A 57,671-nucleotide genomic window follows, 5' to 3' on the forward strand; every position below is an offset into this window, starting at 1 on the left:
CGATCACCGGCGGCTCGTTGTACGGCATGGCGTCGGAGGAGCGGCGCAGCTTGATGTACTGCCCGCAGGCGTCGACCGCGTAGGGCTCCATGTCGTCCTGGAGCGCGCCGATCACGGTGATGCCGTAGGTCTCGCCGATCTTGCGGAACAGCGCCACGGCCTCCCTGCGGTGCTCCTTGCCCAGGTTGCGGCCCAGCTCGTCGAGGACGAGGCACAGGTGGCCGCCGCCGGAGGAGGCGATCGCCGCGGCGCAGACCAGCTTGACCGCCTTCTCGTCCATCAACGCCGTGTTGGCCCGCCGGTTGTACGGCACGAAGCCCTGACCCTCGCCCCTGCGCCACCTGGGGGTGACCCGCCACGCCCAGCGCTGCTCGGGGTCGGCGGGCGCGGGCGGCACGGGAAACTCCAGCGTCGCGCCGTAGCCGCCGTAGGAGGTGTCCAGCCGGTCGAACTCCTCGGCGACCCGGGTGAGGCGCGCCTTGATCGCCGCGCTCAACGCCGCCCGGTGCACGGCGGTCGACTGCGCGGCCTCCTCGGCGCCCTTCGCCGCGGCGGCGAGGTCACGCTGCCTGGTGGCGAGCTGGGACTCGATCTGACGGCGCTGGTGACGTTCGTACTCCTCCTGGCCGCGCAGGTAGGACGCCAGGGCGGCGCAGACGCCGGGGAAGGTCGTCTGCTCACGCGCGGTGCGCCCGGCGCCGGGCTCGGTGCGCCGCCGTACCAGGAAGGCGAGCTCCTCGGGCATCTCGTCGTCCTCGCCGGGGAAGGTGTCGCGCAGCGCCTCGTCGAGGCGGCGTTCCGCGGTCCGCCACCACTCCTCGGCCGTCAGCGGGGACTCCTGCTCGCCCAGCGCCTCCAGCCACTCGCGGGCGCTCTGCGCGGTGCCGCCCCACTCGGCGGCCAGCGCCTCGATGCCGAGTGCCTGCCGCTCCGCCGTGATCGCGGCCGCCCGCTCGGCCGCCCGGTCGCGCTCCGCCTCGTGCCCGGCCCTGCGCCCCTCAAGGCGCTCGATCTCCATGTTCCTGGTCCTGGCACGGAAGTCGAGGGCGCCTGCCCGTCGCTCCGCCTCACCCACCTTCGGCCCGGCCTCGGCCAGCGCCTCGGTGAGACCGGTGAGCGCGGCCCGCCGTTCGGCCAGCCGCCGCTCGACGTCGGCGAGCCGTACGGCGGCCCTGGCCCCCTCCAGCCGCCGCCCGGCCTCCGCGACGCCGTCCTCGGCGGCGCGCACCGTCTCCGCGGCCACCTCCTGCGCGTCACGCGCCCGGTGCAGCCGCAGCTCGGCGGCCTTGATGCGGGCCTCCCTGCCGGTCGTGACCGCCTCGAACGCCCCGACGACGGTGACGCCCGCCGCGCTGACCAGCACGGAGCCGGGCAGCGCGGCCAGCGCCCGCGCCGCGGACGCCAGGTCGGCGGCGTCCACGACCACGGCGTGCTCCCTCGGCCAGCCACGGGCGCCGAGAGCCACGGCGACCGCCCGCCCCGCAAGGCCGCCCGTGTCGTCCCTGGCGTGCTCGGCGACGTCGAGCGCGTCGAGCAGGCCGCTCGCCTCGACCCCCGCCGCGGCGAGCGCGTTGAGCTGTGCCGCGGCCGGGCCGCCCTCGGCGTCGTCGAGCGCGGCCTTGGCCCCCTCGGCCTCGCGGTCGGCGACACCCAGGGCCTTCAGCGCCTCGTTGAGCCTGAGCCTGGCCTGCCCGAGTTCGTCCTCGGCGGTCCGCACGTCACGGCCGTCGGCCAGCCGCCGCTGTTCCTCAAGGCCGGGGATCTGCCCGCGCAGCTCGTCGACCGCGTTCTCCGCGACCGCGCGGTCGGCGTCCAGCTTGGCCGTCCGCGCCTGCAGGGCGGTCAGCTCCCTGCGGGCCTCGGCCAGGCCGCGGTCGAGCGTGTCGTCCTTCAGGGTCGCGATCTCCGCCCGGACCTCGGCGACGGCCTCGGCCGCCCGCTCACCCTCCGCCGTCGCCCGCTCCAGGTCGGCGGCGAGAGCCTCGTCCCGCCGCGCGGTGTCGGCCAGCCTGCGCGCCAGCCGCCCACGCCAGCCGCGCATCCCCTCGGCCAGCCGTATCCTGGCCCGGTCGCGCCGGTCGAAGGTCTCAAGCAGCGCCCGCGACTCGTCCTCGAACTCCCTGAGCAACTCGGCGGCCCGCGCCGCCCGCACCCGTTTGGCGTGCTCGTCGCGCCGGGCGTCGCGTTCCTGGTCCAGCTCGGTGTCCAGGCCGGTCAGAGCGGCGATGGCCTCGAAGACCCGCTCGGGGGAGATCTCGTTGAGCGGCTGGGACAGCAGGTTCGTCGCGACCTTGCTGCGCACCGAGGTGGACAGGAACGACACGCACCTGACCCGGTCGCCGTACAGGAACCTGGTCAGGTCACGGGCGACGACGTCCCTGCGGCCCGCCGAGCGGGGCAGCGTCGCCCACAGGTGGTCGGCCCGCGTCACCCGCTCGGCCTCCGAGGAGGCCGAGGCCACGCACACCCCGGGGGTCCAGCGGATCTCCAGGTGCGGGGCCTCCTGGTTGACCCGCAGCCACACGGTCAGCGCGTCGTCCAGCCCTTCGCCCAGCCCGCCGGTGCCCGCCCGCCCGTCGCCGGCGTTCGCGAAGACGCCCACGATGTAGCCGTGGTCGGCGCTCGCCCAGGTCCTTCCGCCCCCGCCCGCGGCGAGCTCGGCGTTGAACAGCAGCTCGGAGACCGCCTTCGCCCCGGAGGCGAAGCGCCACTGCTCGTCGCCGAGCAACGCGGTGATCATCGCGATGAACGAGGACTTGCCCGCGCCGTTGGAGTCCTTCGGGCCCGCCCCGGCGACCACGATCAGCGTCCCCGGCACCGTCGGCACCGGGTGGGTGGACAGCCGGGAGATGTTGACCGCCTGCACGGCGATCAGCACCCGGTCGCCGACCACGTTCTCACCCGGCGCCGCCACCCTGGCCTCGACGGGCACCAGACTGGCCTGCCCCGTTCGCCCGCCTGCGTTGTCCGGCGAGTCCCCGGCTGACGGGTCCGGCTGCTCGGTCACCCCTGTCGTTCCCTTCTTCTGTCTCATCGGCGGTTGGCCCTCACGGCCGCGGCCAGCGGGGTGTGCGGCCCCGCGGCGAGGATCAGCTCTTCCTGCAGACGGCGCCTGGCCTGCGGGGTCAACCGGTGGAACTGCGGCCCGGGGACGTATCCTCCGGCCTCCTCTCCCGCCTTGACCTGCGTGACCAGGCCCGCGTGACGTAACATCCGCAGCGCCGCGTCCAGCTCGCCGACCGGCAGCCTGGTGTGCCTGCGCAGCTCGTCGACCTGGGCGGGGAACGGAGACAGCCAGCTGTCGGCGGGCAACAGCCCGTCGGCGCGGGGGATGGCCACCGAGTGGACCAGCACCAGCACCAGCACCGCGCGCTCGGCCTCCCCGAGGGAGGACCCGGCCAGCGCGGCCGTCCCGTCCTCGTAGCCGGAGGTCCACCGCTCACGGTCCTGGACCAGGACGCGGCCCCGCCGCCGCAGCATCTCCGCGACCGTACGGCGCGGCGCCGGATCGCGCAGCGCGGGGAAACGCGCCTCGCCGACCGGCTCGGCCGCGTGCTCGACCGCCATGAAGGCGGCCACGATCTCGGCCCTGCGCCGCTCGTCGAAGGGGGCGAGCAGGTCCTCGTCGACCCCGTCGGGCTCGGAGACGCTCGCGGTCGCGCCCGCCCCGGTCTCCTCGGCGGCCTGCCGCCCGGTCCTGTCCTGTGGCCTGTCCTGTGCCCTGTCAGGGGCGGGCAGGACGTCGAGTCCGGTGGAGCCGTCCTCTCCCGAGGGGAGACGCCGCAGCAACTCCCTGAGCTGGGCGTGGGAGGCGGCGGGCCAGCCGGCGCAGCGGGGGCCGAGCCGTACGAGACCGGCGTCGACCTCAAGCCAGGCCGAGTCGTGCAGGCGGCGCAGCGCGCCGATCGCCCAGTTGCGCATGAGGTCGTCACCGCGGCCGATCAGCGCCCGGTAGGCGGACAGCACGTCCTCGACCGGCGCGGGGGAGCCGGGCCACGGATCGGCGGACAGGTCGTTCCAGCAGCACTTCAGCGCCGCGGCCAGCACCCGCCTCGTCTCTCCGGCCCGCTCCACGTTCACCGGCGCGACCTGGTACTCGTCGAGGAGGGACGGCGTCGCCCCGTCGGGCCAGGCGGGCAGCGCCGTACCGGTCCCGTCGGGGTTGCCGAGCCGGGTCATCCCCGGGGGAGCGGGCTCACCCGCGCCGAGCGTGAGGGGGCCGGTCGCCCTGGCCCGCGCGTGCGCCAGCTCAGGCGTCATGGCCAGTCCTCTCCAGGAGCCCGTGCGAGAGCCATGACGGCTCCCCGTCCGGGTCCGCGGTGAGGGCGTCCGACCAGCGCAGCCGGTAGGGGGACTCGGGACGAAGGTCGGCCGAGACGAGGTCGGCCAGCAGTCTGCGCGCGGAGACCCACTCGCCGTCCGCGGTGAGAAGCTCCTCAAGCCGGGCGCTCGGCCGCCCGGCGAGGGCCGCCTCGGCGACGGCGGTGAGGTGGTCGAGCCCACCGCCACCGGGCTCGTGGGAGTCGGCGGGGCCGGGATCGGGCAGCGCGGAACGTGGCGGCGTCGGCTGCGCGGGGGCGGGCCGGGGACTCTCGTCAACGGCCCTGACGATCGCCGCAGGATCGTGCCACGGCGCGGGGACGTCGAAGACGAACCCGTCGAGCACGGCGGCGAGCCGCTCCCTGGGCGCGGTCTGGGCGAACGTCCGCCAGGTCTCGGCGGGCAGCAGGGTGAGGTTCCTGGTCGTGCCCGCGGAGTCGGCCAGACGGCCCGCGGCCCGGCGGGAGGCGTCGCTGTAGGAGTAGATCGAGGCGCGCAGCTCGGTGCAGGTGCGGTCCAGGTCGGGCCAGCGGGTGAGGATCGTGGCGTGCAGGCTCTGCGCCCTGCGGGCGATCTCCTCGGTGCCCCAGAGCTTGGGCGCCTGCTCACGCAGCTCCTCGATGGTGCCGCCGGTCAGCGTGATCAGCTCAAGCGCCCACAGCCTGAAGGCCCGCGACAGGTTCTGCGCGCTGAGCCGCGCCTCCTCCATGGTCGTGCGGGGGTCGGCGACGTTGAGGTCCTCCAGGGCGAGCAGCCGGTGCATCTCCGACTGACCGCCGTCGTCCATCATCCGCCGGACGAACATCAGCCCGACCACGCTGGTGAACGACGCCCGGTAGCGGAGCTGGTTCGGTTTGGGGAAGACCTCACGGATCGCGCCGAGACCCCTGAGCACCCGCAGACGGTTCTCGAACAGCTCAAGGGGGTAGGCCCGGCAGACGTGCCGCATCTGCTCGTGGGTCAGCCACTCCTCGCCCGCCTCGGCGAACGCCGCGAACAGCGTCTCGGCGATGTCGACCAGCACGGGGTCGTCGACCACGGCGCCGCTGTCGCGCGCGAGTGCGGCGAACATGCGGCGGTAGGTGGCGAGCACGGCCTCCTCGGAGAGGGCCGAGTCGAGCGTGATCTCGTGGTTCGTCTCTGGCACGCGCCCTACCGTAAGGCTTGGGCCCGACAATCACGGCCCTGACGCCGTACGGCACCGCGCCCGCGGTGGGGCCGTACGGCACGTGAGGCGCACGAAGATGATCGGCGGGAAAGGGGACGGGGGTTCCGGCTGGCTCACAAAGGATAATGGATCAGGGCGAATTCCCGATCATGCGTGATATTTCCCGATACCTGCCGTGTTTAACGAATTGTGGCAGTCCTTGAATGTTTGCGTTGGAGGTCCATTTTGCGATCGTGGGCAGGGCGGGGGTGGTCGTGGACTGGACCGTGGGCGCAGGCCGGGGCAGGATGGATTTCACCTGGTCTGGGGGCGGAAGAGTCGTTCCGGATATCCGATTGTTCGGATTCGCGCCCCTGGGGAGGCGTAATTCGCGGGGGGTGGGTACTCGTCTGGCCTATCCGGGTGGCGAACGGTTCCGGCGGGTAGCACAATGATTTCCGCGGGTGACATCCGGAGCAATTAACACATAAGCTTCCCGCCGAAAAGGGGACACGACCCGTGATAAGCGTCCTGATCGCCGAGGACATGCACCTCGTTCGCGGAGCGATGGCCGCGTTGCTCTCCGTCGAGCATGACATCAAGGTGGTCGAGGAGGTCGGTCACGGCGACGACGTGGTGCCCTCCTGCCTGCGGGCCAGGCCGGACGTCGCCCTCCTCGACATCGGACTGCCCGGCACCGACGGCCTGTCGGCGGCCTGCGAACTGGCCAGGGTGCTGCCCTCCTGCAAGAACGTCATGCTGACGGGCCTGGCCACCCCAGCCGCGCTGCGGCGCGCGCTCGACGCCGGGGCGCGAGGCTTCGTCGTCAAGGACGCCCCGGCGGGAGAACTCGCCGAGTGCGTGCGCAGGGTCGCCGCGGGCGAGCGGGTCATCGACGCGGAGCTGGCCGTCGCCGCCCTCCACGCGCGGGAGAACCCGCTCACCGCCCGCGAGCTTGAGGTGCTCCAGGTCGCGGCCGAGGGGGAGCCGGTCAACGAGATCGCCAAACGGCTCTTCCTCTCCGGCGGAACGGTCCGAAACTACCTGTCGCGGATCCTCGCCAAGATGGGGGCCAGGACCAGGGTCGAGGCGGTCACCATCGCCCAGGAGTCGGGCTGGCTGTGGCCCGAGGACGTCAGGCGGATCGGCCTGATCCGCTACCGCTCACGGGCCTGATCCAGGCGCTCCCGGTTCGAGACCGGTGTGCCGGGCGAGGAAGGCCAGCATGTCCGCGGCCAGGCCGACCGACCGGCTGACCGCCCTGGCCCCGTGTCCCACGCCGTCCTCGTGGCGCAGCACGACGGGCCTGTCTCCCGAGGTCGCCCACTGCAGGGCCGCGCACATCTTGCGGGCGTGGAGGGGGTCGACCCGGGAGTCGCCGCCGAAGGTGGTCAGCAGCGTCGCCGGATAGTCCGTGCCCTTCTCGACCCGGTGGTAGGGGGAGTAGCCGAGCAGCCAGCCCAACTGCTCGGGGTCGTCGGCCGAGCCGTACTCACCCCGCCAGGAGGGGCCGAGGCCGGAGCGCTCGTAGCGGACCATGTCGAGCAGCGGGGCCGAGCAGACCACGGCGGCGAACAGATCGGGACGCTGCGTCAGCACCGCGCCCGCCAGCAGGCCGCCGTTCGACTCGCCGCACACGCCCAGCCGGTCCGGGGTGGTCCAGCCCTCCGCGACGAGGTGTTCGGCCACCGCGACGAAGTCGTCGAAGGTGTTCTGCTTGCGGCCGAGTGTGCCCGCCCTGTGCCAGTCGGCCCCCTCCTCGCCGCCGCCCCGCACCTGGGCGAACGCGAAGATCCCGCCCGCCTCGACCCAGGGCAGCACGTAGCCGGAGTACGACGGGGCCAGCGGGCGCCCGAATCCGCCGTAGCCGTACAGGACGGCGGGCCGGGGACCCGCGCCCGGGCGGGCCAGGACGACCACCCGCACCGGGGTGCCGTCGGCCGAGACGCAGACGAACCGGTGCGACTCGACCTCGGGCACCTCGACGGCGCCGGGCGCCGCCTCCCAGAGCGTTGTCCGCCCGGTGCGCGCGTCGTAGCGGTGGACACCGACCGGGGTGACGCCGTCGGTGTAGGTGAACCAGACCTCGTGTCCCCCCTCAGGACGGGTGGACATGTGCCCGACGGAGCCGAGGCCGGGCAGGGGGACCAGGCCGAGCCGTTCCCCGGTCACCGGGTCGTGGACGCCGATCTCGCCGGTCGCGTGCCGGGTCCGGCCGACCAGCAGCACCGGTCCCCCGGTTCCCTCCGCGATCGCGAAGTCCCCGATCACGGCCTCCGGGTCGGGGCCGACCAGTTCGCTCCAGCCCTCGGGTGAGGGGTGCTCCGGGTCGGCGACGCACAGCCGGCCGCGGGGCGCGTCCCGGGTGGTCAGCAGGTACAGGCGGCCGTCGGGACCGACGGCGGCGACCGTCACCGCGTCCGTCCCCTCCTGGACCGTCCGCAGCGCGGGCCGTTCGGGGGAGGAGGCGACCAGGTCGGCCAGCCACAGGTCGTTGCCGCCGGGACGGCCCGCGGAGACCGTGAGCCAGCGTCCGTCCCCGCTGATCCCCAGGCCGTAGGAGCGTTCCTCGGCGCGGACCACGACGTCGTCGTCGGCGGGGGTGCCGAGCCGGTGCAGGCAGACCCTGCGCCCCCGCACGTAGAAGAAGGCCTTCCCGCCGGGCAGCCACGCGACCGGCGAGTAGCGGCAACGGTCGACCGGCCCGTCCACGACCTCGCCGGTCACGACGTCCGCGACGTACAGACGCGAGTGCTCGTCCCCGCTCCTGGACAGCTGGAAGGCCAGCAGACGGCCCTCGGCGTCCGGCTGCCAGTGGTCGAGCGTGACCAGGCCGCCGGGGTCGAGCACCCCCGGATCGACGAGCGCCCTGACGTTCTCCCCCGCTGCGGCGGTGTACAGCACGGCGTGCTCCTGCCCGGCCGTACGGCGCAGGAAGAAGCGACGCCCGCCCCGCCACATCGGCGTTCCCGCGGTCCCCGCCTCGGTGAGCGCGGCCACCCTGGCGTGCCACCCGTCACGGCCGGGCAGCGTGGCGGCGTGGGCACGCCACAGCTCGTCCTGGGCGGCGAGCCAGTCACGCGTCCTCGGGTCGTCCCCGTCCTCAAGCCACCGGTACGGATCGGGTACGGCCCGCCCGCCCAGAAGGTCGACGACCGGTTCCCGCTCGGCGGGCGGATAGATCATGGGACAAGCTCCTGGTTCTCGGCGGGGTTCCAGTGCCCGGCCAGTTCCGCGTACGGCGGGCACGAGGCGAGCAGTTCGTCGTGGGTCCCCAGCCGGACGTCGACGCCGTCCATGACGAGGATCCGCCGGGCCCTTCTCGCGGAGGTCAGCCGGTGGGCGACGACCAGCAGCGTGCCGCCCCTGCGGGCGAAGGCCTCCTCCGCGACGGCCTCGGCGACCGGGTCCAGGTGGCAGGTCGCCTCGTCGAGGACCACCAGGCGGGCGGGGCTCAGGTAGGCGCGGGCCAGGGCGACGAGCTGACGTTCGGCGGGGGAGAGCAGGCCCGGATCGACCTCGGCCGAGTGGCCGCCGAGCCTGGCGACCAGGGCGGTCAGCCCGACCGCGTCCACCGCCTCCTCGACGGCCTCGACCGGCGTTCCCGCGGCGGCCAGGTAGGTCAGGTTCTCCAGCAGCGTTCCCCGGAAGACGTAGGCCTCCTGGGGGATCAGCACCCGGCTCGCCGGATCGAGCAGGCCCGCGGGGACGCCACCGACCAGGACCTCCCCCGTGTCCGGCGGCAGCACCCCGGTGACGAGCGCGGCCAGCGTCGACTTGCCGATGCCACTGGGGCCGACGACCGCGACGTGGTCGCCGTCCGGGATCGACAGGCCGAGGCCGGAGATCACCGGCTCGGCGTGCGGGCCGTAGGCGAACCACACGTCGCGCAGCCGTACTCCGGCGTCCCCGGGGGCGCGCCGTTCCACCTCGGGGCGGGGCGGGGCGCCGTGGCGCAGGACGCGTTCGAGCGAGACCCGCAGCCGGACACCGCTCATCCCGAGGCCCTGCACGAGGTTGCCCAGCGCGGGGGCGAGCGACTGGGTGACGTAGACCAGGGCGCCGAGGATCACCCCGGCCCCGGCCCCGCCGCGTACCAGCCAGGGGGTGCCGGCCAGGATCAGCAGCACCGGAAGCCAGCCCCCGACGGCGAGTGAGGCGGTGCGCAGCGCGGTCACCCCGGCCAGGGCGCGCCCGGCCCGTTCCTGCAGCCGCACCTGGCGGCCGAGGTCGTCGGCCACCCGCGACCCGGCGCGGCAGGCGGTGATGTCACGCAGCGCGCCCGCCATGTCGGCGAGCGACTCGGCGGTGCGCTCGTCGGCGAGGATGAACTCCCGCTGCCGCCGGGCGAGCGCGGGCAGCGAGAGCAGGAACAGGCACAGGCCCGCGGCGAACGGCGGCAGGACCAGCACGAGCACACCGGGAGCGAGGGCGCCCAGACCGAGCACGACGCTCACCACGGTGAAGGCGAAGGACCTGACGACCGTGATGACCGAGGCCAGGGCGTCCCTGGCCAGCTCGACCTGGAGGTTGGCCCGGGCGACGGAGGCGGTTCCTGGGCCGTTCCCCGCCGTGGCCGAACGGCGCAGCGCGCCGCCGACGACGTGGTCGAGCAGCTCCTCGCGGAAGGGCTCGACGACGGCGCCGACGGTCAGCACGACCTGGCGCGCGCCCACCGCCGCCACCAGCCAGGCGCCGCCCAGTACGGCGAGCCAGGCGAAGCCGATCCCGGCCCGGCCCGCGGCGAAACCGTCGTCGATGGCCCTGGCCACGGCCAGGCCGACCACGAGGGCGGGCGCGGTCTCGGCGACCGACCAGGCGCCCAGCCTCAGCAGCAGGCGGGGTTCGCGCAGCAACGCCCGGCGGACGGGACCGCCCGGTACGGCCGCCCTCACGACGCACCCGCCCCGGTGACCGGAGGGCTCGGTAGAGGCTGGAAGACGGCCCGGTAGGCGGGGTCCCGCCACAGCCTGGTGTGCGTGTCGCAGGCGCGCACCCGCCCCTCCTCCAGCCAGACCACCAGGTCGGCGGAGGCGGCGGTCGCGGCCCGGTGCGCCACGATCATCCGGGTACGGCCTCCCAGCTCGCCCGCCAGCGCCCGGCTGACCTGACGCTCGGTGACGGTGTCCAGGCTGGAGGTGGCGTCGTCGAGGACGAGCAGGCGACGGCCGTGCGCGAAGGCCCTGGCCAGGCCGAGCCGCTGCCGTTCCCCGCCGGACATGGGGGCCTCGCGCAGCGGCGTGCCGTACCCGAGGGGGAGCCTGCGTACGAAGCCGTCGGCGCACGCGGCACGGGCGGCGGCGTGTACGGCCGCCTCACGGCCGTCCGTCTCGGCGACGCCGAGGCTGACGGCGCCGGAGATCGTCCCACCGGCCAGGACCGGGCGCTCGAAGGCGTAGCCGACGGCCGCGCCGAGCGCCTCCGCGGACAGGTCGGGCAGCGGCACGCCGTCCAGGCGGACCTGCCCGGTCTCCGGGTCGGCCAGCCGTCCCGAGAGGGCGGCGAGGTGGGACTTGCCCGAGCCGGACCTGCCGACGACGGCGACCGAGGAGCCGCCGGGGACGACCAGGTCGATCCCGCTGAGCACGCCCGCGCCGACACCGCGCAGCTCCAGGGTGCCGGGGCCCTCCGGCAGGGACAGGCCTCCGTAGGCGATCACGGGCTCCTCGGTCAGCTCCGCCAGGCGGCCCGCGGCGGCCCGTGCCCTGGCCAGACGGCCGACGTGGCCGAGCGCCGCACCGAGTCCGGCGCCGAGCACGACGTAGCGGGCGGCGGCGTACAGCTCCCCGGCGGTGAGGTCGCCCCCGGCCAGCCGTAGCCCGCCGACGCCGAGCACGGCCACTTCGAGCAGCGGCACCACGGCCCCCGCCCTCACCCCCGCCTGGGCGTTGGCCCGCCACATGTCCATGGCGTGCGCGCGCAGCCGGGGCAGGGGGGCGAGCACCCGGGCCCGTTCCCGCTCCTCGGTGCCGGCCGCGGCGATCGTGCGCGCCCCGGAGAGGGCGTCGACCAGGCGCGCGGCGATGTCGGCCTGCGTCCGCTGGTAGTCACCGGCGAGGGAGGTGGTCGTGCTGAGGAAGGCCCGCAGGACGAACGCGATGAGCACCAGACCGGCGACCAGGGTCAGGGCGAGCCAGACGTCGATGAGGACGAGGGCGACAAGGCCGCCCGCGGTGGGGACGAGCAGCGCGGCCCCGGTGACGATCGACTCGGGCGCACGCCCGGTCTCGTCGGCGTTGACGCCCATCCGGGTGACCAGGTCCCCCTCGGGGAAACGGCGGGTCATCGCGGGACCGGCCCCGAGCACGTGCCGCAGGATCCGCAGCCGCAGCCACCGGGTGGCCCGCGCGCCGCCGCCCCCGGCCGCCCAGACGCCCAGCACGTCGCAGGCCGCGATCAGAACCACCACGGACCCGCAGGTCACCAGCCAGGTACGGCTCGCGGGCCCGGCCGCCACGAGCGTGTCGACGGTCCTGCCCAGGACGTAGGGGAGCGCGAGCTCGCCGAGCGCGCCCGCCAGGGAGGTGAACACCAGCACGTACAGCCAGGGACCGCTGTGCCTCAGCGTCCGCGTGACCAGCCGATCCGCCGTCCGCACCGTTTCTCCTTCGCCGCGGGTTCTCGTGGAGGGCTTCCTTGTATTTCCCGGTATTTCCTGAGATTTCTTGGTATTTCCTGGAAAGGGCGATGCCCGGGACGGCTGCCGTCGCCGGCCGTCCCGGGCATCCGCTTGACTAGTGGCAGAGCAGCAGGCTGAGGTTGCTCGGCGTGTGGGACTCGCAGCCCAGGACGGTCAGCGTGCTGCCGCCGCCGCCACCGTGGCCGCCGGGGGTCTCCAGGGTCTGCAGGTCGAGAAGAACCATGGTGTAACTCCACTTCTGGGGGAAAAGCGCTTACCGGGGGATACGCGAAGAACCTCGGGGGAGGCTCAGTGGCAGAGCAGCAGGCTGAGGTTGCTGGGGGTGTGGGACTCGCAGCCGAGAACGGTCAGCGTGCTGCCGCCGCCACCGCCGCTGCCGCCGCCGGGGGTCTCCAGGGTCTGCAGGTCGAGAAGAACCATGGTGTGACTCCACTTCTGGTGAGCTGGAAGGGTGAGGGGTCAGTGGCAGAGCAACAGGCTGAGGTTGCTCGGGGTGTGGGACTCGCAGCCCAGGACGGTCAGCGTGCTGCCGCCACCGCCGCCGTGGCCGCCCCCGGGGGCTTCCAGGCTCTGCAGGTCGAGAAGTACCATGTGATCTACACCTCCTTCGATCTTGGTGTTCGTGGGAGTCGAGGTCGCTCGGCGGTTCACGCAGGCGTTGCCTTGGTCAGGGAGCCTGCGCCGCCGGGCGGCCCGGTAAAGGGGAGGAACACCGGCTCGTCGCGCAGCACGGTGCTCATCGCGAAGAGGACTCCGGCCGTGCCGGTCGCGAAGTCCATGGAGAGCCGCATCAGCTGGTCACCGGGGAAGGCCAGGCCGCCCGCGTACGGCAGGGCGTGCCAGCCGAGCCCGCTCAGCTGCGCGGACACGAGGTCGTTCAGGGCCGTTGAGCCTCCGGTCCTGGCCCGTCCGGCGCCCAGGGCCACGATCATGCCGGCGCGGCCGGTGAACAGGCCCGGCTGGACGTAGAAGCCGGCCTCGGTGACACGCTCGCAGCCGTCGAGGGCGGTCCTGAGGTCCGCGTCGTCGCGGTGGGCCAGATAGCGGCCCAGCGCCAGGGCGATCCCCACCGACCCCTCGTCGAGATAGGGCAGGACGCGCCAGCCCTGGGTGACCTGGAGGGAACCGTCCTCGCTCGTGGTGCACCGCCGCAGGTCCTGGCGGAGCGCGACGGCCGCGCCGTCGAGCATCGAGGGGTCGCCGCCACGCTCGTAGGCGTGGGTGAGGAGCAGGGCCGGGCCGCTTGAGCCGTACATCAGTCCCGCGCGGGGGTTGCTCCCGCCGCTGATCTCGGGCACGTCGCCGGGGCCGCCGAGCCGGTCGGCGCAGACACGGGCGATCCGGTGGGCCAGCTCGGTCAGGCCCGTCTCGCCGGTCGTCTCGCCCAGGTGGAAGAGGGTGAGCCCGATGCCGGACAGGCCGCCGAACAGGCCCAGGTCCAGGGCCTCCCACTTCTCCCGCATGCACCGTTCGACGATGTCGAGCGCGTCCTGACGGTGTCCGAGCAGGTCGAGCACGTACGCCACCCCGTGCAGGCCGTCGTAGAAACCGAGGCCGGTGCCCGGTTCGGGGTCGAGCGCCCCGCGCCGCAGCCACTCCTCATACTCGGGGAAACGGCCGCAACCCGCCCGTTCCAGGGCGTAGAGCACGCCGGCCGCGCCGTGGGCGACGCCGAGACCGCCGCCGGGACGGAACTGGGCGATGTCGCCGGGGAAGAGACGGTCCTTCCGCTCGGGGGTCGCGCTGGCCAGGATGGCCCTGGCCAGCGACTCCCTGACCTCCGGCCAGCCGTCGCTCTCCGGCCGGGGTATTCGGGTGGGGGTTGTCTCCGTCGCGCCGAGGATGGTCGTGACGGCCTCCTCGACCACCTCGGGCGGCACCGGGAAGGTCCGGGTGACCAGCTCGCCCAGGTGCAGGACCTTGGCCCGGTCGAGCGGGAGCATGATGGTCAGCTGCGGCGCGAACAGCCCGAGGCACAGACAGGCCAGGGCGTATTCGTCGATCTCGACGCCGTTGCGGTCGCGCGGCGCCCCGAAGGCCGGGTGGCCGAGACTGGCGCGGGCGTTGTCCTCGGCGAGCGTCGCCACCTCGTAGTCGATCAGGACGAGGCGTCCCTCCTCGGTGAGGAGGATGTTGTTCGGGTGCAGGTCGCCGAAGACGACGCCGCGCTCGTGCAGCGCCCGGACCGCCTGCCTGACCTTGGGAAGCATCTCCAGCGCCCAGGCGGTGTAGCCGGCGACGGCCTCCTCGTCGCGGACCGCCCTGGTCAGGGGGTAGCGCTTCACCAGGTGCCGCTGCAGGGGGTTGCCGTCGACGAACTCCTGCACCAGGAAGTGGTGCTCGCCCAGTGTGAAGTAGTCGAGCAGTTCGGGCACCGCGTCGAGACCGGCCAGCCTGCGCAGCATGTCACGTTCGTGTGCCAGCCGTGCGACCGCGTCCCGTCCCGCGGCGTCGAGCCCGGCGTGCGGGCGCCCCTCCTTCAGCACGACCCGTCGCCCTGTGCCCCGGTCCCGTCCCAGGTAGACGCCCCCGCCATTGGAGAACTGCAGCACACTCTCGATCTCGTACGGCAGGCCGCCGGTGGTGACCGCGTTGCGGGCGGCGAGGTGGGATTCGAGGAAGGCGGGCAGCCGTACCCAGGAGGGCAGACTGAAGGCGGGGCCGCGGACGTCGGGCACGAGACGCCCCGCGTCGTCCTCGACGGCCAGCACCAGCTCGCCGTTGTCGGCCACGCAGTGCCTGGGCACGAAACCCCCGTAGCGCACGAACAGCGGGCCGTCGCCGTAGCGCAGGTCGCTGAGCACGTAGGGGCCCCTGACGCCGCGCAGCAGCTCGTCGAGCTCCTTCAGGACCAGTTCGAGCTGGGCCTCGTCGACGGGATAGATCGTCACGAGCTTGCCGCTCGACCCGCGGGCGGCGGCCTTGGAGTTCAGCATGGCCATGATCGGCAGGCTGCGCAGGAACTTGAACGCCACACCCCGGGGCACGCAGTAGTCCCACACGACCTCAAGGGCGCGCTCGGCGTCCTCGACACACGCCGAGACGTGGATCTTCCACCCCTGGGCGGGCGTCCTGCCGTCGGCGGGCGCGTAGTGCATCCAGGTGTCGCCGGCCTGGTGCCTCCAGCCCGGCGGCACCTCCCGGGTCGCCTGGGGGAAGTCGGTGTGCTCTCCCCGGGAACCGTCGAGGGTGTCGTAAAAGATCCGGTCAGCGAGACAGTAAACCTCATACTGGGCATTCACGGCATTCTCCCTGCTGTCTTCCAGAAGGAAGAATTCCGGATAACCAGAGAAATGACTAGTTACAAACTCCATGGGTCGCATATGTAAAATTCACAGGTTTAATCGCGAGATTGGGTGCTACCTGGGCATTTAGGGTATAAGTGAAAATTATTCAGAAAAACTTTTCCGGTACCTCGGCGACGAGCCGGAACCAGCCGTCCTCACCGGCCGTCGCCCGCAACGTGCCGCCGATCCCGGTGACCCGGTGCCGCAGGTTGCCCAGCCCGTTCCCCGCGGTCTCCTCCCCACCCGGCCACTCCCCAGGTGGTGTCCCGTCCGGCGCCCCGCGCGGTGCACTGCGCGGCGCTTCGTAGGGTGCCCCGTCGTTGGCCACGCTCAGCCGCAGCAGGCCGTCCCGTCCGGTCAGCTCGATCACACATCTGCCCGGGTCGCTGTGCCTGAGCATGTTCGTGACCGCCTCGCGGACCACGGTCCCCAGCACCGCGCTGACGTCCTCCGGCAGTCCCGGCCGTCCGAGGCTGACCGAGCAGTCGATCCCGAAGCCCGTCAGCAGGGCCTGCGCCCGGGTGCTCTCCCCCCGCAGCGACAGCCGCCGGCTCCCCCGGGAGACGTGACGTACGGCGTGCGCGGCGCGCCGTACCGCCTGGAGCGTCTCGGCCAGTTCCTCGCGCAGCCGTTCGTCGTCCGCCGCGTGCCGGTAGGCCAGCTCACTCTTGATCGAGGCCAGCCAGAGCCAGTGCCCGGCGAGGTCGTGGATGTCGCGGGCCAGCTCCTCCCGGGCATGCCGTACGGCTCTGTCCCGCTCGGCGCGCAACCGTCCGACCCTGAGCGCCAGGGCGATCGTGACGCCCAACGAGACCAGCAGGGCCCCCACCGCGACCGCCGTGACGGCGTACAGCTGGTGCGGCATCAACGACCCTTGTGCGGCAGGTGCATATACGGCAATAAAGGCAAAAAACCGTTTAACTGTCAATGAATGAGAACGTCATTCGGCGGGGAACGGCGTGAAACGGCGACGCGGGCCGTGCCCTTTTCCCCGCCTTCACCGGCGGGACGTGAGGGTCAGCGCGACGGCCAGGCAGGCAGCGGGCTCAGCAGCCAGGCGCCGAAGGCCAGGCAGACGATCGCGACCAGCAGGAAGAGGAAGATCCAGAACCCGGCGGGCAGGACGGTCAGCCGGGCGAGCTGGTCGGCGTCGGAGTCGGGAGTACGGCTGTGGCGGCGCTTGCGGCGCAGCTCCAGGATCGGCCTGACCCCGCCGAACAGCAGGAACCACACGGCGAGCTGGGCCAGGACGGCGTCGACGGCGGGCGGGGAGTACCACGTCAGGGCGAAGATCGCCCCACCGGTCGCCAGCAGGCTCACCACGCCGAAGAGGTTGCGGATCAGTAGCAGCATGCACAGCAGCAGGCCCAGCACGATCGTGATCAGCGCCGTCACGTGCCCCGCGGAGACCAGCCACGCCCCGCCGAGCCCGAGCAGGGAGGGGGCGACGTATCCGGCGGCGGCGGTCAGGATCATCCCCGGCCCCGTCGGCCTGCCCCGGGTCAGGGTCACGCCCGAGGTGTCGGAGTGCAACCGGATGCCCTGCAGCTTGCGCCGGGTCAGCAGCGCCATCAGCGCGTGCCCGCCCTCGTGCGCGATCGTGACCAGGCCACGGGACAGCTGCCACGAGGTGGGCCAGGTCACCACGGCCAGGGCCACCAGCGCGGACAGCAGCACGGCCCATCCGGGCGGCTCCGTCTGGACCCTGGTCAGGGCCCTCCAGACCTCCGACAACGACCATCTCTCCTTAGAATCTTCCGAACCCTTCGAGTTCCCTGACTCCCTCAGGCCTTTCGCGGTGCCGGAGCAAAGCGTCCCACGACATCCGGTGTGCTGGCGATAAAGCCGTGACAGGACGGTCCCGGCCGGTTCGCCCGCCGTACTCCCGGGTGTCCCTCGGCGGTCACCTTCACCCCCGAACCTGGGGTTCCCAATCTCACTTTCAGGGCTGTCACCAGGCCCGGTCCCCGCCTAAACTCGGTCAGCGGAACATCCGTGATCGGGGGAAATCACGTGAACGATCAGAATGCCGGGCTCATCAAGAGCTTCTACGCGGCCTTCGCCCGCGCCGACCTCGACTCCATGGAACGGTGCTACCACCCGGAGGTCACCTTCGGCGACCCCGTCTTCCTGGAGCTCGAAGGCAGGAGCAGGGTGATGGGCATGTGGCGGATGCTGCTGAGCGGTGAGGGCGGCGTCGCCGTGTCCGTCAGGGACGTCACCGCCAGGCGTTACGACGGCGCGGCGCACTGGACCGCCCGCTACGTCTTCGGCAGGACCGGCAGGCCGGTGATCAACGAGATCGACGCCCTGTTCAGGTTCGAGGACGGCCTGATCGTCCGGCACCACGACGAGTTCGACTTCAGGCGCTGGTCCAGGATGGCGCTGGGCAAGCCGACCGGCCTGCCGTTCGGCTGGACATCGGTGTTCCGGGACACGATCCGGGGCAGGGCGATGCGGTCACTGGAGGACTTCATGAGGGCCGGATGAGCCGGATGAGGAGACAGGCGTGGCCGATCGGCAGATGCGCAGCATACTGAGCCTGGTACGCGGGCGTTCCGGAGGAGAGCGTGACTCTCCCGAGCGTTCCATGGACCCCCGGGCGGACGATCAGCTGCCCCCGCCTCGCTCACACGTCATCGACAGCGCGATCTACGTGAACGGTCTCAGGGACGTGACCCCCGAGTCCCTGCCCGAGGCCTTCGAGTTCCTGAAGAGGACGCCGGGCAGCATGGCCTGGATCGGCTTCTACCGGCCGGAGGACTCGGTCATCGTCAACGTGGCCGAGGAGTTCGACCTGCACGAACTGGCCGTCGAGGACGCCATCGTCGCCCACCAGCGGCCCAAGGCCGACCGCTACGGCGACACGCTGTTCGTGGTGCTGCGCCCCGCGAGATACCTCGACGAGGCCGAGGAGGTCGACTTCGGCGAACTGCACGTCTTCGTCGGCCAGAACTTCGTGATCACCGTACGGCACAGCGAGACCCCGGACCTGTCCCAGGTCCGCAGGAGGATGGAGAGCGACCCCGAACTGCTCGCCAAGGGGCCGCAGGCGGTGTTCTACGCCATCCTGGACGCGGTCGTCGACGGCTACGCGCCGGTGGTCGCTGGGCTGCAGAACGACATCGACGAGATCGAGGTCGAGGTCTTCAGCAACAAGCCGGGCGTCTCCCGCCGCATCTACGAGCTGTCCCGCGAGGTGATCGAGTTCCAGCGCGCCACCCAGCCGCTGCTCGGGATGGTCGAGGGACTCATCGCCGGGGCGCCCAAGTACGGGATGGACGAGGAGGTGCAACGGCACCTGCGCGACGTCGCCGACCACGCGATCACCGTGGCCGAGCGGGTCAGCGGCTTCCGGCAGATGCTCCACGACATCCTCGTGGTCAACTCGACCATGGTGGCCCAGGCCCAGAACGAGCACATGACCAACCTCACCGAGGTCAGCAACGCCCAGAACGAGGAGGTCAAGAAGATCTCCGCCTGGGCCGCGATCCTCTTCGCCCCGACCCTCGTCGGCACCATCTACGGCATGAACTTCGAGGTCATGCCGGAGATCCACTGGTGGTTCGGTTACCCGTTCGCGGTGCTCCTGATGGCGGCCGTCTGCGTGACCCTCTACATCGTCTTCAAACGCCGTGACTGGTTGTGACCGAACCGGCCGTCCGCGTTCTCCGTGTTTTCCGCCCGCTGTGAAACGCCTTTCCCGTACGGCGCCGCCGCCGGGCGGAAGGCGTTCTCACCGGGCCGGGTAAATGAATTTGTCGACGTTTCTGTGAAACCCGGGGACACGACGGGGCCCCGGCACACGGCCGGGGCCACAGGGGATTGCGGGGCCGCTCAGCCGAGCTTGGCCAGGATCAGGTCGAGCTTGTCGTCCATGGAGTCCATCCGTTTCTCCATGGCGTCCATCCGGCCGCCCAGGCCTCTCACCTCGGCCTCAAGGCTGTCCACCTTGGTCTCCAGGGCGGTCATCCTGCTCTCCAGGCCATCCACCTTGGCGTCCAGCCGGTCGACCTTGGTCTCCAGTTGGCCGACCTTGGTCTCCAGGCCGCCCACCCGGACGCCCAGGTTCCTGACCTCGGTCTCCAGGCCGTCCACCCGCGCGGTGAGCGCGACCAGGTCGTCCCCGGTGGCCATCCTGTTCATGATCTCTTCGAGCACGGGGGAGGTGTACGTCATGATCTCCTCCCGGATGATCACGGGCAGGTTGCCCAGCGTCCCCTTGATGTCGGCGAGATCCGAGCCCGTCCTGAAGGCCCAGGATTCGAGCGCCGCCACTCGCCGGCAGGTGCTCGTCGTCGCCACGTCGGTCATGCTATCTCCTGATCGGGGGGAGCCTCCGTCGAACGGCGGGCCGGGTGACGGAGTCATCACAGTGCGTGGCCAATCGAACACCGTCGACGACGGGGCGGGGGCGGTTTCGCGAGGTCAGCCCAGCAGTTTGCGGGCGGCGTCCTCGATCTCGGCCTCGGAGAGCAGCACGTGCCTGGCCGCCTCCCCCAGCGGGACGAAGCTGTCGGAGGAGGTCACCCGGGCGATCCGGCCGGTGAACCCGGCGTCGAGCAGCTCGGCCACCACGCTCTCCGAGACGCCGCCCGAGCGACGGGTCTCGTCGGCGACCAGCACCCGGCCGGTCAGCTCCGCCGCGCGCAGCAGGTCCTCGACCGGCAGCGGGGACAGCCAGCGCAGGTCGAGGACGCGGCAGCCGTACCCCTCGGCGGTGAGCCTGACCGCGGCGCGCAGGCTCATGCGCAGGCCGTTGCCGAAGGTCACGATGGTCAGGTCGCGGCCGTCGCCGTAGCTGCGGGCCCTGCCGATCGGGACGTGCGTCTCGGCCCAGCGCGAGGGCGGCACATACGGCGAGAGCCAGCCGTTGTCGCCCTCCTCGAACAGGTCACGGGTGTTGTACAGGGCGATCGGCTCAAGGAAGACGCACACACTGCCGTCGGTCCTGGCGGCGGCCACGCAGGTGCGCAGCATGGAGGCGGCGTCGTCGGGCCTGGCGGGGGAGGCGACCACGAGACCGGGGATGTCGCGGAGGGCGGCCACGGAGTTGTCGTTGTGGAAGTGACCGCCGAAGCCCTTCTGGTAGGCGTAGGCGGCCACCCGCACGACCATCGGATTGCGGAAGGCGCCCTGGGAGAAGAACGACAGCGTCGCCGCCTCACCCCTGATCTGGTCGAGCGCGTTGTGCAGGTAGGCGAGGTACTGGATCTCGGGCACCGGCAGCAGGCCGGAGACGCCGGAGCCGAGCGCGAGGCCGAGCACGGCCTGCTCGTCGAGGAGTGTGTCGAAGACCCGCCCGGCGCCGAAGCGCTTCTGCAGCCCCCGGGTGACCCCGTAGACGCCGCCCTTGCGGGCCACGTCCTCACCGAAGACCAGCACGTCGGGGTGGGCGGCGAGCTGGTCGGCCAGAGCCCGGTTGATCGCCTGGGAGAGGGTGAGCGGGCCCTCCTGCTCGGGCAGCCTGCCCGCGAAGGCCTTCTCCCTGGAACCGGAGGAGACCGCGCTGGCCGGGGCGACGGTGCGCGGGGTCCGGGGCGCCAGCGGCTCCATGACGTCGGCGGCCGAGGTCAGACGCGGGCGGCGCGAACTCTCCAGGGCCATCTTGAGCAGATGCTCACGCGTCGTCTCGTAGTGCAGCAGCAGTTCATCCGGCGTGGCCAGGCCCGCCTCGACGAGCAGCCTGGCCGTGGCGACGAGAGGGTCGCGCTCCAGGTCGGCGTTGATCTCCCGCTTCGTCCGGTAGGACAGCTCGACGTCCGAGCCCGCGTGCCCCATCAGCCGGACGGTCCGGACGTGCAGCAGGGCGGGGGAGCGGCGCTCGCGGACGTGCCGGGCGGCGGCGAGGGCCACGTCGTGGACGTCGGCCAGGTCGCAGCCGTCGGCGGCGAAGTAGGTCAGCCGAGGATGGCGTGCCGCCTCGACCCAGCCCTGCGGTGTCCGCACGCTGATGCCCAGGCCGTTGTCCTCGCAGACGAGCAGCAGGGGCAGCGCCACCCCCTGGTAGGAGACGTAGCCCGCGGTGTTGAGGGCCGACAGCGCGCTGGCGTGGTTGACCGACGCGTCGCCGAAGCTGCACACCGTGATCGCGTCGTCCGGCCAGGCCGAGCGCAGGCCGAGCGCTCGGGCGCGTTCGACGGCGAAGGCGACCCCGACCGCGCGCGGCATGTGACTGGCGACCGTCGAGGTCTGCGGGATCACCGCCAGGTCGGGGTGACCGAAGACCTTGTGGCGGCCGCCCGCGATGGGCTCCTCCGCCGAGGCGGTCAGGCCGAGCAGCACGTCGCGCAACCCCTGCTCGGGCAGCCGTCCGGCCATCGCGGACCTGGTCAGGTAGAAGGCCCCAGAACGGTAGTGCAGGAGCGCGGGGTCGGTGACGCGCAGCGCGGCGGCGACCGCGGCGTTGCCCTCGTGCCCCGAGGAACCGATGGTGTAGAAGCCCTCCCCCTGGGCGCGCAGCCAGCGGGCGGCCACGTCCAGGAGCCTGCTGCCGAGCTGGAACTCGAACAACTCCCGGCAACGGGCCCCGGTCAGGCTCGTGCCCTCACGCACGGGAAGGCCGGGATCACGCGGGGCCCCCGGGGACAGGGCGGCCACCGCCTCGGTGAAATTGGTCTCAACTGCGTCGCGCGCCACAGCCCGATTATGTCCCCATCGGAGAGTGCCGCACCGGCACCTTGAGGTCTTTGGCGTCACGCCCCGCCCGTTTTGCGGCGTCGTGCCTGATGGGAGGTGTCGTCGGTGAAAACTCACACCATCTGCCGGATTTATCAACTAATAGACCGACTTGTGTGTCTATTTGACCTAATGATGCTTAGGTTTCGGCTGGGCGTATCAATGGAAGAGTGAGGGGCCGAAAGAAGACGCATTCCTTCCCGGACGTCCGGGACGTACGGCCCCGTTCGCCCACTGTTAACGAACGCTAACTTTCGTCGTCGTTCAGCGTGGCGAGGGCCGTACGGGCCATGCCGAGCAGCAGGCGCGCCATCGCCTCCCCTGGCAGCTCGCCCGCGCTGTGCGGGGTCGAGTTGAGCAGGCCGAAGACGGCGTGCGTCGCGGCGCGCAGGCGGGCGGGCGGGCACGCGGGGTGCAGCTCGCTCAGCACCGTGACCCACTCCTCGACGTAGAGGCGCTGGAGCCTGCGGATCTGGCGCCGGGCGGGCTCGGGGACGTTGCCCAGCTCGCGGTCGTGCACGGTGATCAGCGAAGGATGGCTGAGGGCGAACTCGATCTGGCCGCTGAGCAGGGCGTCCAGCGCGGCCTCCGGGCCGGGGGCGGTCGTCACCCGGTCCGCGGCCGAGGCGTGCAGGCGCTCGCTCACGTCGAGCAGCATCTCGGCGAGCAGCGCCTCCTTGCCGCTGAAGTGCCGGTAGAGGGCGGGGCCGGAGACGCCGACCGCGCCGCCGATGTCCTCGATGGAGACACCGTGGAAGCCCCGCGCCGCGAACAGCTGGGCCGCGGCGTCCAGGATCTCCACGCGTCGCGTCCCTCGGTTGCGGGCAGGGGTCCGAGCGGTTGTCACATCTCGCATGGTAGACGCTGACGTTAATGGTGACTAACATCGGCGGTGACGTTAGCGACCGTTAACCCGCGACGACGGAGTCGGGGACGGCCCGGACAAGGGAGCTCGCATGAGTGGCTGGCCGGTGCTGCGAAGCGCCTGCGATCCTGGCGGTGAGGGGTTCAAGGGCAACGCGGAGACCAACGAGCGGCTCGTCGCCGACCTGGCCGAGCGCGTCGCCGCCGCAGGGGAGGGCGGTCCTGAGCGTTCACGCGCCAGGCACGTCGCCCGGGGCAAGCTGCTGCCCCGCGACCGCGTCGGCACCCTGCTCGACCCGGGCTCGCGCTTCCTTGAGCTCTCCCAGCTCGCCGCGACCGGAATGTACGGTGACGAGGCCCCCGCGGCCGGGATCATCACCGGCGTCGGCCGGGTCTCCGGGCGCGAGTGCGTGGTCGTCGCCAACGACGCCACCGTCAAGGGCGGCACCTACTACCCCGTGACGGTCAAGAAGCACCTGCGGGCCCAGGAGGTCGCCCTCCACAACAACCTGCCGTGCCTGTACCTCGTCGACTCGGGAGGCGCGTTCCTCCCCAAACAGGACGAGGTCTTCCCCGACCGGGAGCACTTCGGCCGCATCTTCTACAACCAGGCGACCATGTCGGCGCGCGGCATCCCGCAGATCGCCGCGGTCCTCGGCTCCTGCACGGCAGGCGGCGCCTACGTCCCGGCGATGAGCGACGAGGCGGTGATCGTCCGCAACCAGGGCACGATCTTCCTGGGCGGCCCGCCGCTGGTCAAGGCCGCCACGGGGGAGGAGGTCACCGCGGAGGAACTCGGCGGCGGCGACCTGCACGCCAGGGTCAGCGGCGTCACCGACCACCTGGCCGAGGACGACGCGCACGCGCTGCGGATCGTCCGCGACATCGTGGCCACCCTGGGCCCACGGTCCCCCGCCCCCTGGGAGCGCGTCCCCGTCGAGGAACCCGCGCACGACCCCCGCGACCTGTACGGCATCGTCCCGGCCGACACCCGCACGCCGTACGACGTGCGGGAGATCATCGCCCGGGTCGTGGACGGCAGCCGCTTCCTGGAGTTCAAGGCCGAGTACGGCTCCACGCTCGTCACCGGTTTCGCCCACATCCACGGCCACCCCGTCGGCATCGTCGCCAACAACGGCATCCTGTTCGCCGAGTCCGCGCTCAAGGGCGCCCACTTCATCGAGCTGTGCGACCGCAGGGGCGTCCCGCTGGTCTTCCTGCAGAACATCAGCGGCTTCATGGTCGGCAGGGCCTACGAGGCGGGCGGCATCGCCAAGCACGGCGCGAAGATGGTCACCGCCGTCGCCTGCGCCAGGGTGCCGAAGTTCACCGTGGTCGTCGGAGGCTCCTTCGGGGCGGGCAACTACGCGATGGCGGGCCGCGCCTACTCGCCCAGGTTCCTGTGGATGTGGCCGAACGCCCGCATCTCGGTCATGGGCGGTGAGCAGGCCGCCAACGTGCTCTCCACGGTCGGCGGCGCCGACCCCGAGGCCATCCGCAGGCAGTACGAGGAGCAGGGCAACCCCTACTACTCGACCGCCCGCCTGTGGGACGACGGCGTCATCGACCCCCTCGACACCAGAACGGTCCTCGGCCTGGCCCTGTCGGCCGCGGCCAACGCCCCCCTCGACCCCGTCGGCTACGGCGTCTTCCGGATGTGATCACCTCATGACACCTGTGACCCAGGCACCCGCCCCGCGCGGCATGTTCGGCACCGTCCTGGTCGCCAACCGCGGTGAGATCGCCCTGCGCGTCATCCGCACCCTCTCCAGGCTCGGCGTCCGCTCCGTCGCGGTCTTCAGCGACGCCGACGCCGACGCCCGTCACGTCAGGGAGGCCGACATCGCGGTACGGCTCGGCGGCGGCTACCTCGACATCGACGGGATCCTGGCCGCCGCCGCGGCGACCGGAGCCCAGGCCGTGCACCCCGGATACGGCTTCCTGGCCGAGAACCCCGCCTTCGCCCGCGAGTGCGCGCGGGCGGGCCTGGTGTTCGTCGGGCCGCCGCCGGAGGCCATCGAGGCCATGGGCGACAAGATCCGCGCCAAGGCGACCGTCTCCGCGGCGGGCGTGCCCGTCGTGCCCGGCGGCGCAGAACCGGACGACGACCTCGCCGAGGCCGCGGGCCGCGTCGGCTTCCCGGCGCTGATCAAGCCCTCGGCGGGTGGCGGCGGCAAGGGCATGGTGCTGGTGCGCTCGGCCGCCGAACTGCCCGAGGCCCTGGAGTCGGCCCGCCGTACGGCCGCGGCGGCGTTCGGCGACGCGACCCTGCTGATCGAACGGTTCGTCGAGGGGCCGCGGCACATCGAGATCCAGGTGATGGCCGACGCCCACGGCAACGTCGTCCACCTGGGCGAGCGCGAGTGCAGCCTCCAGCGCCGCCACCAGAAGATCATCGAGGAGGCGCCCTCCCCGCTGCTCGACGAGGAGTCCAGGGAGCGGATGGGCGCGGCGGCCGTCGAGGCGGCCAGGGCCGTCGGCTACACCGGCGCCGGGACGGTCGAGTTCATCGTGCAGGGCACGACCGGCGACTACTACTTCATGGAGATGAACACCAGGCTCCAGGTCGAGCACCCCGTCACCGAGCTGGTCACCGGCCTCGACCTGGTCGAACTGCAGCTCAGGGTGGCGGCAGGCGAACCCCTGCCGCTCACCCAGGACCAGGTACGGCTGCGCGGCCACGCCGTCGAGGCCCGCGTCTACGCGGAGGACCCCGCCAGGGGCTTCCTGCCGACCGGAGGCCGGGTGCTGGCGCTGCGCGAGCCCGAGGGAGTCGTCGAGGGGGTCAGGGTCGACTCGGGCCTGGCCGAGGGCGGGGTCGTCGGCAGCGGCTACGACCCGATGCTGTCGAAGATCGTCGCCTGGGGACCGGACAGGGACAGCGCGCTGCGGCGCCTCGACGGGGCGCTCGCCGCCACCGCGGTGCTCGGTGTGCCGACCAACGTCGCGTTCCTGCGGGCGCTGGTCACCCACCCCGAGGTGGTCGCCGGAGACCTCGACACCGGCCTGGTCGAACGCAACCTGGACGACCTCCTGCCCGAGGAGGGCCTGCCCGAGGACGTGCCGGTCGCCGCGGCGCTGCTGCTGCACCACGGGCGGACGCCCGCCGTACCGGCGGTCGCCGACCCCTGGGAGGTGCCGGACGGCTGGCGTCTCGGCGGAGCCGCCTGGACCGTCTGGCGGCTGGAGAACCGGGGCGAGGTCGTCGAGGTCGGGGTGCGCGGGCTGCCCGCGCGCGGCGCCGAGGTCCGGCTGCCCGGCGGGAGGATCGCGCGGGCGAGCCTCGCCCTGAACGGGGACGACCTGCTGGTCACGCTGGACGGGGTCGGCAGGCGCTACAGCTGGGCACAGGGGGCCGAGGACACGCTCTGGCTGGGGCGTGACGGGGACGCCTGGGCGCTGACCCGCCACCACCTGGGCGACCCGGGAGACCGGGCGGGAGCCGGCTCGGGAGGCGACGGAGTCGTCCGCAGCCCCATGCCGGGAACGGTACTGCTGGTCAAGGCCGTGGTCGGGGAGCGGGTCGAGCGGGACCAGCCGCTGCTCGTCGTCGAGGCCATGAAGATGGAGCACACCGTGACCGCCCCGGCCGCGGGGACGGTCACGGAGCTGCGGGTCAGGGCCGGACAGGCGGTCGACATGGACGCCGTGCTCGCGGTCGTCGACGTCGCGGAGGCTTCCGGCGAGGGCGGGGAGGACCGGGCATGATGCGTGAGCCGTACAGGATCGAGGCACGGGGGCTGCCCGAGCGGGTCACCGTCTACGAGGTCGGCCCGCGCGACGGGCTGCAGAACGAGGCGGTCACGGTCCCGGTCGAGGTCAAGGCGGAGTTCGTCGCCAGGCTCGCCGCCGCGGGCCACCGGGTGATCGAGACGACCAGCTTCGTGCACCCGAAGTGGGTTCCCCAGCTCGCCGACGCCGCCGAACTGCTGGAACGGGTGGAACGGGTGCCCGGTGTGCGCTACCCGGTGCTCGTGCCCAACGAGCGGGGGCTCGACCGGGCGCTCGAACACGGCGTCGAGGAGATCGCGATCTTCGCCAGCGCCACCGAGACGTTCGCGAACAGGAACCTGAACCGGACGCTTGAGTCGCAGTTCGAGATGTTCGAGCCGGTGGTCGCGCGGGCGCTCGGCAACGGCCTGCGCGTCAGGGCGTACGTCTCGATGTGCTTCGGCGACCCGTGGGAGGGGCCGACCCCCGTGGCCCAGGTGGTCTCCGTCGGGCGCAGGCTCCTGGACCTCGGCTGCTACGAGCTCTCGCTGGGCGACACCGTGGGGGTGGGCACCCCCGGGCACGTGGCCGCCCTCATCGGGGCCCTGGCCGGGGACCTCGGCGGTCCGGAGCGGCTCGCGGTGCACTTCCACGACACCTACGGCCAGGCCCTGGCCAACACCCTCACCGCCCTGCGCGAGGGCGTGACCGTGGTCGACGCCTCGACCGGCGGCATCGGGGGCTGCCCGTACGCCGAGAGCGCGACCGGCAACCTCGCGACCGAGGACCTGGTGTGGATGCTGCACGGTCTCGGCGTGGAGACCGGGCTCGACCTGCCCTCGCTGGTGCAGACCAGCACCTGGCTGGCTGAGCGGCTCGGCCGCCCCAGCCCCTCCCGGGTCGTACAGGCCCTGGGAACGGCCCCGGACGTCAAGGAGTGACGATGCCCAAGCTCGCTGAGGAATACGAGGACCTGCGAAAGACCGTCGAGGAGTTCGCCCGCGACGTGGTGGCCCCGGTGATCGGGGACCTGTACGAACGCGAGGAGTTCCCCTACGACATCGTGCGGCAGATGGGCGCGATGGGCCTGTTCGGCCTGCCGATCCCGGAGGAGCACGGCGGTATGGGGGGCGACTACTTCGCGCTCTGCCTGGCCCTTGAGGAGCTGGCCAGGGTCGACTCCAGCGTCTCCATCACCCTTGAGGCCGCGGTCTCGCTGGGCGCCATGCCGATCTACCGCTTCGGTACGGACGAGCAGCGCGCCACGTGGCTTCCCCGCCTGGCCTCGGGCGAGATTCTGGGCGCCTTCGGCCTGACCGAGCCCGGCGGCGGTTCGGACGTGCCCGGCGGCATGCGGACCACGGCCGTGCTCGACGGGGACGAGTGGGTGATCAACGGCTCCAAGGCGTTCATCACCAACTCCGGCACCGACATCACCGGCGTCGTCGGCGTGGCCGCCATCACCGGGGAGCGGGAGAACGGCAAGAAGGAGATCTCGACCATCCTGGTCCCCTCGGGGACGCCCGGGTTCACCGTCTCGAAGAAGTACTCCAAGGTCGGCTGGAACTGCTCCGACACCCGTGAGCTGTCCTTCACCGACTGCCGGGTCCCGGCGGCCAACCTCCTCGGCCAGCGGGGGCGGGGCTACGCGCAGTTCCTGCAGACCCTCGACGAGGGCCGCATCGCGATCGCGGCCCTGTCCGTCGGCCTGGCCCAGGGCTGTGTCGACGAGTGCCTGCGCTACGTCCACGAGCGCCGGGCCTTCGGCCACCCGATCGGCCACTACCAGGCCATCCAGTTCAAGATCGCGGACATGGAGGTCCGCACCCACACCGCCCGCCTGGCCTACCACCACGCGGCGGAGCGGATGCTGGCGGGCGAGCCGTTCAAGAAGGAGGCGGCCATCGCCAAGCTGGTCTCCAGCAACGCGGCCATGGACAACGCCCGCGACGCCACCCAGATCTTCGGCGGCTACGGCTTCATGAACGAGTACCCGGTGGGCCGTTTCTACCGCGACGCCAAGATCCTGGAGATCGGCGAGGGCACCAGCGAGGTGCAGCGCATGCTCATCGCCCGTGAGCTGGGCCTGTCCAGCCTGTGAGACCCCGGCCCCGGCGCCGCCAGGACGGCGGCGCCGGGGTTCGTGCGTGATCTCCACGTTTCCCGCACGGAATCCGCACGTTTCCGTGCCGGGCTGACCTCATGGAGGTCCCCGGGCGTCTTCAGCCCGTTGCGGTCAGGACGGACACGGCCCGTGACAGGGCGGGGTGCGCCGTCCTGGTCGCGGTCGCGGCACCGCCGGTGACTGCCCTCGCCGACCGGACGCTGCTCGCCTGGCTCCTCGACCACGGCTCCTGCACCCGGCCGGTGTACCGGGAGTCCATGGAGTGTGGGGGGTCTGCGGGCATGCTGGAGGCCCTTCTTGCCGCGGCGCCGCTGACCCCGCCGCCGGCCGTGCAGATGCGGCTGATCGCCCTCGCCGTACGGCGTGCGAGGCGGGGGTGAGGTCCCTCAGGCGGGGTCGGCCTGTGACGGGCTCGGCCGGTCTCCGTTCGGGGAGCCGCCCTGCGACTCGCCTGGGGAGCCGGGCGGTGAACCGTGCGAGCCGTTCGGGGACATCGCCGCGGCGGCCTTCGACATGATGCGCGCCATGGTCGCCAGCTCCTCGGGGGTCAGCTGGTCGATCAGGAAGGCGCGGACGACGGCCACATGGCCGGGCGCGGTCTTCTCAAGGCAGCGCACTCCCTCGTCGGTGAGCACCGCGAGCACGCCCCGTTCGTCGGAGGGGCAGTCCATCCGCTCGACCAGCCCTCGTTTCTCAAGCTGCCCTATCTGGTAGGTCAGCCCGCTCTTCGAGACGACCAGTCTGCGGGCGAGGTCGCTCATGCGCAGCCGCCGCTGCGGCGCGATCGAGAGCTTGGCGAGAATCTCGTAGTGGGGATGGGTAAGTCCAGAGTCGGCCTTCAGTTGCTCCTCGATGCGCCGCTCCAGCAGGTGCGTCGCCCTGAGGTAGGCCATCCAGGCATCCAGTTCACCTTCACTCAACCATCTCGTGTCCGCCACTTTTCCAGTGTATGGGTTGTTCGAATTTGAACCAGGGAGTTAAGGTGGTGGTTCAAATTCGAACGACCATGGGGAGTCCTCATGTTTTGGCTTGAGCGTGCGAGGCCGATCGCGCTGCTGCTGGCACGGATCGGCGTCGGAGTGATCTTCGTCGTCCACGGCTGGCAGAAGTTCGCCACCATGGGCCTGAGCGGCACGACGGCCTTCTTCGAGCAGATCGGCGTACCGCTGCCGGGCCTGGCGGCACCGGCGGTCGCCGTGATCGAGCTGGTCGGCGGCATCGCGCTCATTCTCGGCGCCGCCCTGCCGATCGCCGCGATCCTGCTCGTCCTGGACATGCTCGGGGCGATCGTCTTCGTCCACGGCGCCAACGGCTTCGACGCGGCCAAGGGGGGCTACGAGTTCGTCCTGGCCCTGATCTGCGCCCTGCTCGCCATCGCCTTCAGCGGTGGTGGCGCTCTCGCCCTCGACGACCTCTGGCAGCGGCGCCGTACGGCCGGCGTCTCCTGACGGCCCGCCGAACCTGGATGTCACCTCCGGCTCCATGGATCGCCGGTCCGGTGCGGGCGACAATCGGCACCACGACCGGGGACGACCAAGGAGCCGGGGGGCGAAGTGGGATGGCTGCGGCGGGTCGCCGGCGACCTCAGGAAGCGGCGGAACATCGACGCCCACGCCCTGACCGTCGTCGCAGTCCTCTACGCCCTGGTTTCGCTCTTCAGCGACAGGCTGGACGACGACTTCAGATGGGCGGTGCTGCTGTCGGGGCTCGGCCTGCTGATCTACCGCTCGCTTCCCGATGAGACCCCCGAGATGGCCGAGGGTGTCCTGTACGACCGGTCGGTCTACGACACGGTCCCGGCGGCGTCGTTGTTCGCCGGGGTGCGCGACGTCCGGGTCTTCGCCCCCTCGGCCGTCAACCTGCTGTCGGCGCAGACCTGTGAGATCCTGCGCAACAGCGTGCTGCGGCGCGAGAACGGCAGGGTCAGGATCGTCATCCTCGACCCTCGCGAGGAGGCGTCGGTCAGACAGGCGTCAAGGCAGCTCGACGAGTCGGTCGAGTTCCCCGTCCAGCGGCTGCCCGCCGCGCTGGAGACCACGATGGAACGGCTGCGGCTGATGAGCCGCTGGAAGACCCCGGGCGCCTTCGACTACCGCCTGCTGTCCTACAGCCCCGGCTTCAGCCTTGTGCTCCTCGACCCGGACACCCCGGCGGGCCGGGTGATCGTGGAGATCCACGGCTTCCACAACCTCTCGACCTCCTCCCGCATGCACCTGGAACTGACCCGCGGGCGCGACGAGCGCTGGTACGGATACTGGGTCGAGCAGTTCGACCACATCTGGAACGCCGCCCGGCACGACGTCCCCCCGGTCCCCGTTCTCCCCGCCGACGCGGCGGAGGCCGGGGAGCGAACCCTGCAGAACCCGGCTCCGGGCGTCAGGCGGACCTGAGCAGGAGCTGTCCCGCCTGCCCGCGCAGGTGCGGCGGCAGCCCGGGATCGCCCGCCTCCAGCGCGCGGGCGGCCAGATCCGCCGAGACCCCCGTCCTGCCGAGCAGCGCGTTGACCCGTGCGGCCCGAAGCAACACCGGCCCGTTGCCCGGTTCCGCGCCCGTGGCGTCCAGGATCTCCTGCTCGGCGGCGTCGAGCCGCTGCGCCTGGGCGAGGGCCAGCGCCCTGGCCGCGACCGTGCCGGCCCGCTGGTGGTGCCGCACCCGGTTCAGGTCACGCAACGCCTCATCGGACCTGCCCAGATCGGCGAGGATCTCACCGCGCAACGCCAGCGCCTCGACCGGCGGCTCCCCGGCGAGGTTCACCGCTCCGTTGAGCATCGCGAGGGCGGCGAGCGGCTGCCCGAGCCACCACAGGGCCTGCCCCAGCGCCGACTGGACGAACATGTCGTTCGGGGCCCACGACAGGGCGGACTTGAGCACGTCGACGGCCTCGGAGTACTCACCCTGCGCCAGTCTGAGCCGCCCGTCGGCGGTCAGCGCCCGCGCCACCCCGTCGAAGCGCTGGAGCACCGCGAACGTCTCAGCGGCCTCCCTGAGGTGCGCGCGGGCGGTCTCCACCTCGCCCCGGGCGGCGGCGACCTCCCCCAGGATGGCCTTCACCTCGGCCCGCACCCACACCTCGTCGAACTCCGCGACACGAGCCGCCTCCTCGGCGAGCCTTCCCGCGCTCTCCCAGCTCTGCCTGGCCAGCAGCTCCCGTGCGTCCCTGAGGTAGGAGGCGGGGCGTTCCGGTCCGCGGACGGAGCTGATGAGACGATCGTGCTGCAGCTCGTACCAGCGGATTCCCAGCCGGTGCTCGGCCTTCAGGACATGACGGTCCTCCAGGGCCCTGGCGACGGCGTTGGGCATGCCCGCGGTCTCCTGAAGACCCTCGTAGACCGTGTTGCGGGTGCCGTGCTCGGTGACGAAGGCGTTGCGCAGCCAGTATCCGAGCTCCGCGGGGGGCACGTCGTGCTCGGCGGCGACGGCGTCGAGAGCCGTCCTGCAGAACCCGGTGAGGAACCGGTCGACGTTCACGTGCAGGTTCACGTGCTCGGAGGTGATCTCGCGCAGGGAGGGGGGCAGGGACTCCCACAGCGCCGAGCAGACGACCTGAAGCTGGACCGGCTCTATGGACTTCAGGGTCAGTATGGTCCGGTCCCCCTCGTCGTTGGCGATCACGGTCGTCTGGAGGTCGTTGACCAGCAGTTCGGCCGCGCCCCTGGCGAAGAACCGTCCCGTGCCCTCGATCGGCTTGGTCACGGCGTCCAGGGCCGCGGCGGGGGTGAAGGGCAGCAGGTGGAAACGCGCCCGCGACCCCCGGCCCAGCGGGCGTTCGTACGGAAGCACGGCGGCCAGGTGCTCCTCGCGCAGCGACAGCAGCAGGTGGAGTCCCGGATGCTCGTCCACGGCCTGGACCAGCTGGGCGAGCAGGGCGCCGCGGTCCTCCTCCCCGCGAAGCGAGCCGCCGAACAGCTCTTCGGCCTGGTCGACGGCCGCCAGAGTCGGCACGGGGTCACCGTACCGGTCGGTCCGCTCGGGGCGCCCGGCGAGGAACTCGGAGACCGTCAGCCCGGCGAGCACCGACAACGGTTCGTCCGGCGCCCACGCCGACAGCAGCGCCAGGACGTACGGGTTGGCCGTTCCCCTGGTGGAGAACCCGCGCGGGGAGACCCGGGCGATGGGCAGCACGTCCGCCCGCTCGGTCTCGATGCGGGACAGCACCCCGGCGTGCAGCAGGGAGGTCTTGCCGACCCCCGACGCTCCGAACAGCACGGTCAGCCCGGCGGCCTGCCAGATGGTCGCGACCTCACGGGTCTCCCGTTCGCGTGCGAAGAAACGCGCGTGGTCGGCCCGCAGATAGGGACGCAGCCCCACGTAGGGCTGGACGGGTTCACCTCTCACCTGCGCCGGGTCCGTCATGGCGCCCGTCCGTTCTTGTCTCCGCCGGGGCCGTTGGGGAGCTCCGGCGCGGTGGCCAGGAAGATCGAGCCGTACGGTCGTTCGGGATGGAGCGGCTTTTCGCACGATAAGGCGGAGGAGAAGGACGGGCCAGTCGCCGGGGGGATCGGTTCCGGTCTCCTTCGCCGGAGGGAGGGGCGATCGCCGTCGGCCGGGTTCGGAAAACCCGGCCCCACGGCCGCCGGGCGCGTTTCCCGGCCGGATGGAACGGCGTTATATGGCCGACTGGAAACCGGCGACCGGACCGGTTTCCTCGGTGTCGAGCAGGCGCCGCAAGGCCTGGCTGAGGCGAGAGTCGTCGACCCGGTCGAGGTCGGCGAGGTTCAAAGAGGTGACGTCAATCAGGCCGTTGCTGAAATCTGTGGCCTTTTCGCTCATCTGGACTCCTGGCGCTTGGAGGCGAGGCCGGCGTCCGTGCCGTTTTCCGCCCGCTCGGCTTACCCGGTCATCCTTCCATGTCCGGCCGGGGGCTCCTAACATCGGGGGACCGGCGACCCGCGCTCACCAAAGAAGTCGGGCGATTTGCTCCCTAAAACATATTTAGTGGCATTGAAACGGGAGTCTGGCCTCTTTGTATGGGTGCGCGCCGTGTTCGGAAGTCTAAACTCATCTCGGATCGGGCGAGTGGAGGCGGTCGCGTGTCCGTTGCACAATCGTCGGAGGGTTCCCGGACACCGGGACGCCAGCCCCAGGTCTGGGGCAAGGTGCCGCAGCAGAACAAGAACTTCACCGGCCGGGAGAGCCTGCTCGAAAGACTGCACGAGTCGGTCACGTCCGACGTCACCGCGGTCGTCCCCCACGCCCTGCACGGCTTCGGCGGAGTGGGCAAGACACACGTGGCCATCGAGTACGCCTGGCGCTTCCGCCACGAGTACGACGTGGTCTGGTGGATTCCGGCGGACCAACCCATACTGGTGCGCTCCTCACTGGCCGGTCTCGCGCCGCACCTCGGCCTGCCGTCCCTGACCACGACCGGGATCGAGGACGCGTTCACCGCCGTGCTCGACGCGCTGCGCAGGGGCAGGCCGTACTCCAAGTGGCTGCTCATCTTCGACAACGCCGAGCAGCCGGAGGAGATCAACGAGATCGTGCCCCGAGGGCCGGGGCACGTGCTGATCACCTCGCGCAACCACTCGTGGGGGAGCGTGGTCGAGACCCTGCCCGTCGACGTGTTCAGCAGGCAGGAGAGCGTCGAGTTCCTCGGCAAGCGGCTGCCGGGGAAGGTCGGCGCCGAGGAGACGGAGCGGCTGGCCGAGGAACTGGGAGATCTGCCGCTGGCCCTCGAACAGGCGGGGGCGTTGCAGGCGGAGACCGGGATGTCGGTCGAGGAGTACTTCCGGCTGCTGCGTGAGCAGACGACCCAGTTGCTCGACGCCAACAAACCCTCGGACTACCCGCTGTCCATGACGGCGGCGTGGTCGCTGTCGGTCTCGCAGCTCCAGGCGAAGCTGCCCGAGGCGGTCGAACTGCTGCGATGCTGCGCCTTCTTCGGTCCCGAGCCCATCCCCAGGGACGTGTTCAAGGGACTGCCCGAGGACCTCGCCTCCGACTCCAAGCTCGGCGCGCTCCTGGCCAACCCGATCCTGCTGAGCAAGGCGATCAGGGAACTCGGCCGCTACGCCCTGGCGCGCATCGACTCGGACGCGCGGACCATCCAGGTCCACCGGCTGGTCCAGGCGCTGCTGCGCGACGGCCTCGACCCCCGGGAGCACCCCGCCTACCGCGACGAGGCGCACCTGCTTCTGGCGGCGGCGGCGCCGGGTCTTCCCGACGACAACGCCCTGTGGCAGGGATACTCCCAGCTGCTGGGGCACGTGACGCCCGCGGACGTGGAGAGCAGCAGCAAGCCCGGCATCCGTGGGTTCGCCCTCGACATGGTGCGCTACCTGTACTCCTCGGGGAGCTACCAGTCGGCCAGCGACCTGGTCGGCCGTCTCATCGAGAGGTGGCGGGCAGACAGCGGTCCCGACGACCAGTACGTGCTCTCCGCGCAGCGGCACTTCGGCATCGTCCTGCGCGAGCTCGGTGACTACCGCGCCTCCTACGAGCTCAACCGCAGGACCCTGGACCGCATGCGGACGATCCTCGGCGAGCAGCACGAGGAGACTCTCCTGCTCACCAACAGCCACGGCGGCGACCTGCGGACCCGGGGAGACTTCGCCGCCGCGCTCAGGCACGATGAGGAGTCCTGGCGCCAGCACGAGATCGTCTTCGGTCCTCGCCACCGCCGGACCCTGCGGGCGATGAACAACCTCTCCATCGACTATCTCCTGCTGGGCAACTACGTCGAGGCGCGCAAACTCCAGGAGAACGCCTACAGATTGCAGAGCCTGGCCAACTCGGACGCCAGCACCTCCAACGTGCTGGCCTCCTGGAACGGCCTCGCCCGTGTCGTCAGGCTCAGCGGGAACTACTCGGAGGCCTGCGACCTCGGTCAGGACGCCTACGAGTTCGGCGTCCAGGAACTGGGCGGCGACCACCCCTGGACCCTGCGGACGGCCAAGGACCTGTCCATCGCCAAACGCAGGGCGGGGCTCACCGACGAGGCCCTGGAGATCGCCCAGCGGACCTTCGAGCGCGAGGAGCGCACCTTCGGCAGGGACCATCCCGACACCCTCGCGGCGGCGCTGTGCCTGGCCAACGCGCAGCGCGCGACGGGGGAGGTCACCGCGGCGCTCGAACTGCTGCGGGACACCGCAGACCGCTACCCCCGCATCTACGGCGGAGACCATCCCTTCAAGTACGGCTGCGACATGAACCTCGCGCTGCTGATACGCGTCAACGGGGACGTCGACGAGGCCGCGGAACTCGACCGCAGATCACTGGCGGGCTTCGACGTGAGACTCGGCAGGGAGCACCACTACTCGCTCACCTGCGCCATCAACCTGGCCAGCGACCTGGCCGCCCAGGGCGACACGCACACCGCCAGAGAGCTGGGCGGACGGACGCTGGAGCAGCTGCGGGCGCTGCTGGGCACCGACCATCCGCTGACCCTGGCCTGCGCCATCAACCTGATCGCGGACCTGCGCGCCGAGGGCGAGCAGGAATGGGCCGACATCCTGGCGGTCGACACCTTCGAGCGCTACCAGCGTGTGCTGACCAACGAGCATCCCGACGTGAAGGTGGCGATGCGCGGTGAGCGGCTCGACTTCGACTTCGACCCGCCCGCGCTGTGACTCACGTGCCCGCAGGAGGGGGCACGGGGGAGATGTCCGCCCGCCCGTTGTTCCTGAGCCAGCGCGCGCGGTGGCGGCTCGCGCGCTCCTCACCGATCGCCCGTGAGCCCGCGGGGACCGGTTCACCCGCCCAGCCGTCGAGCCGGCGCGCCATCTCGGTGACGAAGGTCCTGCCCGGGGCGGTCAGCCTTCCACTGTCGACGAGGGTCCGCGCCACCATGGAGGCGGCCTCACGCCACCGGGAGAACTCGGCGTCCGCGTGCACCCGGGCCTGGCCCGTCTCCAGGTGCCGCTGACGCCGCCAGAAGTCGGTCACCCCCAGATAGGCGTAGGCGCCCTGGAGAAGACCGGGAACCGGGCGGGGATCCTCACGCCAGGGGGCGTAGTAACGCGACCCGTCGTCGGGCATGGTCAGCGGGACGAGGTCGAGAAGGGCCGAGAGCTTGGCGTGCTGGGTCTCGTGCGCCAGGGTGACGGCCAGGGTCGAGGCGTCGGGCGGGGTCGACAGCGCGACGCAGCCGAAGGTCTCCCTGGAGGTCGAGCTCGACTGTCCCAGCGCCGGGGGCCGCAGAGGGGTCAGCACCGTTATGGCCGCGGCCACCTCATCCGCGGTGGTCCGATGGTGGCGGACCAGCAGGCCCCACGCCCTGTGCAGCGTCTCCTGCCAGCGCCTCGCCTCGGCCTGGGTGAGGCGCTCGCCCATGTTCGTGGTCTCCGGCATGCGGTAGGGGTCGATGTCGTCGATGACGACGTTGATCGGGGTGCCGTCCGTCTCCGCGGACAGCTCCCGCATCCCCCGCCAGCCGGGGGCGTCCTGCCGGGGGTCGGCGGGAATGCGGACGATCACCCCCTCTGCCGCGACCTCGGCGCACTCCGGATCGCACTGGACCGTCACGCAGGAGACGGTCGGCGACAGGACGGCCTGTCCCAGGGACGGCAGGGTGACCACCCCGTCGACCGCGGGGACGTCGATGTCACAGGTCGTGCCGGAGCGGATCGCGGCGACCGCGGCGAGCGCGGCGAGCCGGGCGGGGGCGGCCTCCGGATCCCCGGACTCAAGGGCCTTGATCGTACGCCGTGCCCAGGCGCCCACCGCCGGATGGCGGACGACGGCGTTGACGACGCCGGGGTGCGCGCGCTGGATCGTGGCCAGCAGGTCGTAGGCGCGGCGGGTGGCGGCGGCCTCGGGATGACCGCACGCCCGCGCGGCCTCCAGCACCCCGCGCACGAGGAGGACGTGCTTGCTGTGCTGGGCCGCGGCCAGGCACGTGACGGCCGCGGTCCCGCCGCCGCCCCGGGCGAGCTCGGCGAACATCTCCTCCGGAATCCGGTGTTCACGCAGGTTCATCGTGCTCCTTCGTCTCGCGCTCTCTCGGCTGCGGCTCCCACCCGGGCCGCCAGGTCCTTCTCCACGGTCTTCCTGACGTGCCCGACGAGGCGGAGCAGGTCCGGGCAGTAGACCGACGGGTTGGCGAAGCCGCTGCCCGCGCGGTAACGGTGCGCGTAGAGCCCGCCTCCGCACACCTCGCCCACCGGGCATTGACGGCATTCGGCGGCCAGCGCGAGGGCGCCGATCTGGCGGGCGGCGATCGCGGGCAGCGCGAGAGCGGCGTCGAAGGGGTCGCGGGTCACGTGCAGGCCCGTCTCGGGAGCGCCCTGGTAGGCCGACTTGAGCAGGTCGGACTGTTCGACGCCCCCGTCGGTCTCCACGACCACCATCGCGACCGGGGACAGCCCCACCTGCTCGCTCGCGGAGGAGCCGCCGAGAAGCAGGTGGATGATCTCGCCGAACAGCCGGACGTCCGTGCGCCGGCGCGGCGTACCGTACCAGTGGTCGAACACCCGGATCAGCCAGTCGGCGTACGGTGTTCCGGAGGCGCCCGCCTCCCGGCCGGGCGGGGGCGCCGACCAGTTGCCGTGCGGAAGCAGGAAGTCGACGGCGGGCGGATCGAAGGCGGCGAGGGCCTCGTAGGCGCCGACCGGGTCGTTTCTGAGGTCGACGGTGCACAGCAGGCCGCCGAAGAGATGCCGGAAGTCCGGCGAGGTCAGCAGCCCGAGGGCCGTCATGACCGCCGCGTGGCTGCCCTGGCCGTTGACGCGGCGGCGGCTGCGGTCGTGCATCGCCTCGTCGCCGTCGAGGCTCACCCCGACCCGGACCCCCAGCTCGTCGAAGAGCCTGAGGTAGCGAAGGTCGAGCAGGGTGGCATTGGACTGGAGGCTGACCTTCAGGCGGGTGCCGGGAGCCGTCTCCGAGCGGACGCGGGTCACGATCTCGCGGATCGGCTCCGTACCGGCGAGCAGTGGTTCGCCGCCGTGCAGGACGAGTTCGACGGCGTCGAGGTCGTGGGCGCGGACGTGCTCGCCGATTCTCGCCGCCGTGGCGGCGAGGATCTCGGCTGACATGACTTTGGGACGGTCACGCCAGCTTGAATCCGCCATTTCGTACACATAACAGTACTTGCACGCCAAATCACAACGGCTGTGAATCTTGACTACGAACTGGCGGAACGGAGTCGGCTGCCAGCCTCCGGCCGTCAGACCCTCGACATCCAGATTCGAAGGCCACTCGCGCACCGCTGATCAGCCTCCGCTTCGAGACCAGGTCGTGTGACGCCTCAGGGGGATTACAGCATAGGGGAAAGTGTCCGGGGTCATTGAGGAGAGGCGGGCCGAACGCCTGTGCGGAAATTCGCGGCGCTCCGATCGGGACGTGAGCCGCTGTTCGGGATGAAGTTCCCGGTGGGGGTGGAGTTGGCATCGGTAAGTATGTTGTACGGGTATACAGGATATTTCGTAAAATAGAGTGATTTCCGGGCGCCTGGGCCCGTTCTCGGGAAGTGGGCCCCGCGCGCCGCGAGGCCACGGAAGTGGATCCCTCTCCCCGTGGCGAGGCGTCCTCCTCCCCGAGGAAAGCGCCGCCGGCGCCGAAGGTTGATTTACGGGATGGGGTATTACAGAATCGCGTAAGCCACTAAAAGGTGCAGGCTCCCTTGAATAGCGTCGTGGTGTGCTTTTGGTTGACCGAAACCTGAATGTGAGGCGCGATGGGGCGTGAAGATCATATATTCACGGCGTCGAGAAGAGGCCGATCGCTCCCCAGGTCCCGCGTCTCGTTGACCGAACGCCGGGAAAAACTCGAAAACGCCGGGGCCGCGATACGGGGAAGAGGCCTGAGGTGAACGCCTCCCGCACCCCCGGACGTTCACGACGGTCGAGAGGACGGGCGCGGCCGCGTTCCGCCCCTGCCGTACGGCAAGGCGGCGCGCTCCACGGGCGGAGGGGTGCCCTACCGGCGCAAACGCGCCGCCGGGGAGCCGTTTCCGCTGGAATCCCGGTCTTCGAGGTGGTGCCCTAGGTGCACGACATGGGGGAGGCCGAGTGGGAACGCCTGCTCGACCAGTTGAAACACGGGGACTGCACACCGTTTCTCGGGTCGGGCGCCTGCGCCGGTGTCCTTCCCACGGGGACGGCGCTCAGCCGGAACATGGCACGCCGGTGGGATTATCCATTCGACAACGACTACGACCTTCCCCGGGTCGCGCAGTTCGCGGCCATGCGTTACGGCGACCCCGTGTACGTCAAACGGCTGGTCTGCCAGGAACTGGACGCCGGGGCGGTCCCCGATTTCCTCGATCCGCTGGAACCGCACAGCCTGCTGGCGAGTTTTCCGCTGCCGGTTTATCTGACGACCAACTACGACGACTTCATCTTCCGGTCGCTTGAGGCGGCGGGGAAAAGCCCCGACGTCGCGGTGTGCGCCTGGAACGACGGGCTCGCCTACGCCAAGGACCTCTTCGCCGGGGACGGGAGCGGCCCCCGTCCTGACAGGCCGCTCGTCTACCACCTGCACGGCAGGCTGGGGGACCCGGCCTCGATCGTGCTGGCCGAGGACGACTACCTGGAGTTCGTCGCCAACCTGGCGCTGGACAGCGCGGCCGACGGGCAGCGGATGCTGCCCACCTCGATCCTGGAGGCACTGACCAGGAGGCCCATCCTCTTCATGGGGTACAGCCTGCAGGACTGGACCTTCCGCTTCCTGTTCCACAGCCTGGTGAAGGCGGTGCCCGGCATCAACCGCCGCAGGCACGTGAGCGTGCAGCTCGCGCCGTCCCCCGCCGGCGCGAGGGCCGACATCCTGCAGATCCAGCGGGACGTGGCCCGTTACTACGAGGACTGGCGGATATCGATCTTCTGGGGGACGGCCAGGGATTTCTGCCGCGAGCTGCGACGGCGGATGGGGCCGGTCCCGTGAACCCGGTGGGCGGCGGCCGCCGCCCACCGTCCGCCCGTCAGGACGGCAGCTGGGCGTCCAGGCGGTAGCCGTCGACCGTGACGTACACCTGGTCCCCGGGGCGCGCGTTCAGGCGCATCAGCACCGGCTGCAGGGAGTCGAAGACGGGGTGGTCCCGCCACACCAGCACCACCGCGTTGTCGCCGGGACCGGTGACCGAGAGCAGGGTGCCCGGACGCATGCCGAGCTGGGTGGCGTACCCCTCGGGCACCGCGACCGGGGCGCCGCGCAGGTGCTCGCTGGTCACCTCTATCCGCTGCCAGCGGCTCGGGTCGGTGGCCGGGCTGGTCGGCGGGTGGAGCGGGGCGCGCTGGCTGGTGATGAGGTGGGGCCTGGTGTTGCCGGACAGGGCCGACAGCGTGGCCAGGGCGGCACGGGGGTCGATGGCGTTGGCGTTCACCTGCGGGATCGGCTGGCCGCCCCGGTGGTGGTGGTGCCCGTTGGCCCCGGGGGTACGGCGGGGCAGCTGCCTGTTGCCGGGCTCCGCGGCGGCGTCGGGGGCGGCCGAGCCGCGCTCCGCGCTGGCGGCCAGGGCGTCGAGCCAGGCCTGCGCGGAGTGGGTGCGGATGCCGAGCCGCTGCTCCATCAGCGAGACCGTCTCGGAGTCGGCCGGTTTGCCGCCCATGAGCTGCCGGGTGCGGTCCCGCAGGCCGCCCAGGTCGCCGACGACGAGCCAGCCGTCCTGGAGCCGCCGGTCGGGCATGAGGGTGACCAGCACCCGCCACAGCGGGGTGCGCAGTGTGGGCACCTCGATGGGGTGGGCCGGGTCGGCGCCGATGAGCTGCTCCTGGGTGGCGGCGGCGCCGAGCCACTCGGTGAGCCCGAACATGTGGCCGGTGAGCGGGGCCGACTCCGAGGAGCGCAGCCACAGCAGGATGCGTTCCTCGGCGGCGCGCTGGGCGACCGACAGCGCGCCGAGGTCGGCGTTGAGCTTGTGGGCGAGGGCACGCAGGCTGATCGGGTCGACGGCGAACAGGCGGTCGACGGCGACCGCGCGTTCGAGAGGGCCCCAGTCGCGGAACATGTTGTCCACCAGGCCGACCAGCGGGTAGTCGCTGAGCCTGACCTGCGGCTCGGGCGCGGGGGCCTGCTGGGGTACGGCGGGTGCCTGCGGCTCCTGCTGCTCGGCCTGCGCGGGTGCCCCTGCCGGTGCCCCGGCCGACGCCTCCGCGGGTGTCGCTGCGGGTGCCTCCGCGGTGGGCCGTTCCACCTGCGCGGACAACTCGGCGGCCGGGGGGACGGCGATCCCGGGGATCTGGCTGAGCACCTCACGGAAGACCGCGGTCATCACGGTCTCCGGGGTGGTGGGCAGGGAGGAGCCGCCCAGGTCTCCCGCGGTCAGGCGGCGCAGCCTCGACCAGCCGCCGAGGCCGGTGATCGCCGCGCGGGCGGGTTCCGGCCAGCCGGGCAGCGTGGGATCGACGGTGTGCACGTGCAGGGCCGGCAGGACGTCGCTCAGGGGAAGGTGGTCCCATCTGGACATCGAGAGCCGGGCCAGCCGGTCGCAGACCCAGTCGAGTCCGGCCGAGTTCAGGGCCTTGGGCAGGGTGACCGAGGACCACCATCCCGCGGGCAGGCGGGGATCGGCCAGGGCTTCGGCGACCTGCTGTGCTCTGCTCCAGCGCAGGGCCGGGACCAGATCGCTCAGGCAGATCGATGACTCGGCATCCATCGGCGGACCGCAACCTCCCCAAAGTGACACATGTGGCTAATGGTGCAGCCTACGCCGCAAGCTATCAATTAGCATGAGAGTGGGTAAAGCCGGTGGACGCCAAACCAGACGTGAGAATACGCGGCCGACCGCCGACCGCTGTCACGGCCTCGGCTCCGGCGCGGCGTCCCGCGTCCAGCGCGGCCTCGTCGTCGTCCCCTCTCAGGAGGGCGGTCAGCAGACCGGCGGCGAACGCGTCACCCGCTCCCGTCGAGTCAACCACTTCCGCGGTGAGTCCGGGAAGCCGTGCGGTCAACTTTCCTTTCCGCGCCAGCAACGCCCCCCCGGGGCCCAGCTTGACCGCCGCGGCGCCGTAGCGCAGGCTCAGCCGGCCCGCAGCGCTCTCCGGGTCGTCCGCGCCGGTCAGCAGCAGGGCCTCGTCCAGGTTCGGGATGACCAGCTGGGCGGCCGAGGTCTCCCTGATGAACCGCTCGGGGCCGAAGGAGCGCAGGAAACCGGTGGAGGCCGGGTCCACGCTGATCGACACGCCGTTCCGCACGGCCTGCTCCAGGGCGAGCCTGGACAGCTGCAGGCCCGGTTCGGCGAACAGGGTGTAGCCGGACAGGTGCAGGTGGCCGACCCCGTCGAGCAGGTCCTCCTCCCAGTCGTCGGCGCAGATGTGCCCGCCGGCGCCCCGGTTGGTGAGCATGGACCGCTCACCCGTCGGATCGACCATGGCGATGACCACGGCGGTCGGGCGCTCGGGATCGACGCGCAGGTGCGTCCTGACCCCGCCGCGGCGCAGTTCCGCGGCGTGCCACTCCCCGGTGTCGTACCCGACCCTGGTCAGGATCCGCGCGTCCGCGCCCAGATGGGCGGCCCAGGAGGCGGTGTTGGCCCCCGAGCCCCCCGGGCGCAGCACGATGTCGGCGGCGGTGTCCGTGCCGACGGCCAGTCCGGAGAGCGCCGGACCCTCGTGCAGCGCGACGACGTCGGTGACGACGTCACCTATGACGAGCAGACCCGATCCGGCCACGATCGCCTCAGTTTCCCCGGCTCCAGGCCACCGCGATCCGTCCCGCGAGGCGGACGTTGCCGCGCACCGCGGCCAGGTTCGCCTCAAGCGAGGCGCCGTCCGTCCCCTTGACCAGGTACTCCAGCAGGAACGGGGTGATGGCCTGGCCGGTCACCCCGCGCTGCCGCGCCTGCGCGAGCGCCTCGGCCAGGACCCGGTCGTGCAGGGCCGGGTCGAGCTGCTCGTCCACCGGGACCGGGTTGGCCACGATCAGCGCGGACTCGGGCCCGTCGAGCGCGTCCTGGGCCCGCATGATCTCCGCGGCCTGCTCGGGCGTCTCGATGCGCCAGTCGACGGGCCGGCCGGAGGTGTGCAGGTAGAAACCGGGGAACTCGCCGGTGCGGAAGCCCGCGACGCCGACGCCCCGGGTCTCCAGGCGCTGCAGGGTCGCAGGCACGTCCAGGATCGACTTCACGCCCGCGCAGACGACGGTGATCCGCGTACGGCTCAGCGTGTCAAGGTCGGCGGACTCGTCCTGGGTCTCGGTCCACTCACGGTGCACTCCGCCGAGCCCGCCGGTGGCGAAGACGCGGATGCCCGCCCTGGCGGCCAGGAAGGAGGTCGCCGAGACCGTCGTGGCGCCGCTTGAGCCGAGCGCGGCGGCGACCGCCAGGTCGCGGAAGCCGAGCTTGCGCAGGCCGGGCTCGGTGGCGATCCGTTCGAGGCCGTCCTTGTCCAGGCCGATCCGCGCCACGCCGTCGAGCACCGCGATCGTCGCGGGTACGGCCCCGGCCTCGCGGACGAGCCCCTCAAGTTCCCGCGCGACCTCCAGGTTGCGGGGCTGGGGCAGGCCGTGCGAGATGATCGTGGACTCCAGCGCCACGACCGGGGCGCCCTGCGCCAGTGCCTCGGCCACCTCGTCGGATGGGCGGAGCACGCTGTCGATGGGCTGCTCGGTGGTACGCATGAGCGGGTTCTGTCTCCTCGTCCTGCCTGGATGGCTGCTCAGTGGAACCGGGTAAAGAAGCTGCTTGTTCCAGAAAGAGCACGTTACGGGGGATATCGGATGGCGTCTACCGGGACATCAGCCGATGGCGAGGACGCCGATCAGTGAGATAGCGCCGATGACAGCGGTCGCCAGCCCGCCGAGGGCCAGGGAACGGCCACCGCGCGCCAGCGTCCTGAGATCCACCCCGGTCCCCAGCGCGAAGAGCGCCGCCGCCAGCGACAGCGCGGTCACCTGGGGGACGATCTCGACGACCCCGACGGGGACGACTCCCAGGCTCCTGACCGCGACCGCCGCCAGGAAACCCAGCACGAACAGCGGCACCAGCGGCGGGCGCCGTACCCCGCTCCGGTCACGGCTGCGGTCACAGGCCGGGCGGCGCAGGGTGAGGGAGGTGAAGGCGACGAGCGGGGCGAGCAGCGCGACCCTGGCCAGCTTGACCATGACAGCGCAGGCGAGCACCCCGCCCCCGGCGGTCGCGCCTATGGCCGCGACCTGGGCGACCTCGTGCACCGAGGCGCCCGCCCACAGGCCGAGCCCGTACGGCGAGAGCCCGGCGAGCCGCGCGACCACGGGCAGGACGACGAGGGCGGCGCTGCCGTACAGGACGACGACGCCGACCGCGCCTGCCACGTCGTCGTCGTCTCCGTCGGCCACCTCATGCATGGCGGCGACCGCCGCGGCGCCGCAGACCGAGACGCCGGTGGCGATGAGCAGCGACCTGCGCGGGCTCATCCCCATTCGCGGGCCGATCCACCGGGTGAGGGCGAACGTGCAGACCGTCGAGACGGCGACCAGCGCCAGGGGCCGCCAGCCGAGCGCCAGCACCTCGGGCAGCGCGACCTGCAGTCCGAGCACCACGATCGCCAGGCGGAGCAGCCTGCGGGAGGCGAAGCGCAGGCCCGCGCCGAACACGGCGGGCGGTGTGGTGAGGCTGCCCAGCGCGACCCCGAGCACCACCGCGACCACGGCCGGGCTCACCCCGGGCAGCGCGCGGCCCGCCCACTGGGCGACGGCCACGGCGCACGCCGTCAGGGCCAGGCCGGGCAGGAGACGCAGGACCGCCACGACCTGGGGCGGGCCCGCGAGGAGTCCGGCAGGGGGCCGGTGGCGAGGGGAGGCGGAGAGCGGGAAGAGGGACATGTTCCGAGTCTCAAACCGGACAGGGGTGGCCGGTAGCCGCGCTCTACCTGGAAGGTCATAGCCTAGGGCTATGAGTGACCTGCCCGACCTGGAGTCCCTGCGGCTGCTCGTCGACGTCGAACGCCTGGGAAGTCTCGGCCAGGCGGCGAGGGCGGTGGGCATCGCCCAGCCGTCGGCGAGCAAGCGGATCATGCTGCTTGAGCGCCGCCTCGGGCTGCCCCTGCTCGAACGCACCCCGCGCGGCTCGACCCTCACCCCGCAGGGCGTGATGATCGCGGCCTGGGCGTCGCAGGTGCTGGCCGCCGCGGAGGAGCTCATGCGCGGCGCGCGGGCCGTACGGCACGGCAGGGAGGCCCACCTGCACATCGCGGCGAGCATGACCGTGGCCGAGTACCTCCTGCCGCGCTGGCTCGGGGAGTTGCAGACCCGCGAGCCCCAGGTGCAGGTCGGGCTGGACGTGCAGAACTCGGCGGAGGTCGCCAGGCTGGTCGGCGCGGGCATCGAGCTGGGCTTCGTCGAGGGTCCCTCGGTCCCGCAGGGACTGGCCTCCAGGGTGGTCGCGGCCGACCGGCTCGTCGTCGTGGTCGCGCCCGGCCATCCGTGGGCGCGCCGCCGTACGGCGCTGCTGGCGGCCGAGCTCGCGGCGACGCCGCTGGTCGTCCGCGAGCGGGGCTCGGGGACCAGGGAGACCCTGGACCGCGCGCTGGCCGGGCACGAGGTGGCCGCGCCCCGGCTCGAACTCGGCTCCAACGCCGCGGTCAAGGGGGCGGCCGGTGAGGGGGCCGCCCCGGCGGTGCTCAGCGGCTACGCCGTCGAGGGCGAGCTGGCCACCGGACGCCTGATCGAGGTCGTGACGAAGGGCATCGACCTCGAACGCCGGTTGCGCGCGATCTGGCGGCGGGGCCGTACGCCGACGGGACCGGCGGCGACGCTGCTGAGGATCAGCCTGGCGACCGCACGGGAGTGAGGCGTTCCCTTCGCCGTGCGGCTCCGGGAAGGGTGCCCGGCCCTGGTATGGGCGCCGGAGCGCCGCGGGCGAGTCGGCCGCCCCACTCGGCGAACAAAACCATCTACCTGCTGAATTAGCCCTCTTATATAGATTCGCCGGACATTTATTGCCATTATGCACTTTCTGGTTTATGTCATACCTTGACGGCTATTGCCCTCGTCCCTACTTTCATGTGGTAAGTGGAGTGGCTCGGTCCGTGAGGAGTAAGCCTTATGACCCAGAGTTTCCCCGTTCCCCGTACCTGTCCGTACGCGCCGCCGCCCGAGTACGCGCGTCTCCGGGAGGAGGGTTCGCTGGTCAGGGCGGAACTTCCCGGCGGCCAGGTCTGGCTTGTGACCCGGCACAGCGAGGCGCAGCAGGTTCTCATCGACCCCCGAATCAGCACTAATCCAACCAATCCGGGACATCCGATGGCCGCCCTGGTGATCGAATCCCCTTCCGAGGAGGAACTGCGCTTTCGGGAAAAGTATCAGCAGGGACATTTCGGTGATATGGATCCGCCCGGGCACACTCTCTACCGGCGGCTGCTGATCCCCGAGTTCACCGTCCGGCAGGTCAAGGAGATGCGCCCCGGCATTCAGGAGGACGTCGACCGGCTCATCGACGACATGCTCAAGCAGGGCTCCTCCGCCGACCTCGTCGAGGCGTTCGCGCTGGCCGTGCCGTCGCTGACGATCTGCAGGATGCTCGGGCTGCCCGAGGCGGGCGGCGACTTCTTCCGCGACCGGATGAACACGATGATCGCCGTCGGCAGCAGCTCGACGCAGGAGGCCGTCACGGCGGCCGCGGAGGTCTGGGAGTATCTCGACGTCCTGGTCACCAAGGCCGAGCGGGAGCCGGGCGACAACCTCGTCGGGCGGCTCGTGACGGCCGCCGCGCAGAGCGAGGAGATCTCCCACGACGCCCTGGTCGGCATGACGATCCAGCTGCTCGTGGCGGGGCACGAGACCACGGCCAACATGATCTCGCTCGGCGTTCTGACGCTGCTGCGCAACCCCGGTCATCTCGCCGCGCTGCGCGACGACCCGGCGGGCTGGCCGACGGCGGTGGAGGAACTGCTGCGCTATCTCTCGATCGTGGACTGGGTGGGCTTCGACCGGGTCGCGACCGAGGACGTGGAGATCGGCGGCCAGGTCGTCAGGGCGGGTGAGGGCCTGTTCGTCCTGGGCGCCTCGGCCAACCGGGACGCCCGCGTCTTCGACCGGCCCGACGACCTGGACCTCCGGCGCGGCGCGCGCAACCACATGGCGTTCGGGTACGGCGTGCACCAGTGCCTCGGGCAGAACCTCGTCCGCGCCGAGCTGGAGATCGCCTACCGCACCCTCTTCGAACGGATTCCCGGCCTGCGCGTGGTGGGCGCCGACGACGACCTGCCGTTCAAGTACGCCGGTGCGATCTTCGGCGTCCGTGAGCTGCCGGTGGCGTGGTGAACGCGAGGATCGTCGTCGACAGGGAGCGCTGCGTCGGCGCGGGGCAGTGCGTGCTCGCCGCGCCGGAGGTCTTCGACTCCGGTGACGACGGTCTGGTCAGGGTGGTGGGCGACACCGAGACCGAGACCGGTACCGCCGTCGCCGACGGCATCCGTCACGCGGTACGGCTCTGCCCGGCCAGGGCGCTCAGCCTGCGTGAGGACGGCTGAGGTCCTCATCCGTCTCTCATGAGAGCGGTCTACCGTTGGGGGCATGGGCGACGGTGAGACGGCGCGGGTGCTGGTCGTTGACGACGAGCCCGCGCTGAGGGAGGCGCTGCAGAGCAGCCTGGAGTTCGAGGGTTACCGGGTCGGCCTGGCCCAGGACGGTCAGGCCGCACTCGACGTCCTGCGGCGGGAGCCGTACGAGCTGGTCCTGCTCGACGTGATGATGCCGAGACTGGACGGGCTGACCGCCTGCCGCAGGCTCAGGGCGGCGGGCAACCACGTGCCGGTGCTCATGCTCACCGCCCGCGACGCCGTCGGGGACCGGGTCTCCGGGCTGGACGCGGGGGCCGACGACTACCTGGTCAAGCCGTTCGAACTGGACGAGCTGCTGGCCAGGGTCAGGGCGCTGCTGCGACGCGGGGCGCTGGCCGCCTCCGCCGCGCACGACGACGGCGACGCCGTGCTCGGCTACGGCGACCTGCGGATGGACACCGCCAGCCGGGAGGTGTCCAGGGCGGGCGAAGCGCTCGAACTGACCAGGACCGAGTACCTCCTGCTCGAACTGTTCATGCTCCACCCCCGCCAGGTGCTCACCCGTGACCAGATCCTCAGCCAGGTCTGGGGCTTCGACTTCGAACCCTCCTCCAACTCCCTCGACGTCTACGTCATGTACCTGCGCCGCAAGACCGAGAGCTCCGGGCTGCCCCGCGTGATCCACACCGTCCGCGGCGTCGGCTACGTGCTGCGGGCCTCCTGAGCCGTGAGAGGGAAACGCCGCTCCCTGCGCTCCAGGCTCACCCTGCTGGTCGCGACGGCGGTCGCGGTCGCGATCGCGGTGTGCGCGGCCGTCTGCTGGTTCATCGTCAGGTCCGAGCTGCTCGACCAGATGGAACGCTCCCTGAACGCGCCCAAGGGCCCCCAGGGCAACGAGTGGATCGAACGCAGCTGCGCGAGCCCCCCTCCCGAGCACCAGCCGCCCTTCCCCCGCTTCCAGCTCCTGCAGGCGATCGACACCGGCGGCGTCAGGTGCGTCATCGGCTACACCGGGGTCCGGCTCGTGCCGGGCGACCAGGCCGTGGCGAAGGCGCCGGAGGGGACGCAGCACTTCCGCGACGGCGTGACGGACGAGGGCGCCCCGGTCCTGGTGCTCGTCAGGAGCGTCGGCTCGGGGCTGGCGGTGATGGAGTCCCGGCCGCTGGCGGAGTTCCAGTCGACCCTCACCACGCTCGCCTGGATACTGGCCGGGGTCGCCGCGCTCGGCGTGGTCGGCGCGGCCTCGGCCGGTCTGTTCGTCTCCCGTACGGCGCTGCGCCCGGTCGGCCGCCTCGCGGAGGCCGTCGAACACGTCGCCAGGACCGAGGACCTGCAGACCCGCCTCCCGGTCGAGGGAACCGACGAGATCGCCCGCCTCGGCGCCTCCTTCAACGCGATGACCACCGCCCTGGCCGCCTCCCGCGAGCGCCAGCGCAGGCTGGTCGCCGACGCCGGGCACGAGCTGCGCACGCCGCTCACCAGCCTGCGCACCAACATCGACCTGCTGCTGCGCAGCGAGAACACCGGCCGCCCGCTCGGGGCCGCCCCGAAACGCAGGCTGCTGGCCGGTCTCAAGGCCCAGTTCGAGGAGATGTCCACGCTGGTCGGAGACCTGTTGCAGCTGTCGCGCTCGGAGAGCGAGCACGAACCGCACGTCGAGGTCGCCTTCCACGAGGTGGTCGAGACCGCCGTGCGCAGGGCCAGGCTGCGGGCCCAGGAGAGCCCGATCCGGGTCGAGCTCGAACCGTGGTACGTGCGGGGGGAGCGGGCCGCCCTGGAACGCGCCGTGGTCAACCTGCTCGACAACGCGGTGAAGTTCTCCGAGGGCCCGGTCCTGGTACGGCTCGCGGCGGGGGAGCTGTCCGTCAGGGACCACGGCCCCGGCATAGCGGGGGAGGACCTGCCCTACGTCTTCGACCGGTTCTGGCGCTCCTCGTCGGCCAGGAGCATGCCGGGCTCCGGGCTGGGACTGGCCATCGTGGCGCAGGCCGTACGGGACGCCGGGGGAGAGGTCGTCCTGGAGAACGCGGAGGACGGCGGTGTCCTGGCCAGGGTACGGCTTCCCGGCTCCCCGGGATCGGCCTGACCCGGGCATTCGACCCACCACTTGTCCCGAAATTTCCTGAAAAGTCCCGAGAAAGGGGCCTGGTTCGCGGGGACGGCTTCCCGGTTGTCTCGGGGTGTTCCGCCTCGCCCGTGGGTCCGCCGGTTTTCTCACCGGTCGTTAACGATCGGCTCAGGATCGCCCAAGGTCCCCCGATGAGCCTGGGGGACATGAGAGATCCGAGTCGTCACCCATGGGAGGCAGCGTGAAGCAGATGTCCGCGCCCGTGCGCACCCGGCTGGTCGAGATCGTCGTCCCCGTGCACAACGAACAGCGGGTGCTCGCCGAGAGCGTGCGCCGCCTGCACGACTACCTGTCGGGAAACCTCCCCTACGGCTTCCGCGTCACGATCGCGGACAACGCCAGCACCGACGCCACCTGGGAGATCGCCGTCGGCCTGGGCCGGGAGCTGCCCCACGTGCACGCCGTGCACCTGGACGCCAAGGGACGCGGGCGGGCGCTGCGCAGGGTGTGGTCGGCCAGTGACGCCGACGTGGTCGCGTACATGGACGTCGACCTCTCGACCGGCCTGGACGCCTTCCCGCCACTGGTCGCCCCGCTGCTGTCCGGGCACAGCGACCTGGCCATCGGAACCCGGCTGTCCCGGGGCGCCAACGTCGTCAGGGGTCCCAAGCGGGAGATCATCTCGCGGACCTACAACCTGCTGCTGCGCTCGGCCATGGGAGCCCGCTTCTCCGACGCCCAGTGCGGCTTCAAGGCCGCCCGCACCGAGGTCGTCCAGGCGTTGCTGCCCGCCGTCGAGGACGAGGAGTGGTTCTTCGACACCGAGTTGCTCCTGCTGGCCGAACGGCACGGCCTGCGCATCCACGAGGTGCCCGTCGACTGGACCGACGACCCCGACAGCCGGGTGGACATCCTCAGGACCGTCCTGGACGACCTCAGGGGGATGGCCAGGGTCACCCGCAAGACCCTGTCCGGCGCGGCCAGGATCCCGGTGCCGCCGAGGGTCCAGCGGGCCCGGCTGCCCACCGGCATGGCCGGGCAGCTGCCCAGCTTCGCGGTGATCGGCGCGGTCAGCACCCTGGCCCACCTCGGGCTGTTCGTCCTGCTGCGGCTGGTGACGCCCGCGGTCGCGGCCAACGCCGTCGCCCTGCTCGTCACCGCCGTGGCCAACACCGCGGCCAACCGCCGCTTCACCTTCGGCGTCACCGGCCGCGCCGGCGCGCTGCGCCACCAGTTCGAGGGCGGCCTCGCCTTCCTGGCCGGTCTGCTGCTGAGCACCGGCGGCCTGGCCCTGCTGCACCGCCTGGCACCGGGCGCCCCGGCCGCGGCGGAGATCACCGCCGTCGTCGTGGCCAACGCCCTGGCCACCCTGATCCGTTTCCTGCTGCTGCGCACCTGGGTCTTCAACCCGCGCCGCACGAGGAGGCCGGGCCGATGACCACCACGGGGAACGACTCACCCGTCATCGACGACCCCGTCACGCAGCCCCCGGCCAGGGTCGGAAGGCCGCGCCGGATCCTCCTCGGCGCCCCCGGCGACCCCCGGTGGGCGCGTCCCGCCCTGTGGGCGGTCCTGGCGCTGGCCGCCGTACTGCACCTGTGGGCTCTCGGCCGCAACGGCTACGCCAACTCCTACTACTCGGCGGCCGTGCTGTCCGGCACCCGCAGCTGGAAGGCCTTCTTCTTCGGGGCACTGGACGCCGGGTCGTTCATCACCGTGGACAAGCCGCCCCTGGCGCTGTGGGTGATGGGGATCTCCGCGCGGGTCCTCGGGTTCGGGACCTGGAGTCTGCTGCTGCCCCAGGCCGTCGCGGGCGTGGCCGCCGTCGGCGTGACGCACTCGGCCGTACGGCGCGCCCTGCCCGGTACGGCGGGTCACGCGGCCGCGCTGATCGCGGCGCTGGTGATGACGCTGACCCCGATCACCGTGGCGATCAACCGGGACAACAACCCCGACACCGTCCTGGTGCTGCTGCTGGTGCTGGCGGCCTGGTGCTGCCAGGAGGCGATCCGCACCGGCCGTACCCGCACCCTCGTCCTGTCGGCCGTCCTCGTCGGCCTGGCCTTCAACACCAAGATGCTCCAGGCCTACCTGGTGCTGCCCGCCTTCACCCTCGTCCACCTCGCCACGGCCCCCGGAACGGTGCCGCGCCGCCTCGGCCGCCTGCTCGCCGCGGGCGCCGCGCTGGTGGTCTCCAGCGCCTGGTGGATGGTGGTCGTGGACCTGTGGCCCGCCGAAGATCGTCCCTACATCGGCGGCAGCACGGACAACTCCGTCCGGGACCTGGTCGTCGGCTACAACGGCCTCGGCCGGATCCTCGGGCAGGACTTCGCCGGGGGCGGTCCGGGGGAGGGCGGCCCCGGGGGCGGTGGCTTCGGGGGAGCGGGCTTCGGCGGCGCGTCCGGGGCGGGACGGCTGTTCAACGACGTCATGGCCGGGCAGATCTCCTGGCTGCTGCCCTTCGCCGCCGTCGCCCTGGCCGCCGGGCTGGTGCTCACCGCCCGTGCCCGCCTGCGCCCCGCCCGGGTGGCGCTGCTGCTGTGGGGCGGCTGGCTCGCGGTCCACTACACGGTGTTCAGCTTCTCCAGCGGCACCTTCCACCCGTACTACTCCACCGCCATGGCTCCGGCGGTCGCGGCGCTGACCGGGCTGGGCGGGGTGCTGTCGTGGCACGCGGGCCGGACCCGGCGCTCCTGGGCCTGGGTGCTGCCCGCCGCCCTGACCGTCACCGGGGCGTGGGCGTTCACGGTGCTGCGCCGTACACCGGACTTCGTGCCCTGGCTGGCCTGGGCGGTCGCCGGGGTGACGGCGGTCGCGGTGGCGGCCACGGCGCTGTCCGGAGCGCTGTCCGGAACGTCGTCCGGGCTGAGGCCGGGATCCCCGCGGGGCCGCGCCCGGCTCCTGGCGGCGGCCGGCGTGGTCGCGGCGCTGTTCGCCGGGCTGGCGGGTCCCGCGGCGTACGCGCTGACCCCGCTCGGCTCCGCGGTCAACGGCACCAACCCCACCGCGGGGCCGCAGACCGGCGGGTTCGGCGGGATGCGAGGTGGCTTTCCGGGAGGGTTCCCCGGCGACCGCCGGGGAGACCGTCCGGAGGGCCTCCCCGAGGGGTTGCCCAAGGATCCTCCCGAGGGTTCTCCCGAGGGCCTTCCCGGTGGTTTCCCCGGCGGGCCGGGAGGCGGCATGAGCGAGAAGACGATCGCCTACCTGAGGAAGAACATGGGCGGCGCGACCTGGCTGGTCGCGGTGAGCAGCGCGCAGGGCGCCTCCTCGGCCATCCTGTCCACCGGCCTGCCGGTCATCGCCATGGGCGGCTTCGTCGGAGGCGACCCCGCCATGACGGTCGAGCGGCTCACGGCGCTGGTCGCCTCGGGGGAACTGCACTACGTCATCCCCGGCGGCGGCCGGGGCGGTCCCGACTCGGGAGGCTCCCAGGTCACCGCGTGGGTGAGCGCCAACTGCGCCGTCGTGGCCCCCGCTGAGTACGGCGCCGAGTACGGCGGAGACACCCAGGACGGCCGGTCGCTCTACCGCTGCGGAGACTGACGACCGGGGCCGGGGCCCCTTGACTGGGCGGCCAGTCAAGTAGTACGGGGCCCCGGTGCCCGCTGCTGTAGTCTTGCGCAGTGCAGAGCGGAGGAGGGGCGCGCGGCAGCCGCGCGGACCAGGCCGACCAGCGCCGGGCCGAGCTTCTTGAGGCCGCCCGGCGGGTGGTGCTGGAGCGCGGGCTCGCCAGCACCCGTGTCGCGGACATCGCCAAGGCCACCAACGTGAGCGGCGGGCTGATCCACTATCACTTCGCCACCAAGGACGACCTCATCACCGAGATGCTCCGCAGCACCAGCGAGTCGGAGATCCAGCGGCTGAGGGAGATCGCGGCGGAGCGGGGCGGCGCCGTCGAGCGGCTCGACCGGGTCCTGCGTTTCTACATCCCGGCCTCCCGCTCCGACCAGAGCTGGATCCTCTGGCTCGACGCCTGGGCCGTCGGGGTGCGCGAGGCGCACGTCAGGACCATCCTGCTGGAGCTTGAGGGCGCCTGGATCGAGATCCTCGCCGAGGTGATCTCACAGGGGGCCGAGACGGGCGAGTTCACCTGCGACGACCCCCAGGGGGCGGCCGAGCGGATCGACGGGATGCTCGACGGCCTGGTGGTCCGTTACACCCTGCACGCGGGCGGCATGTCCCGCAGCAGGCTGCTGCACCACGCCAGGGTCGCCGCGGCCCGCGAGGTCGGCCTGAGCCCCGCCGTCTTCGAGGAGCAGTCTCCCGCCCCCGAGGACTGACCCCTCACCTCCCTCACCGTCGCCTCAGCGGGGGATCAGCCGAGGACCGGGTAGTTGGCGCGCAGCACGCCACGGGGGTCACGGGCCCGCTTGACGTCACGCAGCCGGGCCAGGACGTCGCCGGGGAAGGCCGCCGCCGCGCGCTCCCCGACCCCCAGGAAGGTGTACGGCTTGCGCCCGCTGGTGTGCGGCACGAACTTCCCGGCGATCTCCTTGAGCCGGGTCTCCACGGCGGCCGTGGCCTCGGGGCCCGGGGTGACGCCGAACATGTAGAGCGAGTAGGGCTCCGTCAGATGGCCGCAGGCGCCGCCGCCGGGCACCGGACGGGCGAGCGCGCCGCCCAGGTGCCGGACCTGAAGGCTGACCAGCGGGGCGATGGGCTCCGACAGCAGCGCCCCGGCCACCGCGTCGTCCAGGCCGGTCAGCAACTCCGCGTGCCCGAGGGCGGGCGCCGGGTCGGACGGCTCGGCGCAGACGTCCCCCAGGGCGGCGACGGGCAGCGGCCCCCGCGTGTCGGAGACCGTCCCGCCGATCGCCTCGAAACGGCGCAGCAGGTCGCGCCCCTCGGCCGCCTCCCCCAGGAAGGTGGTGTCGATCGTCACCATCGACCTGCCGCGCAGGTGATCGGGCAGGAAGTCGAACGGGGGGAAGTTCAGCAGCGTGAACCAGACCGCGAGTTCCTCGGGGGCCGAGGCGGTGACCTCACGGAAGGCGGCGAGCACCTCGCCCGCCCGCTCGGCGGGCCACATCAGGCGCCCGCCGTACAGGTGGGGAGCGGGGTGCAGGTCGAACTCGACGGCCGTCACCAGTGCGAAGTCACCGCCGCCGCCGCGCAGGGCCCAGAACAGCTCGGGGTCGGAGTCCGCGTCCACCCGGAACGCCTCCCCTTCGGCGTCCACGACGTCGAGGGCGCGGACGGAGTCGGCGGCGTGCCCGTGACGGCGGCTGAACCAGCTCAGCCCGCCGCCCAGGGTGTAGCCGACCACGCTGGGCGCCGTGGAACTGCCCGCGAGACCGGTCAGGCCGTACGGGCTCACGGCGGAGAGCGCCTCGGCCCACCGTACGCCCGCCCCGACCCGGGCCAGCCGCTCCTCGGGCCGCACCTCGACACCGCCGAGCGCGCCGGTGCGCAGCAGGATCACCCCCTCGACGTCGCCGGTCGCGCCGTGGCCGCTCGGCTGGGCGGAGACCGAGAGCCCGGCCAGCCGGGCGTAGCGGACCAGGGCGGCCACGTCGGCGGCGTCCCGCACCTCGACCACGGCCAGGACGGGCTGGTCAACGGCCAGGTTCCAGGCGGCCCTGGCCCGGTCGAAGCCCTCCTCACCCGAGGCGAGCACCTGCCCCCTGACCGCGCGCCGCAGGTCGTTCCCGATTGTCATGATCTATCCCTTCGGTCGATGCCCCGACTCTGGCGTGACCGATTTGGAGACGACTTGGGGTTGGTTTGAGGTCGACCACAAATGGGAGTTCGCCATTTGGCCGGTTACGGACAGTTCCGTGGCGTGACGCCGGGAAGGCGGGGAGTGGGCCATGCTTGTGCCGCCGGTCGGGACGGCCCCGCCGGGACGATCTCGAAGGGGAGGCGGGAGTGGACGCCCTGCGGAGGCTGCGGATCAGGGGAACGCTGTCGGCGCTGGTGATCCTGGCCGCGGGGGCCACCGCGACCGCGACCGCGGCCGACACCCGGGCGGACGGGCGTTCCTGCGAGCCGTGGACCCTGTGTCTCCGGGCGCCCGCCGTACCGCCCGCGGTGACCCCCGGGCCTGCGGGTCACCGGCCGTGGACGATCGGCGACATCACCGGCGACAGATGGTGCCTGTACGCGCGACCACAGGGCCGGACGGACCTCGTGGGAATCCTCGGCGGGCGCGAGGGCAACCTCGAACGCTGGATCAGGAACAGGGGCGCCAGGGCGCCGGGACCCTGCTGACGGGGCGCCGGCGAGGGCCGGAGACCGGGTGAGGGGTCAGGCGGGCAGCGCGGCGAGCAGGAAGGCGAGCCGGGCGGCGGCGTCCTCGATGTTGTCGGCGCTGCCGAGCCGGTAGCCCCACGAGGTGATGAACCCGCCGTCCTGGGAGCAGGTCACGGTCTCGGTCAGGGTGCTGCTGAAACGATTGCGCACCGAGACGTAGGCGGGGTCGTCGAAGGAGACCCGCTGCACGGCCAGATCGGCGTGCTGCCGCGCCGCGGCGGCGAACTTCTCAAGGCAAGACAGCGTGTCCAGCATCGTGCATCACCTCCGTCTCGACAGAGAATTGCACGATCTTGGGAGGTTAATCAAGCAATTGCGGATACTAAACCCGAGATTGTCGTGTGAAATCCTCCAATACCTTGACGATCACCGCCCTGGCGTCCTCCCTGAAGGCCGCGACCTGATGGAACTCCTCGAAGCTGTGCTCGTAGAACGCGATGTCCTCCGGGTCGCGCAGGATCAGGTCACGGGTCCTGGTCGGCACCGCCACCTGCCCCCTGTCGTAGATCCAGAAGCCGTTGATCGGGGCCGCGGGCAGCGGGGCCTCGAAGGGCAGGACGCCGAACTCCACGTTCGGCAGCGCGGTGACCGCGAGCAGCCGGTCGAGCTGGCCGCACATCACCTCCGGCGGCGCCAGGCGGTAACGCAGCGCGGCCTCGGACATGAGGAACCGGAACGTCCTGCTCGGGTCGTAGAGGATCTCCTGGCGCCGCATCCGCACCCTGATGGCGGCGTCGACCTCGTCGGGCGCGTTGTACAGGCGTTTGATCCTGGTGAAGACGCTGCGGGCGTACTCGGTCGTCTGCAGCAGGCCGATGATCACGCCGGGCTCGACCACCCGGAACGTCTGGGTCCGCGACTCCAGGTCGCGGATGTCCTCCTGGAGCGTGGCCAGGCCGGTACGGTGCCGCTGCCGCCAGGAGTCCTGACGTTCCAGCAGGACGCAGGCCTGCTCGACCAGCTCCTCGACGATCTCGGGGGTGGCCTCGACGGCCTGGCCCCAGAGGGTGACGTCGTCCTCGGTGGCGGTCTGCCGCGCGTTCTCGATGCGGGAGACCTTAGACGGCTGCCACCTCAGCCGTTCTGCCAGCTCCTTGCCGGACAGCTGCGCGGCCTCGCGCAGCTGCCTGAGCCGGGCGCCCAGCTCGGTGCGGACCTGCTGGAACTCGCTCACCCGATCTCCTCCGCGGATCGCGGGGGGCGGGGCGCCCGCGCGCCCACCGGCTC

The 57,671-nt window shown here is 71.9% G+C and carries 48 protein-coding genes (1 of these 48 only partly in view); 21 read left to right on the forward strand and 27 right to left on the reverse strand.

Translation table 11 applies throughout. From position 1 onward, the window contains the following. The 3 genes in view from ABZ463_RS12270 to ABZ463_RS12280 are tightly spaced (at most 23 nt apart) and all read right to left on the reverse strand, a layout consistent with a single transcriptional unit that may run on beyond the window. Nucleotides 1-3,007, reverse strand: the 5' portion of a protein-coding gene (locus ABZ463_RS12270; protein WP_362775673.1) for a chromosome partitioning protein ParA. It extends 107 nt beyond the left edge of the window; 3,007 of the gene's 3,114 nt are visible here — the first part of the coding sequence; its start codon is at nt 3,005-3,007; its stop codon lies off the left edge, out of view. Between the two features lie 23 nt (nt 3,008-3,030). Continuing rightward, entirely contained in the window at nt 3,031-4,260 is a 1,230-nt protein-coding gene (locus tag ABZ463_RS12275; protein ID WP_362775675.1) for a hypothetical protein, read from the reverse strand. Further along, nucleotides 4,250-5,467: a hypothetical protein gene (locus ABZ463_RS12280; protein ID WP_352011522.1), complete on the reverse strand. Its 1,218-nt coding sequence runs from the start codon at nt 5,465-5,467 to the stop codon at nt 4,250-4,252. The genes ABZ463_RS12275 and ABZ463_RS12280 overlap by 11 nt, the downstream gene beginning before the upstream one ends. 519 nt (nt 5,468-5,986) lie before the next feature. Here ABZ463_RS12280 and ABZ463_RS12285 point away from each other — a divergent pair. Further along, nucleotides 5,987-6,643 (forward strand): response regulator transcription factor, encoded by a 657-nt coding sequence (locus tag ABZ463_RS12285; protein ID WP_352011523.1) that lies wholly within the window; start codon nt 5,987-5,989, stop codon nt 6,641-6,643. Here ABZ463_RS12285 and ABZ463_RS12290 read toward each other — a convergent pair. The 9 genes from ABZ463_RS12290 to ABZ463_RS12330 all read right to left on the reverse strand — a co-directional run bounded on the left by ABZ463_RS12290 (nt 6,632) and on the right by ABZ463_RS12330 (nt 17,128). Next, on the reverse strand, nt 6,632-8,653 hold the full coding sequence (locus ABZ463_RS12290; RefSeq protein ID WP_362775678.1) for a prolyl oligopeptidase family serine peptidase: 2,022 nt from the start codon (nt 8,651-8,653) through the stop codon (nt 6,632-6,634). The two genes, ABZ463_RS12285 and ABZ463_RS12290, sit on opposite strands and share 12 nt — an antisense overlap. Then, nucleotides 8,650-10,362: an ABC transporter ATP-binding protein gene (locus tag ABZ463_RS12295; protein ID WP_362775680.1), complete on the reverse strand. Its 1,713-nt coding sequence runs from the start codon at nt 10,360-10,362 to the stop codon at nt 8,650-8,652. The genes ABZ463_RS12290 and ABZ463_RS12295 overlap by 4 nt, the downstream gene beginning before the upstream one ends. Further along, the gene (locus ABZ463_RS12300; protein ID WP_362775682.1) at nt 10,359-12,065 is read right to left on the reverse strand and encodes an ABC transporter ATP-binding protein; all 1,707 of its coding nucleotides are present in this window, start codon (nt 12,063-12,065) and stop codon (nt 10,359-10,361) included. The genes ABZ463_RS12295 and ABZ463_RS12300 overlap by 4 nt, the downstream gene beginning before the upstream one ends. Nucleotides 12,066-12,201: 136 nt before the next feature. Next, nucleotides 12,202-12,330: a SapB/AmfS family lanthipeptide gene (locus ABZ463_RS12305; protein WP_352011527.1), complete on the reverse strand. Its 129-nt coding sequence runs from the start codon at nt 12,328-12,330 to the stop codon at nt 12,202-12,204. Between the two features lie 65 nt (nt 12,331-12,395). Next, complete coding sequence (locus tag ABZ463_RS12310; protein ID WP_352011528.1) at nt 12,396-12,527, reverse strand: SapB/AmfS family lanthipeptide; 132 nt, start codon at nt 12,525-12,527, stop codon at nt 12,396-12,398. Nucleotides 12,528-12,566: 39 nt separating this feature from the next. Next, nucleotides 12,567-12,698 carry a SapB/AmfS family lanthipeptide gene (locus ABZ463_RS12315; RefSeq protein ID WP_352011529.1) on the reverse strand — a complete coding sequence of 44 codons (132 nt, stop codon included), beginning with the start codon at nt 12,696-12,698 and terminating at the stop codon, nt 12,567-12,569. A 56-nt stretch (nt 12,699-12,754) separates the two neighbouring features. After that, nucleotides 12,755-15,349: a class III lanthionine synthetase LanKC gene (gene lanKC / locus ABZ463_RS12320; protein WP_362775685.1), complete on the reverse strand. Its 2,595-nt coding sequence runs from the start codon at nt 15,347-15,349 to the stop codon at nt 12,755-12,757. 151 nt (nt 15,350-15,500) lie between these two features. Next, nucleotides 15,501-16,259, reverse strand: coding sequence for a histidine kinase (locus ABZ463_RS12325; RefSeq protein WP_362775687.1), 759 nt, complete (start codon nt 16,257-16,259; stop codon nt 15,501-15,503). 152 nt (nt 16,260-16,411) lie between these two features. After that, nucleotides 16,412-17,128 (reverse strand): M50 family metallopeptidase, encoded by a 717-nt coding sequence (locus ABZ463_RS12330; RefSeq protein WP_352011532.1) that lies wholly within the window; start codon nt 17,126-17,128, stop codon nt 16,412-16,414. A 279-nt stretch (nt 17,129-17,407) separates the two neighbouring features. Here ABZ463_RS12330 and ABZ463_RS12335 point away from each other — a divergent pair, with 279 nt between their 5' ends. Both ABZ463_RS12335 and ABZ463_RS12340 read left to right on the forward strand, forming a co-directional pair. Then, nucleotides 17,408-17,884: a nuclear transport factor 2 family protein gene (locus ABZ463_RS12335; RefSeq protein ID WP_352011533.1), complete on the forward strand. Its 477-nt coding sequence runs from the start codon at nt 17,408-17,410 to the stop codon at nt 17,882-17,884. Nucleotides 17,885-17,903: 19 nt separating this feature from the next. Next, entirely contained in the window at nt 17,904-19,043 is a 1,140-nt protein-coding gene (locus ABZ463_RS12340) for a magnesium and cobalt transport protein CorA (protein ID WP_362775690.1), read from the forward strand. A 188-nt stretch (nt 19,044-19,231) separates the two neighbouring features. Here the strand turns inward: ABZ463_RS12340 and ABZ463_RS12345 are convergent, their stop codons facing one another. From ABZ463_RS12345 to ABZ463_RS12355, 3 genes are all read right to left on the reverse strand, one after another. Then, nucleotides 19,232-19,708, reverse strand: coding sequence for a hypothetical protein (locus ABZ463_RS12345; protein ID WP_362775692.1), 477 nt, complete (start codon nt 19,706-19,708; stop codon nt 19,232-19,234). A gap of 114 nt (nt 19,709-19,822) precedes the next feature. After that, complete coding sequence (locus tag ABZ463_RS12350; RefSeq protein ID WP_362775694.1) at nt 19,823-22,033, reverse strand: thiamine pyrophosphate-dependent enzyme; 2,211 nt, start codon at nt 22,031-22,033, stop codon at nt 19,823-19,825. A 286-nt stretch (nt 22,034-22,319) separates the two neighbouring features. Further along, nucleotides 22,320-22,928 carry a TetR/AcrR family transcriptional regulator gene (locus ABZ463_RS12355; protein ID WP_352011537.1) on the reverse strand — a complete coding sequence of 203 codons (609 nt, stop codon included), beginning with the start codon at nt 22,926-22,928 and terminating at the stop codon, nt 22,320-22,322. Between the two features lie 100 nt (nt 22,929-23,028). Here ABZ463_RS12355 and ABZ463_RS12360 point away from each other — a divergent pair, with 100 nt between their 5' ends. The 5 genes from ABZ463_RS12360 to ABZ463_RS12380 all read left to right on the forward strand — a co-directional run bounded on the left by ABZ463_RS12360 (nt 23,029) and on the right by ABZ463_RS12380 (nt 29,152). Beyond that, a complete protein-coding gene (locus tag ABZ463_RS12360) occupies nt 23,029-24,597 on the forward strand; it encodes a carboxyl transferase domain-containing protein (protein WP_352011538.1) in 1,569 nt (522 codons plus the stop codon). Nucleotides 24,598-24,604: 7 nt separating this feature from the next. Beyond that, entirely contained in the window at nt 24,605-26,644 is a 2,040-nt protein-coding gene (locus tag ABZ463_RS12365) for a biotin carboxylase N-terminal domain-containing protein (RefSeq protein ID WP_362775697.1), read from the forward strand. Next, the gene (locus tag ABZ463_RS12370; protein ID WP_352011540.1) at nt 26,641-27,588 is read left to right on the forward strand and encodes a hydroxymethylglutaryl-CoA lyase; all 948 of its coding nucleotides are present in this window, start codon (nt 26,641-26,643) and stop codon (nt 27,586-27,588) included. Before ABZ463_RS12365 ends, ABZ463_RS12370 begins: the two co-directional genes overlap by 4 nt. Continuing rightward, a complete protein-coding gene (locus ABZ463_RS12375; RefSeq protein WP_362775699.1) occupies nt 27,585-28,748 on the forward strand; it encodes an acyl-CoA dehydrogenase family protein in 1,164 nt (387 codons plus the stop codon). The genes ABZ463_RS12370 and ABZ463_RS12375 overlap by 4 nt, the downstream gene beginning before the upstream one ends. Before the next feature lie 101 nt (nt 28,749-28,849). Further along, complete coding sequence (locus ABZ463_RS12380) at nt 28,850-29,152, forward strand: hypothetical protein (RefSeq protein WP_362775701.1); 303 nt, start codon at nt 28,850-28,852, stop codon at nt 29,150-29,152. Nucleotides 29,153-29,158: 6 nt separating this feature from the next. Here ABZ463_RS12380 and ABZ463_RS12385 read toward each other — a convergent pair whose 3' ends face one another. After that, nucleotides 29,159-29,710: a MarR family transcriptional regulator gene (locus ABZ463_RS12385; protein WP_362775703.1), complete on the reverse strand. Its 552-nt coding sequence runs from the start codon at nt 29,708-29,710 to the stop codon at nt 29,159-29,161. Between the two features lie 81 nt (nt 29,711-29,791). Between ABZ463_RS12385 and ABZ463_RS12390 the strand changes: the two genes are divergently transcribed. Together ABZ463_RS12390 and ABZ463_RS12395 are read left to right on the forward strand one after the other, a co-directional pair. Beyond that, nucleotides 29,792-30,220 carry a DoxX family protein gene (locus ABZ463_RS12390; protein WP_352011544.1) on the forward strand — a complete coding sequence of 143 codons (429 nt, stop codon included), beginning with the start codon at nt 29,792-29,794 and terminating at the stop codon, nt 30,218-30,220. Nucleotides 30,221-30,325: 105 nt separating this feature from the next. Next, on the forward strand, nt 30,326-31,162 hold the full coding sequence (locus tag ABZ463_RS12395) for a hypothetical protein (RefSeq protein ID WP_352011545.1): 837 nt from the start codon (nt 30,326-30,328) through the stop codon (nt 31,160-31,162). Here the strand turns inward: ABZ463_RS12395 and ABZ463_RS12400 are convergent. Then, nucleotides 31,149-33,125, reverse strand: coding sequence for a tetratricopeptide repeat protein (locus ABZ463_RS12400; protein ID WP_362775706.1), 1,977 nt, complete (start codon nt 33,123-33,125; stop codon nt 31,149-31,151). The genes ABZ463_RS12395 and ABZ463_RS12400 overlap by 14 nt on opposite strands. Before the next feature lie 252 nt (nt 33,126-33,377). Further along, the gene (gene fxsA, locus ABZ463_RS12405; protein WP_352011547.1) at nt 33,378-33,542 is read right to left on the reverse strand and encodes an FxSxx-COOH cyclophane-containing RiPP peptide; all 165 of its coding nucleotides are present in this window, start codon (nt 33,540-33,542) and stop codon (nt 33,378-33,380) included. Nucleotides 33,543-33,802: 260 nt separating this feature from the next. Here fxsA and fxsT point away from each other — a divergent pair, with 260 nt between their 5' ends. Next, nucleotides 33,803-36,340, forward strand: a complete 2,538-nt coding sequence (fxsT, locus tag ABZ463_RS12410; protein WP_352011548.1) for an FxSxx-COOH system tetratricopeptide repeat protein — start codon at nt 33,803-33,805, stop codon at nt 36,338-36,340. A gap of 1 nt (nt 36,341) precedes the next feature. On the opposite strand, the gene ABZ463_RS12415 is transcribed toward fxsT, so the two are convergent. Next, nucleotides 36,342-37,688, reverse strand: coding sequence for an HEXXH motif domain-containing protein (locus tag ABZ463_RS12415; protein ID WP_362775709.1), 1,347 nt, complete (start codon nt 37,686-37,688; stop codon nt 36,342-36,344). Further along, nucleotides 37,685-38,914: an FxsB family cyclophane-forming radical SAM/SPASM peptide maturase gene (locus tag ABZ463_RS12420; RefSeq protein WP_362775711.1), complete on the reverse strand. Its 1,230-nt coding sequence runs from the start codon at nt 38,912-38,914 to the stop codon at nt 37,685-37,687. Before ABZ463_RS12420 ends, ABZ463_RS12415 begins: the two co-directional genes overlap by 4 nt. Nucleotides 38,915-39,704: 790 nt before the next feature. Here ABZ463_RS12420 and ABZ463_RS12425 point away from each other — a divergent pair. Further along, nucleotides 39,705-40,592: an SIR2 family protein gene (locus tag ABZ463_RS12425; protein WP_352011728.1), complete on the forward strand. Its 888-nt coding sequence runs from the start codon at nt 39,705-39,707 to the stop codon at nt 40,590-40,592. A 37-nt stretch (nt 40,593-40,629) separates the two neighbouring features. Here ABZ463_RS12425 and ABZ463_RS12430 read toward each other — a convergent pair whose 3' ends face one another. The 4 genes from ABZ463_RS12430 to ABZ463_RS12445 form a co-directional block, all read right to left on the reverse strand. After that, nucleotides 40,630-42,303: a hypothetical protein gene (locus ABZ463_RS12430; RefSeq protein ID WP_362775713.1), complete on the reverse strand. Its 1,674-nt coding sequence runs from the start codon at nt 42,301-42,303 to the stop codon at nt 40,630-40,632. Nucleotides 42,304-42,367: 64 nt separating this feature from the next. Further along, on the reverse strand, nt 42,368-43,318 hold the full coding sequence (locus ABZ463_RS12435; RefSeq protein WP_362775715.1) for a sugar kinase: 951 nt from the start codon (nt 43,316-43,318) through the stop codon (nt 42,368-42,370). A 7-nt stretch (nt 43,319-43,325) separates the two neighbouring features. Then, nucleotides 43,326-44,264, reverse strand: coding sequence for a pseudouridine-5'-phosphate glycosidase (locus ABZ463_RS12440; RefSeq protein WP_352011553.1), 939 nt, complete (start codon nt 44,262-44,264; stop codon nt 43,326-43,328). Between the two features lie 117 nt (nt 44,265-44,381). Beyond that, a complete protein-coding gene (locus ABZ463_RS12445; RefSeq protein ID WP_362775717.1) occupies nt 44,382-45,446 on the reverse strand; it encodes a putative sulfate exporter family transporter in 1,065 nt (354 codons plus the stop codon). Between the two features lie 70 nt (nt 45,447-45,516). Here ABZ463_RS12445 and ABZ463_RS12450 point away from each other — a divergent pair, with 70 nt between their 5' ends. From ABZ463_RS12450 to ABZ463_RS12485, 8 genes are all read left to right on the forward strand, one after another. Next, entirely contained in the window at nt 45,517-46,413 is an 897-nt protein-coding gene (locus ABZ463_RS12450) for a LysR family transcriptional regulator (RefSeq protein ID WP_352011555.1), read from the forward strand. A gap of 254 nt (nt 46,414-46,667) precedes the next feature. Further along, nucleotides 46,668-47,885: a cytochrome P450 gene (locus ABZ463_RS12455; RefSeq protein WP_362775720.1), complete on the forward strand. Its 1,218-nt coding sequence runs from the start codon at nt 46,668-46,670 to the stop codon at nt 47,883-47,885. After that, the gene (locus ABZ463_RS12460) at nt 47,882-48,094 is read left to right on the forward strand and encodes a ferredoxin (RefSeq protein WP_352011557.1); all 213 of its coding nucleotides are present in this window, start codon (nt 47,882-47,884) and stop codon (nt 48,092-48,094) included. Before ABZ463_RS12455 ends, ABZ463_RS12460 begins: the two co-directional genes overlap by 4 nt. A 43-nt stretch (nt 48,095-48,137) precedes the next feature. Continuing rightward, entirely contained in the window at nt 48,138-48,848 is a 711-nt protein-coding gene (locus ABZ463_RS12465; RefSeq protein WP_352011558.1) for a response regulator transcription factor, read from the forward strand. Between the two features lie 3 nt (nt 48,849-48,851). Further along, entirely contained in the window at nt 48,852-50,210 is a 1,359-nt protein-coding gene (locus ABZ463_RS12470) for a HAMP domain-containing sensor histidine kinase (protein WP_352011559.1), read from the forward strand. A 232-nt stretch (nt 50,211-50,442) separates the two neighbouring features. Next, the gene (locus ABZ463_RS12475; RefSeq protein WP_362775902.1) at nt 50,443-51,630 is read left to right on the forward strand and encodes a glycosyltransferase; all 1,188 of its coding nucleotides are present in this window, start codon (nt 50,443-50,445) and stop codon (nt 51,628-51,630) included. After that, a complete protein-coding gene (locus tag ABZ463_RS12480) occupies nt 51,627-53,735 on the forward strand; it encodes a glycosyltransferase family 39 protein (RefSeq protein ID WP_362775723.1) in 2,109 nt (702 codons plus the stop codon). The genes ABZ463_RS12475 and ABZ463_RS12480 overlap by 4 nt, the downstream gene beginning before the upstream one ends. 80 nt (nt 53,736-53,815) lie before the next feature. Next, a complete protein-coding gene (locus ABZ463_RS12485; protein WP_352011561.1) occupies nt 53,816-54,472 on the forward strand; it encodes a TetR family transcriptional regulator C-terminal domain-containing protein in 657 nt (218 codons plus the stop codon). A gap of 35 nt (nt 54,473-54,507) precedes the next feature. Here the strand turns inward: ABZ463_RS12485 and ABZ463_RS12490 are convergent, their stop codons facing one another. After that, nucleotides 54,508-55,851: an FAD-binding oxidoreductase gene (locus tag ABZ463_RS12490; protein WP_362775725.1), complete on the reverse strand. Its 1,344-nt coding sequence runs from the start codon at nt 55,849-55,851 to the stop codon at nt 54,508-54,510. A 209-nt stretch (nt 55,852-56,060) separates the two neighbouring features. On the opposite strand from ABZ463_RS12490, the gene ABZ463_RS12495 reads away from it, so the two are divergent. Then, complete coding sequence (locus ABZ463_RS12495; RefSeq protein WP_352011563.1) at nt 56,061-56,402, forward strand: hypothetical protein; 342 nt, start codon at nt 56,061-56,063, stop codon at nt 56,400-56,402. Nucleotides 56,403-56,438: 36 nt separating this feature from the next. Here ABZ463_RS12495 and ABZ463_RS12500 read toward each other — a convergent pair whose 3' ends face one another. Both ABZ463_RS12500 and ABZ463_RS12505 read right to left on the reverse strand, forming a co-directional pair. After that, nucleotides 56,439-56,699 carry a hypothetical protein gene (locus ABZ463_RS12500; RefSeq protein WP_352011564.1) on the reverse strand — a complete coding sequence of 87 codons (261 nt, stop codon included), beginning with the start codon at nt 56,697-56,699 and terminating at the stop codon, nt 56,439-56,441. Between the two features lie 67 nt (nt 56,700-56,766). Further along, nucleotides 56,767-57,618: a helix-turn-helix transcriptional regulator gene (locus ABZ463_RS12505; RefSeq protein ID WP_362775728.1), complete on the reverse strand. Its 852-nt coding sequence runs from the start codon at nt 57,616-57,618 to the stop codon at nt 56,767-56,769. Nucleotides 57,619-57,671 lie beyond the last annotated feature (53 nt).

The organism is Streptosporangium sp. NPDC020145 (genome assembly GCF_040631275.1).
Classification (GTDB): domain Bacteria; phylum Actinomycetota; class Actinomycetes; order Streptosporangiales; family Streptosporangiaceae; genus Streptosporangium.

Coding starts and splice junctions, on each gene's coding strand:
- ABZ463_RS12275 (WP_362775675.1), bottom strand. CDS start 4,260: ATGACGCCTGAGCTGGCGCACGCGCGGGCCAGGGCGACCGGCCCCCTC.
- ABZ463_RS12290 (WP_362775678.1), bottom strand. CDS start 8,653: ATGATCTATCCGCCCGCCGAGCGGGAACCGGTCGTCGACCTTCTGGGC.
- ABZ463_RS12305 (WP_352011527.1), bottom strand. CDS start 12,330: ATGGTTCTTCTCGACCTGCAGACCCTGGAGACCCCCGGCGGCCACGGT.
- ABZ463_RS12310 (WP_352011528.1), bottom strand. CDS start 12,527: ATGGTTCTTCTCGACCTGCAGACCCTGGAGACCCCCGGCGGCGGCAGC.
- ABZ463_RS12315 (WP_352011529.1), bottom strand. CDS start 12,698: ATGGTACTTCTCGACCTGCAGAGCCTGGAAGCCCCCGGGGGCGGCCAC.
- ABZ463_RS12325 (WP_362775687.1), bottom strand. CDS start 16,259: ATGCCGCACCAGCTGTACGCCGTCACGGCGGTCGCGGTGGGGGCCCTG.
- ABZ463_RS12345 (WP_362775692.1), bottom strand. CDS start 19,708: ATGACCGACGTGGCGACGACGAGCACCTGCCGGCGAGTGGCGGCGCTC.
- ABZ463_RS12355 (WP_352011537.1), bottom strand. CDS start 22,928: ATGCGAGATGTGACAACCGCTCGGACCCCTGCCCGCAACCGAGGGACG.
- ABZ463_RS12360 (WP_352011538.1), top strand. CDS start 23,029: ATGAGTGGCTGGCCGGTGCTGCGAAGCGCCTGCGATCCTGGCGGTGAG.
- ABZ463_RS12365 (WP_362775697.1), top strand. CDS start 24,605: ATGACACCTGTGACCCAGGCACCCGCCCCGCGCGGCATGTTCGGCACC.
- ABZ463_RS12370 (WP_352011540.1), top strand. CDS start 26,641: ATGATGCGTGAGCCGTACAGGATCGAGGCACGGGGGCTGCCCGAGCGG.
- ABZ463_RS12380 (WP_362775701.1), top strand. CDS start 28,850: ATGGAGGTCCCCGGGCGTCTTCAGCCCGTTGCGGTCAGGACGGACACG.
- ABZ463_RS12390 (WP_352011544.1), top strand. CDS start 29,792: ATGTTTTGGCTTGAGCGTGCGAGGCCGATCGCGCTGCTGCTGGCACGG.
- ABZ463_RS12400 (WP_362775706.1), bottom strand. CDS start 33,125: ATGACGGACCCGGCGCAGGTGAGAGGTGAACCCGTCCAGCCCTACGTG.
- fxsA (WP_352011547.1), bottom strand. CDS start 33,542: ATGAGCGAAAAGGCCACAGATTTCAGCAACGGCCTGATTGACGTCACC.
- ABZ463_RS12415 (WP_362775709.1), bottom strand. CDS start 37,688: ATGAACCTGCGTGAACACCGGATTCCGGAGGAGATGTTCGCCGAGCTC.
- ABZ463_RS12425 (WP_352011728.1), top strand. CDS start 39,705: ATGGGGGAGGCCGAGTGGGAACGCCTGCTCGACCAGTTGAAACACGGG.
- ABZ463_RS12430 (WP_362775713.1), bottom strand. CDS start 42,303: ATGGATGCCGAGTCATCGATCTGCCTGAGCGATCTGGTCCCGGCCCTG.
- ABZ463_RS12440 (WP_352011553.1), bottom strand. CDS start 44,264: ATGCGTACCACCGAGCAGCCCATCGACAGCGTGCTCCGCCCATCCGAC.
- ABZ463_RS12445 (WP_362775717.1), bottom strand. CDS start 45,446: ATGTCCCTCTTCCCGCTCTCCGCCTCCCCTCGCCACCGGCCCCCTGCC.
- ABZ463_RS12450 (WP_352011555.1), top strand. CDS start 45,517: ATGAGTGACCTGCCCGACCTGGAGTCCCTGCGGCTGCTCGTCGACGTC.
- ABZ463_RS12455 (WP_362775720.1), top strand. CDS start 46,668: ATGACCCAGAGTTTCCCCGTTCCCCGTACCTGTCCGTACGCGCCGCCG.
- ABZ463_RS12465 (WP_352011558.1), top strand. CDS start 48,138: ATGGGCGACGGTGAGACGGCGCGGGTGCTGGTCGTTGACGACGAGCCC.
- ABZ463_RS12475 (WP_362775902.1), top strand. CDS start 50,443: ATGTCCGCGCCCGTGCGCACCCGGCTGGTCGAGATCGTCGTCCCCGTG.
- ABZ463_RS12480 (WP_362775723.1), top strand. CDS start 51,627: ATGACCACCACGGGGAACGACTCACCCGTCATCGACGACCCCGTCACG.
- ABZ463_RS12490 (WP_362775725.1), bottom strand. CDS start 55,851: ATGACAATCGGGAACGACCTGCGGCGCGCGGTCAGGGGGCAGGTGCTC.
- ABZ463_RS12500 (WP_352011564.1), bottom strand. CDS start 56,699: ATGCTGGACACGCTGTCTTGCCTTGAGAAGTTCGCCGCCGCGGCGCGG.